The sequence below is a fragment of the Streptomyces sp. NPDC093598 genome (genome assembly GCF_044764825.1).
Classification (GTDB): domain Bacteria; phylum Actinomycetota; class Actinomycetes; order Streptomycetales; family Streptomycetaceae; genus Streptomyces.
This window is the reverse complement of record NZ_JBIWIV010000022.1, coordinates 1-57,671: the sequence shown is the minus strand read 5'-3', so window position 1 is coordinate 57,671 and position 57,671 is coordinate 1. Positions and strand designations below refer to the sequence as shown.

Annotated in this window: 50 protein-coding genes and 1 riboswitch (1 of these 51 running past the window's edge); of the genes, 21 read left to right on the top strand and 29 right to left on the bottom strand. The window is 71.4% G+C overall.

The genetic code is table 11. From position 1 onward, the window contains the following. The 6 genes from ACIRDU_RS36295 to ACIRDU_RS36270 all read right to left on the bottom strand — a co-directional run. Window positions 1-101 carry the 5' end (the start) of a putative bifunctional diguanylate cyclase/phosphodiesterase gene (locus tag ACIRDU_RS36295; protein WP_403588045.1) on the bottom strand. The gene continues 2,182 nt to the left of window position 1, outside the view, so the window shows 101 of its 2,283 coding nt (coding positions 1-101); it begins with the start codon at window positions 99-101; its stop codon lies off the left edge, out of view. Window positions 102-359: 258 nt separating this feature from the next. Continuing rightward, window positions 360-2,555, bottom strand: a complete 2,196-nt coding sequence (gene ligA, locus ACIRDU_RS36290; protein ID WP_403588042.1) for an NAD-dependent DNA ligase LigA — start codon at window positions 2,553-2,555, stop codon at window positions 360-362. Between the two features lie 15 nt (window positions 2,556-2,570). Further along, window positions 2,571-3,527: a methionine synthase gene (locus ACIRDU_RS36285; protein ID WP_403588146.1), complete on the bottom strand. Its 957-nt coding sequence runs from the start codon at window positions 3,525-3,527 to the stop codon at window positions 2,571-2,573. A gap of 81 nt (window positions 3,528-3,608) precedes the next feature. Continuing rightward, window positions 3,609-4,307, bottom strand: coding sequence for an SDR family oxidoreductase (locus ACIRDU_RS36280; RefSeq protein ID WP_403588039.1), 699 nt, complete (start codon window positions 4,305-4,307; stop codon window positions 3,609-3,611). 23 nt (window positions 4,308-4,330) lie between these two features. Beyond that, window positions 4,331-4,870 carry a TIGR00730 family Rossman fold protein gene (locus ACIRDU_RS36275; protein WP_403588036.1) on the bottom strand — a complete coding sequence of 180 codons (540 nt, stop codon included), beginning with the start codon at window positions 4,868-4,870 and terminating at the stop codon, window positions 4,331-4,333. After that, on the bottom strand, window positions 4,867-5,670 hold the full coding sequence (locus tag ACIRDU_RS36270) for a class I SAM-dependent DNA methyltransferase (RefSeq protein ID WP_403588033.1): 804 nt from the start codon (window positions 5,668-5,670) through the stop codon (window positions 4,867-4,869). Before ACIRDU_RS36270 ends, ACIRDU_RS36275 begins: the two co-directional genes overlap by 4 nt. An 80-nt stretch (window positions 5,671-5,750) precedes the next feature. Between ACIRDU_RS36270 and ACIRDU_RS36265 the strand changes: the two genes are divergently transcribed. Continuing rightward, window positions 5,751-6,074 carry a DUF427 domain-containing protein gene (locus ACIRDU_RS36265; protein WP_403588031.1) on the top strand — a complete coding sequence of 108 codons (324 nt, stop codon included), beginning with the start codon at window positions 5,751-5,753 and terminating at the stop codon, window positions 6,072-6,074. A 61-nt stretch (window positions 6,075-6,135) separates the two neighbouring features. Continuing rightward, a complete protein-coding gene (locus ACIRDU_RS36260) occupies window positions 6,136-6,918 on the top strand; it encodes an alpha/beta fold hydrolase (RefSeq protein ID WP_403588028.1) in 783 nt (260 codons plus the stop codon). Window positions 6,919-7,003: 85 nt separating this feature from the next. On the opposite strand, the gene mnmA is transcribed toward ACIRDU_RS36260, so the two are convergent. Then, on the bottom strand, window positions 7,004-8,134 hold the full coding sequence (gene mnmA, locus ACIRDU_RS36255; RefSeq protein ID WP_403588025.1) for a tRNA 2-thiouridine(34) synthase MnmA: 1,131 nt from the start codon (window positions 8,132-8,134) through the stop codon (window positions 7,004-7,006). A gap of 60 nt (window positions 8,135-8,194) precedes the next feature. Here mnmA and ACIRDU_RS36250 point away from each other — a divergent pair, with 60 nt between their 5' ends. Beyond that, on the top strand, window positions 8,195-8,860 hold the full coding sequence (locus ACIRDU_RS36250; protein WP_403588022.1) for an N-acetylmuramoyl-L-alanine amidase: 666 nt from the start codon (window positions 8,195-8,197) through the stop codon (window positions 8,858-8,860). 25 nt (window positions 8,861-8,885) lie between these two features. Here ACIRDU_RS36250 and ACIRDU_RS36245 read toward each other — a convergent pair whose 3' ends face one another. The 3 genes from ACIRDU_RS36245 to ACIRDU_RS36235 form a co-directional block, all read right to left on the bottom strand. Beyond that, entirely contained in the window at window positions 8,886-10,055 is a 1,170-nt protein-coding gene (locus ACIRDU_RS36245) for a cysteine desulfurase family protein (protein ID WP_403588019.1), read from the bottom strand. Between the two features lie 141 nt (window positions 10,056-10,196). Next, window positions 10,197-10,463 (bottom strand): DUF4190 domain-containing protein, encoded by a 267-nt coding sequence (locus ACIRDU_RS36240; RefSeq protein ID WP_175434860.1) that lies wholly within the window; start codon window positions 10,461-10,463, stop codon window positions 10,197-10,199. 43 nt (window positions 10,464-10,506) lie between these two features. After that, complete coding sequence (locus ACIRDU_RS36235; RefSeq protein WP_403588016.1) at window positions 10,507-10,668, bottom strand: hypothetical protein; 162 nt, start codon at window positions 10,666-10,668, stop codon at window positions 10,507-10,509. Window positions 10,669-10,784: 116 nt separating this feature from the next. Between ACIRDU_RS36235 and ACIRDU_RS36230 the strand changes: the two genes are divergently transcribed. Then, complete coding sequence (locus tag ACIRDU_RS36230; RefSeq protein ID WP_403588014.1) at window positions 10,785-11,423, top strand: TetR family transcriptional regulator; 639 nt, start codon at window positions 10,785-10,787, stop codon at window positions 11,421-11,423. Window positions 11,424-12,069: 646 nt separating this feature from the next. On the opposite strand, the gene ACIRDU_RS36225 is transcribed toward ACIRDU_RS36230, so the two are convergent. Next, window positions 12,070-12,930 carry a thioesterase family protein gene (locus ACIRDU_RS36225; RefSeq protein WP_403588012.1) on the bottom strand — a complete coding sequence of 287 codons (861 nt, stop codon included), beginning with the start codon at window positions 12,928-12,930 and terminating at the stop codon, window positions 12,070-12,072. A gap of 143 nt (window positions 12,931-13,073) precedes the next feature. Between ACIRDU_RS36225 and ACIRDU_RS36220 the strand changes: the two genes are divergently transcribed. Continuing rightward, complete coding sequence (locus ACIRDU_RS36220) at window positions 13,074-14,306, top strand: alpha/beta hydrolase (RefSeq protein ID WP_403588009.1); 1,233 nt, start codon at window positions 13,074-13,076, stop codon at window positions 14,304-14,306. Here the strand turns inward: ACIRDU_RS36220 and ACIRDU_RS36215 are convergent. The 9 genes from ACIRDU_RS36215 to ACIRDU_RS36175 all read right to left on the bottom strand — a co-directional run bounded on the left by ACIRDU_RS36215 (window position 14,197) and on the right by ACIRDU_RS36175 (window position 24,303). Then, window positions 14,197-14,871, bottom strand: coding sequence for a trimeric intracellular cation channel family protein (locus ACIRDU_RS36215; RefSeq protein WP_403588007.1), 675 nt, complete (start codon window positions 14,869-14,871; stop codon window positions 14,197-14,199). The genes ACIRDU_RS36220 and ACIRDU_RS36215 overlap by 110 nt on opposite strands. 64 nt (window positions 14,872-14,935) lie before the next feature. After that, window positions 14,936-16,075 (bottom strand): ABC transporter ATP-binding protein, encoded by a 1,140-nt coding sequence (locus ACIRDU_RS36210; protein ID WP_403588004.1) that lies wholly within the window; start codon window positions 16,073-16,075, stop codon window positions 14,936-14,938. Further along, window positions 16,072-17,154, bottom strand: a complete 1,083-nt coding sequence (locus ACIRDU_RS36205; RefSeq protein ID WP_403588001.1) for an ABC transporter ATP-binding protein — start codon at window positions 17,152-17,154, stop codon at window positions 16,072-16,074. The genes ACIRDU_RS36210 and ACIRDU_RS36205 overlap by 4 nt, the downstream gene beginning before the upstream one ends. After that, entirely contained in the window at window positions 17,151-18,161 is a 1,011-nt protein-coding gene (locus ACIRDU_RS36200) for an ABC transporter permease (protein WP_403587999.1), read from the bottom strand. The genes ACIRDU_RS36205 and ACIRDU_RS36200 overlap by 4 nt, the downstream gene beginning before the upstream one ends. 91 nt (window positions 18,162-18,252) lie before the next feature. Further along, window positions 18,253-20,019 carry an ABC transporter substrate-binding protein gene (locus tag ACIRDU_RS36195; protein ID WP_403587996.1) on the bottom strand — a complete coding sequence of 589 codons (1,767 nt, stop codon included), beginning with the start codon at window positions 20,017-20,019 and terminating at the stop codon, window positions 18,253-18,255. An 8-nt stretch (window positions 20,020-20,027) separates the two neighbouring features. Then, a complete protein-coding gene (locus ACIRDU_RS36190) occupies window positions 20,028-21,026 on the bottom strand; it encodes an ABC transporter permease (RefSeq protein ID WP_403587994.1) in 999 nt (332 codons plus the stop codon). A 343-nt stretch (window positions 21,027-21,369) separates the two neighbouring features. Beyond that, window positions 21,370-22,170, bottom strand: coding sequence for an enhanced serine sensitivity protein SseB C-terminal domain-containing protein (locus tag ACIRDU_RS36185; protein WP_403587991.1), 801 nt, complete (start codon window positions 22,168-22,170; stop codon window positions 21,370-21,372). A 162-nt stretch (window positions 22,171-22,332) separates the two neighbouring features. After that, window positions 22,333-23,121 (bottom strand): enhanced serine sensitivity protein SseB, encoded by a 789-nt coding sequence (locus ACIRDU_RS36180; RefSeq protein ID WP_403587988.1) that lies wholly within the window; start codon window positions 23,119-23,121, stop codon window positions 22,333-22,335. 513 nt (window positions 23,122-23,634) lie between these two features. Further along, window positions 23,635-24,303, bottom strand: a complete 669-nt coding sequence (locus ACIRDU_RS36175) for an AAA family ATPase (protein WP_403588143.1) — start codon at window positions 24,301-24,303, stop codon at window positions 23,635-23,637. 222 nt (window positions 24,304-24,525) lie between these two features. After that, window positions 24,526-24,625: riboswitch (glycine riboswitch) on the top strand. Window positions 24,626-24,785: 160 nt separating this feature from the next. On the opposite strand from ACIRDU_RS36175, the gene gcvT reads away from it, so the two are divergent. The 5 genes from gcvT (at window position 24,786) to ACIRDU_RS36150 (ending at window position 29,775) form a co-directional block, all read left to right on the top strand. Beyond that, on the top strand, window positions 24,786-25,907 hold the full coding sequence (gene gcvT / locus ACIRDU_RS36170; protein WP_403587986.1) for a glycine cleavage system aminomethyltransferase GcvT: 1,122 nt from the start codon (window positions 24,786-24,788) through the stop codon (window positions 25,905-25,907). A gap of 102 nt (window positions 25,908-26,009) precedes the next feature. Next, window positions 26,010-26,387, top strand: coding sequence for a glycine cleavage system protein GcvH (gcvH, locus tag ACIRDU_RS36165; RefSeq protein WP_248507342.1), 378 nt, complete (start codon window positions 26,010-26,012; stop codon window positions 26,385-26,387). 8 nt (window positions 26,388-26,395) lie between these two features. Continuing rightward, window positions 26,396-27,658, top strand: a complete 1,263-nt coding sequence (gene glyA / locus ACIRDU_RS36160; protein WP_403587983.1) for a serine hydroxymethyltransferase — start codon at window positions 26,396-26,398, stop codon at window positions 27,656-27,658. An 86-nt stretch (window positions 27,659-27,744) separates the two neighbouring features. Then, window positions 27,745-29,112, top strand: a complete 1,368-nt coding sequence (locus ACIRDU_RS36155) for an L-serine ammonia-lyase (RefSeq protein ID WP_403587981.1) — start codon at window positions 27,745-27,747, stop codon at window positions 29,110-29,112. 108 nt (window positions 29,113-29,220) lie between these two features. Further along, the gene (locus ACIRDU_RS36150) at window positions 29,221-29,775 is read left to right on the top strand and encodes a GH25 family lysozyme (protein ID WP_403587978.1); all 555 of its coding nucleotides are present in this window, start codon (window positions 29,221-29,223) and stop codon (window positions 29,773-29,775) included. Here the strand turns inward: ACIRDU_RS36150 and ACIRDU_RS36145 are convergent. The 3 genes from ACIRDU_RS36145 to ACIRDU_RS36135 all read right to left on the bottom strand — a co-directional run bounded on the left by ACIRDU_RS36145 (window position 29,772) and on the right by ACIRDU_RS36135 (window position 31,808). Then, complete coding sequence (locus ACIRDU_RS36145) at window positions 29,772-30,482, bottom strand: NADPH-dependent F420 reductase (protein WP_403588140.1); 711 nt, start codon at window positions 30,480-30,482, stop codon at window positions 29,772-29,774. The two genes, ACIRDU_RS36150 and ACIRDU_RS36145, sit on opposite strands and share 4 nt — an antisense overlap. Window positions 30,483-30,622: 140 nt before the next feature. Beyond that, window positions 30,623-30,835 carry an EF-hand domain-containing protein gene (locus tag ACIRDU_RS36140; protein ID WP_386504758.1) on the bottom strand — a complete coding sequence of 71 codons (213 nt, stop codon included), beginning with the start codon at window positions 30,833-30,835 and terminating at the stop codon, window positions 30,623-30,625. A gap of 58 nt (window positions 30,836-30,893) precedes the next feature. After that, window positions 30,894-31,808, bottom strand: a complete 915-nt coding sequence (locus tag ACIRDU_RS36135; protein WP_403587975.1) for a MerR family transcriptional regulator — start codon at window positions 31,806-31,808, stop codon at window positions 30,894-30,896. A gap of 49 nt (window positions 31,809-31,857) precedes the next feature. On the opposite strand from ACIRDU_RS36135, the gene ACIRDU_RS36130 reads away from it, so the two are divergent. After that, on the top strand, window positions 31,858-32,514 hold the full coding sequence (locus tag ACIRDU_RS36130) for a GNAT family N-acetyltransferase (protein ID WP_403587972.1): 657 nt from the start codon (window positions 31,858-31,860) through the stop codon (window positions 32,512-32,514). Between the two features lie 24 nt (window positions 32,515-32,538). Here the strand turns inward: ACIRDU_RS36130 and ACIRDU_RS36125 are convergent, their stop codons facing one another. From ACIRDU_RS36125 to ACIRDU_RS36105, 5 genes are all read right to left on the bottom strand, one after another. Continuing rightward, window positions 32,539-33,717 carry a YncE family protein gene (locus ACIRDU_RS36125; RefSeq protein WP_403587969.1) on the bottom strand — a complete coding sequence of 393 codons (1,179 nt, stop codon included), beginning with the start codon at window positions 33,715-33,717 and terminating at the stop codon, window positions 32,539-32,541. A 76-nt stretch (window positions 33,718-33,793) separates the two neighbouring features. Next, window positions 33,794-34,402 (bottom strand): ATP-binding protein, encoded by a 609-nt coding sequence (locus ACIRDU_RS36120; protein WP_403587966.1) that lies wholly within the window; start codon window positions 34,400-34,402, stop codon window positions 33,794-33,796. 169 nt (window positions 34,403-34,571) lie between these two features. Beyond that, window positions 34,572-35,339, bottom strand: a complete 768-nt coding sequence (locus ACIRDU_RS36115; RefSeq protein WP_403587963.1) for an enoyl-CoA hydratase/isomerase family protein — start codon at window positions 35,337-35,339, stop codon at window positions 34,572-34,574. Window positions 35,340-35,420: 81 nt separating this feature from the next. After that, on the bottom strand, window positions 35,421-36,653 hold the full coding sequence (locus ACIRDU_RS36110) for an Ig-like domain-containing protein (RefSeq protein WP_403587960.1): 1,233 nt from the start codon (window positions 36,651-36,653) through the stop codon (window positions 35,421-35,423). A 154-nt stretch (window positions 36,654-36,807) separates the two neighbouring features. Next, a complete protein-coding gene (locus ACIRDU_RS36105) occupies window positions 36,808-38,052 on the bottom strand; it encodes an Ig-like domain-containing protein (RefSeq protein ID WP_403587957.1) in 1,245 nt (414 codons plus the stop codon). Window positions 38,053-38,239: 187 nt separating this feature from the next. Here ACIRDU_RS36105 and glgX point away from each other — a divergent pair, with 187 nt between their 5' ends. The 8 genes from glgX to ACIRDU_RS36065 all read left to right on the top strand — a co-directional run bounded on the left by glgX (window position 38,240) and on the right by ACIRDU_RS36065 (window position 52,507). Then, window positions 38,240-40,489: a glycogen debranching protein GlgX gene (gene glgX, locus ACIRDU_RS36100; protein WP_403587954.1), complete on the top strand. Its 2,250-nt coding sequence runs from the start codon at window positions 38,240-38,242 to the stop codon at window positions 40,487-40,489. Window positions 40,490-40,591: 102 nt separating this feature from the next. Then, window positions 40,592-42,412 (top strand): ABC transporter ATP-binding protein, encoded by a 1,821-nt coding sequence (locus ACIRDU_RS36095; RefSeq protein WP_403587951.1) that lies wholly within the window; start codon window positions 40,592-40,594, stop codon window positions 42,410-42,412. Beyond that, window positions 42,409-44,271, top strand: coding sequence for an ABC transporter ATP-binding protein (locus tag ACIRDU_RS36090; protein WP_403587947.1), 1,863 nt, complete (start codon window positions 42,409-42,411; stop codon window positions 44,269-44,271). The genes ACIRDU_RS36095 and ACIRDU_RS36090 overlap by 4 nt, the downstream gene beginning before the upstream one ends. A gap of 26 nt (window positions 44,272-44,297) precedes the next feature. Continuing rightward, a complete protein-coding gene (locus ACIRDU_RS36085; protein ID WP_403587944.1) occupies window positions 44,298-46,049 on the top strand; it encodes an ABC transporter transmembrane domain-containing protein in 1,752 nt (583 codons plus the stop codon). After that, window positions 46,046-47,818 carry an ABC transporter ATP-binding protein gene (locus ACIRDU_RS36080; RefSeq protein ID WP_403587941.1) on the top strand — a complete coding sequence of 591 codons (1,773 nt, stop codon included), beginning with the start codon at window positions 46,046-46,048 and terminating at the stop codon, window positions 47,816-47,818. The genes ACIRDU_RS36085 and ACIRDU_RS36080 overlap by 4 nt, the downstream gene beginning before the upstream one ends. Window positions 47,819-47,988: 170 nt before the next feature. Continuing rightward, complete coding sequence (locus tag ACIRDU_RS36075) at window positions 47,989-50,049, top strand: M4 family metallopeptidase (protein ID WP_403587937.1); 2,061 nt, start codon at window positions 47,989-47,991, stop codon at window positions 50,047-50,049. Between the two features lie 215 nt (window positions 50,050-50,264). Further along, entirely contained in the window at window positions 50,265-51,911 is a 1,647-nt protein-coding gene (locus ACIRDU_RS36070; protein ID WP_403587934.1) for a M4 family metallopeptidase, read from the top strand. 62 nt (window positions 51,912-51,973) lie between these two features. Continuing rightward, window positions 51,974-52,507 carry a DUF1990 family protein gene (locus tag ACIRDU_RS36065; protein WP_403587931.1) on the top strand — a complete coding sequence of 178 codons (534 nt, stop codon included), beginning with the start codon at window positions 51,974-51,976 and terminating at the stop codon, window positions 52,505-52,507. Between the two features lie 47 nt (window positions 52,508-52,554). Here ACIRDU_RS36065 and ACIRDU_RS36060 read toward each other — a convergent pair whose 3' ends face one another. Further along, the gene (locus tag ACIRDU_RS36060) at window positions 52,555-55,173 is read right to left on the bottom strand and encodes a glycosyltransferase family 1 protein (RefSeq protein WP_403587928.1); all 2,619 of its coding nucleotides are present in this window, start codon (window positions 55,171-55,173) and stop codon (window positions 52,555-52,557) included. Between the two features lie 277 nt (window positions 55,174-55,450). Between ACIRDU_RS36060 and ACIRDU_RS36055 the strand changes: the two genes are divergently transcribed. Further along, the gene (locus ACIRDU_RS36055; RefSeq protein WP_403587926.1) at window positions 55,451-56,653 is read left to right on the top strand and encodes a S8 family peptidase; all 1,203 of its coding nucleotides are present in this window, start codon (window positions 55,451-55,453) and stop codon (window positions 56,651-56,653) included. A gap of 215 nt (window positions 56,654-56,868) precedes the next feature. Beyond that, on the top strand, window positions 56,869-57,671 hold an 803-nt coding region (locus ACIRDU_RS36050), incomplete at its 3' end, for a maltotransferase domain-containing protein (RefSeq protein ID WP_403587924.1).

Genomic DNA, 57,671 nt, shown 5'->3' with positions numbered 1-57,671 from the left:
CGTCCCGCCGGCCGCCCTGCCCCACGGACTGCACGCCATGCGACCGCCATGCGGCGCAGGCGCAGCCGTGAGCCCGGCACGGCGCTCTCGGTCGGTTCCATTCCCGTCCCTCTCACAGCCGGCGGTGCCCACGCCCGCGGCCCGGTGCCCGACAACCCTTGGGCGGCCCGCGCTGGAAAACCCTTCCCCGTGCTCTGCCCGAGCACGAAGATGCCCCGACCGCAGCTGGGCACGGCAGGCGCACATCTCAACAGTAGGCCGCAGAAGGCTTCCACGGGCAGCGGTCGCCGACGGTTGCCCGAATGCGCCCCGGCCACCCGTATGCATCTGGTATGCGCCGAACGGGTGGCCTTCAACCGCTACTCCTCGGCCGAAAGGGCGACTTCGGCCGCGGCGTCCGGTCCCTGCTCCAGCAGGACGCCGAAACCCTCCTCGTTCAGGACCGGAACCTTCAGCTGCATCGCCTTGTCGTACTTCGATCCGGGGCTGTCCCCCACCACGACGAACGAGGTCTTCTTCGAAACCGAGCCGGTCACCTTCGCTCCGCGGCTCTGCAGCGCCTCCTTGGCGCCGTCCCGGGTGAAGTGCTCGAGGGTGCCGGTGACGACGACGGTGAGGCCTTCGAGGGGGCGCGGCCCCTCGTCCTCGCCGGTGCTCTCCGCCTCCATGCGGACGCCGGCTGCCTTCCACTTGCGGATGATGTCGCGGTGCCAGTCCTCGGCGAACCACTGCTTGAGGGAGGCGGCGATGGTCGGGCCGACGCCCTCGGTGACCGCCAGCTCCTCCTCCGTGGCCTGGTCGATGCGCTCGATCGAGCGGAACTCGCGGGCCAGCGCCTCGGCCGCGACGGGTCCGACGTGACGGATCGACAGGCTGGTGATGACGCGGGCGAGGGGGCGCTCCTTGGCCGCGGCGATGTTCTCCAGCATGGCGACCGCGTTCTTGCGGGGCTTGCCCTCCTGGTTGGCGAAGATCGTGGCGACCTTCTCCTCGCCGGTCTTCGGGTCGCGCTTGGGCAGGCCGCTGTCCGGGTCGAGGACGTACGCCTTGATGGGCAGCAGTTGTTCGATGGTGAGGTCGAACAGGTCGCCCTCGTCGACCAGCGGCGGGGTCTTCGGCTCCAGCGGGGCGGTGAGGGCGGCCGCGGCGACGTAGCCGAAGTGCTCGATGTCCAGGGCCTTGCGGCCCGCGAGGTAGAACAGGCGCTCACGCAACTGGGCAGGGCAGGTGCGGGCGTTCGGGCAGCGCAGGTCGACGTCGCCCTCCTTCATCGGCCTGAGCGCCGTGCCGCACTCGGGGCACTCGCTCGGCATCACGAACTCGCGCTCGGTGCCGTCGCGCAGGTCGGCGACGGGGCCGAGGATCTCCGGGATGACGTCACCGGCCTTGCGCAGCACGACCGTGTCCCCGATGAGGACGCCCTTGGCCTTGACCACGTCCTGGTTGTGGAGCGTGGCGAACTCGACCTCGGAGCCGGCGACCGTGACCGGCTCGACCTGGGCGTACGGGGTGACGCGGCCCGTGCGGCCCACTCCCACGCGGATGTTGACGAGCTTGGTGTTGACCTCCTCCGGCGCGTACTTGTACGCGATCGCCCAGCGCGGGGCGCGTGAGGTGGATCCGAGGCGGCCCTGGAGGGGGATCTGGTCGAGCTTGACGACCACGCCGTCGATCTCGTGCTCCACCGAGTGGCGGTTCTCGCCGAAGTAGGCGATGAACTCCCGTACGCCTTCCAGGCCGTCGACCACCTTGTTGTGCCGGGAGGTGGGCAGGCCCCAGGTCTCGAGCAGGTCGTAGGCCTGGGAGAGCCGGGTCAGGCCGGTGAAGCCCTCCAGAGCGCCGATGCCGTGGACCACCATGTGCAGGGGGCGGGTGGCGGTGACGCGCGGGTCCTTCTGGCGCAGTGAACCGGCCGCCGCGTTGCGCGGGTTGGCGAAGGGCTTGTCGCCGGCCTCGACGAGGCGGGCGTTGAGCTCCTGGAACTTCTCCATCGGGAAGTAGACCTCGCCGCGGATCTCCACGAGGTCGGGGACGCGGTCGCCCTTGAGGCGCTCCGGGATCTCCGCGATGGTCCGCACGTTGGGCGTGATGTCCTCACCGGTGCGGCCGTCACCCCGGGTGGCCGCACGGGTGAGGCGGCCGTGCTCATAGGTGAGGTTCACGGCGAGGCCGTCGACCTTGAGCTCGCACAGGAAGTGGTACTCCTGCTCGCCCAGTTCCCTCGCGATGCGTTCCGTCCAGGCGGCCATCTCCTCGTCGTTGAACGTGTTGTCGAGGGAGAGCATGCGCTGGCGGTGCTCGACGGCCGTGAACTCCGTCTCGTAGGACCCGGCGACCTTCTGGGTCGGCGACTCCGGTGTGCGCAGCTCCGGGTACTCCTCCTCCAGCGCCTCCAGGGAACGCAGCAGCTGGTCGAACTCCGCGTCGCTGACGACGGGAGCGTCCTTCACGTAGTAGCGGAAGCGGTGCTCCTCGATCTGCTCCGCGAGGCGCGCGTGCTTCTCCCGTGCCTCGGCGGGCACCGTCGTCGTCTCCGCTTGCTTGTCGCCGGCCACCGTGTCGTCCTCCCGTTACTCTGGGTTGTCCGCGAGGGATCTCGCCGCCCGGGCGCAGTGTGCGAGAGCCGTGCGCGCGTACCCCGGGGAGGCCCCCGCGAGTCCGCACGACGGGGTGACCGTGACCGCCTCCGCGAGCAGCCCCGGAGACAGCCCCAGCCTGCGCCACAGCGTCCTGACACCCATGACGCTACCGGCAGGGTCTGACAATGGACCCTCCGTGCCCGGCACGACACCGGTGAAGAGCCGGGTGCCGCCCTCCACGGCCTCCCCGATCGCCTCGTCGTCACGCTCGGTGAGCAGGGAGAAGTCGAAGGAGACGGCGGCGGCGCCGGCCCGGCGGAGCAGGGCGAAGGGCACGTCGGGGGCGCAGGAGTGGACCACGACCGGGCCGGACGTGTGCACCCCGACGAGGCCGCGCAGCGTCTGCTCGACGACCTGCCGGTCGACGGCCCGGTGGGTGCGGTAGCCGCTGGCGCTCTTCACCTGCCCGCGCAGGACGGCCGTGAGGGAGGGCTCGTCGAGCTGGAGGACGAGCTGCGCGCCGGGGATCCGCCGCCGCAGTTCGGCCAGATGCCCGCGCAGCCCCTCCGCGAGGGATGCGGCCAGGTCGCGGCAGGCACCGGCGTCGGAGAGGGCGACCTCCCCGCCCCGCAGCTCCAGGTTGGCCGCGAGGGTCCAGGGGCCGACGGCCTGGACCTTCAGCGGCCCCTCGTACTCCTGCGTGAACTCCTCCAGCGCGTCGAGGTCCTCACCCAGCCAGGAGCGGGCCCGCTTGGTGTCGCGCCCCGGCCGGTCCCCCAGCCGCCATCCGCTGGGTTCCACGCGTGCGTACAGCTCGACGAGCATGCCGGCGGTCCGCCCGATCATGTCCGCGCCGGGGCCCCGGGCGGGCAGTTCGGGCAGGAAGGGGAAGCCCTCGAAAGTGCCGGTGACGGTTTTGGCGGCCTCACGGGCGTCGCCGCCCGGCATGGACCCCACGCCGGTGGCGGCGCCGAACCTGAACTGGCTGTTTTCGCTCACCGGAGAAGCCTACGCAGCGCCTTCACCGGGTCAGCCTCCCGGGCGCACCGTCAGGTCGTTGACCTCCGCGTCCCTCGGCAGGTCCAGGGCCATGAGGATCGTCGTGGCGACCGACTCCGGGTCGATCCACTTCGAGGCGTCGTACTCCTTGCCCTCCTGCTGGTGGACCTTGGCCTGCATGGGGCTGGCCGTGCGGCCGGGGTAGACCGAGGTGACCCGCACCCCGGCCGCGTGCTCCTCGTGGCGCAGGGAGTCGGCGAGGGCCTTCAGTCCGTGCTTGGAGGCGGCGTAAGCGGACCAGCCGGCGTGGGCGTTCAGGCCGGCGCCGGAGTTGACGAAGAGCACGTGCCCGCGGGCGGCGCGCAGTTGCGGCAGGAAGTGGCGGGTCAGCTCGGCGGGGGCGATCAGGTTGACGTTGAGCTGGTGGCGCCAGGTCTTCGGGGTGAGCTCGCCGACCGGGCCGAGGTCGACGACGCCGGCGATGTGCAGCAGCGAGTCCACGCGGTCCGGCAGCGACTGGTGGGAGAAGGCCCAGGAGAGCTTGTCGGGGTCGGCGAGGTCCCCGACCAGCGTTTTCGCCCCGGGGAACTCGGCCGCCAGCTCCTTCGCGCGGCCCGCGTCGCGCGCGTGCAGCACGAGGTCGTCCCCGCGCGCGTGCAGACGCCGGGCCACGGCCGCGCCGATGCCGGAGCCGGCTCCGGTGATCACATGAGTAGCCATGCCCGCCATGCTCGCATCACCACCGGGTCACCTCACCCGATGCCCCGGCTCTCCTCCAGGTACGCCAGCGCCCCCACCGGCTCCTCGGCGAAGAACACCAGGTCGGTGAGCGGCCGGGGCAGGAAGCCCTCGGCGTCCATGCGGCGGAACTGCTCCTTCAGGCCGTCGTAGAAGCCCGCGGTGTTGAGCAGGACCACCGGCTTGTCGGTGTGCCCGTGCTTCTTCAGTTCCAGGATCTCGGTCGCCTCGTCGAGCGTGCCCGTGCCGCCGACCATGATCACCACGGCGTCGGCCCGTTCGAGGAGCAGCTTCTTGCGCTCGGCCAGGTCCTTGGCGATCACCATCTCGTCGACGCCCGGGCGGGCCTTGGCCGCGAGGAACTGCACGGAGACGCCGGCCAGCCGGCCGCCAGCCTCCTGCACCCCGTCGGCGACCACCTTCATGAGGCCGACGTCCGAGCCGCCCCACACCAGCGTGTGGCCGCCCTTGCCCAGCAGCGTGGCGAACTCCCGCGCGGGGCGGGTGTAGCGCTCGTCGAGGTCGGCGGCGGACAGGAAGACACAGATGTTCATGAGCCCACCGTACGGGCCCGGTCCACCGCGACGGTGACCCGCATTTTGGACTGCCGGTGCGGGAGGCGCTCCCAGTCGTCCATGAATTGGGCGTCCAGGCCGTGCCGCGCGGCGAGGTCGGTCAGGGTCCCCGTCCGGTAGTAGAAGTCCTCGTGCAGGACCTGGTGCTCCTCGCCCTCGGTGCGGTCGAACGTGAAGTCGAAGAACCCGCCGGGTGCGAGGATCCGGCCGACGTGGGCGAAGCACTCCTCGATGACGTGCAGCGGCGAGTGCGAGAAGACGCTGTGCGCGTGCACGACGTCGAAGTGCGCGTCCGGCAGGAAGGCGAAGGTGAGGTCGTCGGCGAGCACCAGGTAGGGCAGTTTGGGCTGGAGCTTCTCGGCCACGAGGGTGTCCTGGGCGGCGAGCAGGATGTGCGGCGAGATGTCGATGCCGTAGTAGTGGGCGGTGTCGAGGTAGTCGATGAACAGCCGCCCGGCGCGCAGGTTGCCGCAGCCGATCTCCAGGATGCGGTGATGCGGCTGGAGGCCGTGGCCCACCAGGTAGTCGAACTGCATGCGGCCGATCCGCGTCCACTGCTCGCGCGAGGGGTTGTGCCCCACCGCCGCCTCCGTGCTGCGGGCCGCGTCCGAGGCCATCACGGCCCGGTAGTACGCGATGTGGTCGGGGTGGCGCAGCCGCAGCCAGGCGTCCCGCGCCGCGCGCCGGGCGTGCGCGGGCACACGCTCCGGGTGGCGCAGGGCGTACCGGACCTGGTGCAGCAGGCTGGAGCGGTTTCCGGCCGGTTCCGTGGCGCGCATGGGGCCTCCTGCGGCGAGGGAAGAACTCCGCTTCAGCCTGCGCTGTACCTCAGGAGTCGGCTACCCGAGGAGGGACGATCGTGACCACAGGGCATCGCATCACCATCGAGCGGAGCGGCGGGCACGTGCGCGTGGTGCACGGCGGGCAGGTGCTGGCGGAGAGCGACCGGTCGCTGGTGCTGCGCGAGACGGGCTGTCCCGAGCGGTACTACATCCCGGCCGAGGACGTGCGCCTGGACCTGCTGACGCCGTCCGGCACGCAGTCGTACTGCCCCTTCAAGGGCACCGCCTCCTACTGGTCACTGCCGGACGCGGCTGACCTCGTCTGGGCGTATGCGGATCCCAAGCCGGACGTCGCCGAGATCAAGGACCACCTGTGCTTCTACGAGGTGGAAGTGTTCTGATCGGCTGACGCGCCGCCCGCCTCATCGATGAACACCCCGGCGTGCGGCAGTCTGCATGGGCATGGACAAGAAGATCCTTTCCCGCGACGGCACCCGCATCGCCTACGAGAGCACCGGACGCGGCCCCGCGGTCGTCCTGGTGAGCGGCGCGATGTCGACGGGCGGCACCCTGGCGCCGCTGGCCGTGTCGCTCTCGGAACGTTTCCAGGCCGTCGTGTACGACCGGCGGGGCCGCGGCGCCAGTGCGGACACCGCGCCGTACGCCGTGGAGCGTGAGGTCGAGGACCTGGCCGCGGTGATCGAGGCGGTGGGCGGCGAGGCGCACCTGTACGGCATCTCCTCGGGCGGGGCGCTGGCGCTGGAGGCGGCGGCGAGCGGACTGCCGGTACGGCGCGTGGCGGTGTACGAGACGCCGTTCGCGATGTCCGAGGAGGGCACCAGGGAGCGTGCGCAGTACACCGAGCGGCTGACGGAGGCGCTCGGCGAGGGGCGGCGCGGGGACGCGGTCGAGCTGTTCCTGCGGCTGACGGGCCTTGCCGAGGGGATGATCCAGGGCGCCCGCCAGTCCCCCATGTGGGCCGGCATGGAGGCGATGGCCTCGAGCCTCGCCTACGACGACGCCGTCATGGGCGACGGCCGGGTGCCCCGCTCCCGGCTGGGCTCGGTCGGCGTCCCCGTGCTGGCGATCGCGGGCGACGCGAGCCCCGAGTGGCTGCGCGAGGCGGCCCGGGCGATCGCGGACTCCGTCCCCGAGGGCACGTACCGCACGCTCCAGGGCCAGACGCACATGGTCGAGCCGAATGTGCTGGCGCCGGTGCTGACGGAGTTCTTCAGCCGGGACTGAGAGGGGCGGCACGGGGGCACGCGCGTGGAGCCCCCCGGGCCGGAACCCCCGGGCCGGAGCCCGGCCCCGAGGTACGGCGGCAGGATCAGGCCACGCCCGCCGTCGCCCGTGTCGTCGACGCGATCGTCGCCGAGCCGACCACGCGCGTGCCGTCGTACAGCACGATCGCCTGACCGGGGGCGACGCCGCGGACCGGCTCGGCGAAGGTGACCTCCAGGGAGCCGTCGACGACTTCGGCGGTCACCTCGGTCTCGCCGCCGTGGGCCCGGAGCTGGGCCGTGTAGGTGCCGGGGCCGGTGGGGGCGGCGCCGCACCAGCGGGGCTTGATCGCGGTGAGCGCGCTGACGTCCAGGGCGGACGCCGGGCCGACGGTCACCGTGTTGTCCACCGGCGAGATGTCGAGGACGTAGCGCGGCTTGCCGTCGGGGGCCGGGGTGCCGATGCGCAGGCCCTTGCGCTGGCCGATGGTGAAGCCGTACGCGCCCTCGTGGGTGCCGAGCCGGTTGCCGGACTCGTCGACGATGTCGCCCTCGGAGCGGCCGAGCCGGTTCGCGAGGAAGCCCTGGGTGTCGCCGTCGGCGATGAAGCAGATGTCGTGCGAGTCGGGCTTCTTGGCCACCGCCAGGCCGCGGCGCTCGGCCTCCGCGCGGATCTCGTCCTTGGTGGTGACAGTGTCGCCGAGCGGGAACATCGCGTGGGCGAGCTGCCGGTCGTCGAGCACGCCGAGGACGTACGACTGGTCCTTGGCCATGTCGGAGGCGCGGTGCAGCTCGCGGGTGCCGTCCTCGCGGACGATCACCTGGGCGTAGTGGCCGGTGCAGACCGCGTCGAAGCCGAGCGCGAGCGCCTTGTCGAGGAGGGCGGCGAACTTGATCTTCTCGTTGCAGCGCAGGCACGGGTTGGGGGTGCGGCCGGCCTCGTACTCGGCGACGAAGTCCTCGACGACGTCCTCGCGGAAGCGGTCGGCGAGGTCCCACACGTAGAACGGGATGCCGATGACGTCCGCGGCGCGGCGGGCGTCGCGTGAGTCCTCGATGGTGCAGCAGCCCCGCGCGCCCGTCCGGAAGGACTGGGGGTTGGCGGAGAGCGCGAGGTGGACGCCGGTCACGTCGTGGCCCGCTTCGGCCGCGCGGGCGGCGGCGACGGCGGAGTCGACTCCGCCGGACATGGCGGCCAGGACGCGGAGGGGGCGGGGGCGCTGCGGGGTCTCAGTCATAACCCTTCCAGGGTAAGGGGGCGCGGGAACCAGGGCCGCCGGGTATCCGTTGACGATCACATGGGAGAGCCGAAGGCTTCGAAGGACGGCGACCGGAAGGTCGGCCGCCGCGCGCTGCTGATCGGCGGCACGGTGGCCGCGGCGGGCTCCGCCGTGCTCGCCCGGGACGAGTTGGCGCGTCTGTGGTGGCGCGCTCCGGGCGTCGAGAAGCCGCGCAAGGAGGGCGAGGTGGACTACACGGGCGCGCGCTGGGTGGCGGCGTCGGACGCGAACTGGCGCCGCGCTGACCGCCCCGACGACTACGGCATAGACATGGTGGTCGTCCATGTCACGCAGGGCAGCTTCGACAGCGCGGTGAGGGCCTTCCAGGACCCGGGGCACAAGGCGGCGGCGCACTACATCGTCCGGCAGGACGGGCATGTCACACAGATGATCCGCGAGCTGGACGTGGCCTACCACGCGGGCAACCGCGACTACAACGAACGCAGTGTCGGCATCGAGCACGAGGGCTTCGTGGACCGCCCGCAGGACCTCACGGACGAGATGTACGAGGCGTCGGCCCGTCTCACGGCCCGGATCTGCGCCCGCTACGACATTCCCGTCGACCGCGAGCACATCATCGGCCACGTGGAGGTCCCGGGCACGGACCACACCGACCCGGGGCGGCACTGGGACTGGGACAAGTACATGCGCCTCATACGGCGGGCGCGTACGACACCGGCCTGACCTCAAGGGCCCTTCGCGACAGGCCTCAGGTCAGTCCGGCCGCCCGGGCCCGTTCCACCGCCGGGCCGATGGCCTTCGCCAGGGCCTCGACGTCGGCCTCGGTGGAGGTGTGGCCGAGGGAGAAGCGCAGGGTGCCGCGGGCCAGGTCGGGGTCGGTGCCGGTGGCGAGCAGGACATGGCTGGGCTGGGCGACGCCGGCGGTGCAGGCGGAGCCGGTGGAGCACTCGATGCCCTGGGCGTCGAGCAGGAGCAGCAGGGAGTCGCCCTCGCAGCCGGGGAAGGTGAAGTGGGCGTTGGCCGGGAGGCGGCCCTCCGGGTCCGGGTCACCGCCGAGGATCGCGTCCGGCACGGCCGAACGGACCGCGCTGACGAGGGCGTCGCGCAGGGCGCCGATCTCGCGGGCGAACCACTCGCGCTGCTCGGCGGCGAGCCGCCCGGCGACGGCGAAGGAGGCGACGGCGGGCACGTCGAGGGTGCCGGAGCGGACATGGCGTTCCTGGCCGCCGCCGTGCAGGACCGGGACGGGGGTGTGCTCACGGCCGAGGATCAGCGCGCCGATGCCGTAGGGGCCGCCGATCTTGTGGCCCGAGACCGTCATGGCGGCGAGACCGGAGGCGGCGAAGTCCACGGGGATCTGGCCGAAGGCCTGGACGGCGTCCGAGTGCAGCGGGACTCCGAACTCGGCTGCCGCATCGGCGAGTTCGCGGATCGGCAGGATGGTCCCGATCTCGTTGTTCGCCCACATGACGGTGGCGAGGGCCACGTCGTCGGGGTTGCGGGCGATCGCCTCGCGCAGGGCGCCGGGGTGGACGCGGCCCTGGGAGTCGACCGGCAGGTACTCGACGGTGGCGCCCTCGTGTTCGCCGAGCCAGTGCACGGCGTCGAGGACGGCGTGGTGCTCGACGGGGCTGGCGAGGACGCGGGTGCGGGCCGGGTCGGCGTCGCGGCGTGACCAGTAAAGGCCCTTGACGGCGAGGTTGTCGGCCTCTGTGCCGCCCGAGGTGAAGACGACCTCGCTGGGGCGGGCGCCGAGGGCTTCGGCGAGGGACTCGCGGGCCTCCTCGACGGTGCGGCGGGCCTGCCTGCCGGATGCGTGGAGGGAGGACGCGTTGCCGGTGGCACCCAGCTGGGCGGTGAGCGCCTCTGCCGCCTCCGGAAGCATCGGGGTGGTCGCGGCGTGGTCGAGGTAAGCCATGGTGAGCCCGATTCTACGGCTCCCCTTCCACCGGCCTCAGATCAAGGCCGGACGAATGCGAACCGCTTTCCGGTGCGGCGACGGCCCGTCGTCCTCGGGCCCGGCCGCGGCGTACCGAAGGGACGGCTGCCCGACGGCGGCTCAGAAGCTCCAGGAGATCGTGCTGTCGAACTCCATGAACGCCGCGAGGACCAGCAGGTCGGCGACGCCCAGGCCCAGTCCGAGCCAGGCGCGGCCGCGGCGTTCGGTGCCGCGCCACAGGGCGACGCTCGCCAGCACGATGGCGATCGGGCCGAGGAAGAGGTTGAGCACGAGCAGGCCGAGCAGGCCGAGGATGAAGGACGCGACGGCCATGCCGTCGGTGTCGCGGATACCGGTGCGGCGCGAGGCCGGAGCGGTGAGCTGCATGGTGATCGACTCCCGGAGTCGGTTCGAAGAGGGGTGGTCGGTGTCAGTGGGCCTGGGTGTCGCGGCGGCCGCGCTCGCGGAGCGCGAAGATGCCCAGCCAGACGGCGATGACGACGCCGACGGCGACGGAGAAGGTGAGCGGCGCGTGGGCCACGGTGCCCAGGAGGACACCCAGCAGCAGGAGTGCGGCGACGATGAACAGCACGGGTAACAGCCCCCAGGGTTTCGGTGAACGGTTGTGGTTACAGTTGTTCACTGACTTCCCAGCCTAACGCCTCTCATGACTTTCCAATTCCAGAGAACAGTTGTTAACTGCATGGTATGAGTCACACCCTCGGCATCCGGCAGGCCCAGAAGCAGAAGACCCGGCAGGCACTCCTGGACGCGGCCCTGGGCCTGCTGGAGGAGCAGAGCCTGAGCAGCCTGGGACTGCGCGAGGTCACCCGCGCCGTCGGTGTCGCCCCGACCGCCTTCTACCGCCACTTCCGCTCCACGGCGGATCTGGGCGTGGCCCTGGTCGAGGAGGCGCTGGGCAGCCTGCACCCGATGATCCGGACGACGGTGTCCACGACGGGCGACCACGAGGAACGCATCACGCGCACCATCGAACTGATCGCCCGTCACGTCGACGGGTACCCCGCCCATGTCCGCTTCATCGCCCGTGAACGACATGGCGGAGTTCTGCCGGTACGGGAGGCGATACGGGACCAACTGGCCCGGTTCGCCCAGGAGGTCAAGGACGAGCTGGCCAAGGACCCGGTGTCCGAGGGCTGGAGCGAGGACGACCTGCTGATGCTCGCTCATCTCTACGTCGACCAGATGCTGAGTACGGCGTCGCTGTTCCTGGAGGCCCAGGAGGGGCCGGAGGAGGAGCGCCCGGCCCGGACCCGGCACGTCGCACAGCTGGCGACCCGCCAGATGCGGCTGATCGGCCTCGGCCGCCGGCACTGGCTGGATTGACACCCCTCCCGCGACGCACAGGGGCGGCGCGCCCGTTCACCGGACGCGCCGCCCTCGCCGCGCCCGGCCACACCCGGCCGGCGTACCTGCGCCTACTGCTCCTTACTGCACCTACGGCGTCTGCTCATCCTTCTGCCGCTGCTGAGACGGTTGAGACTGCTGCCCCTGCCCGCCCGCGGCCTGACCGCCGCCACCGGGGCCGCCGCAGCCGCCGCCCTGGCCCCCGCCGGGACCGCCCTGCCCACCCTGCCCGCCTCCCGGCGCACCGCTGGGCGTCCCCGAAGGAGCCCCGGACGGCGCACCCGTCGGCTTGGCGCCCGCGGAGGCGGCGCCTGACGGGGCCCCCGAGGGCGCGCCGGAAGGGGCGCCCGATGGACCTCCGGAAGGGGCGCCCGAAGGCGCCTGGCAGGCCTGCCGCTGTCCCGGCCCTCCCCCGCTGTCCGAGGACGACGAGGAGTCACCCGACCCGCAGGCCGCCAGGGCCGGCGCAGACAGTACCAGCAGGGCCACGGCGGGAACGAGACGCGCACGCTTCATGAGAAACCACTCCAGGGACGGTGAGGGAGGCCTGAGGCGAGTACTCAACCAACGCCTCTCAGGCCTCCCTTGGGGCCGCCCTGTGACCTGCCTGTCAGCGAGGCAGAGTTCAGCCCAGCCGGACCCGCGCCAGCTGCCGGGACTGCGCGACCAGCCGGTCCGCGCTGTCCCACACCTCGGCGTCCTCCTCCAGGAAGCCGCCTGCGAGGTTGCGCGTGGTGATCGACACCCGCAGCGGGCCCGGGACCGGACGGCAGCGGACGTGCACGGTCAGCTCGACGGTCGGCACCCAGCCCTTCAGCCCGAGTTCGAAGGCGGTGGGCGGCAGGGCGTCGACCGCCAGCAGCAGGGAGAGCGGGTCGGGATCGCGCCCGTCCTTGAGGCCGAACCAGGCTCGCATCTCGCCCTTGCCGGAGGGCTGCCCGAGGGCCCAGCCGAGGGTGGACGGGTCGAGCTTGAGCATCAGGCGCTCGGTGATGGCCGAACTGCCGTCGACAGGGGCGGGTCCGTCCTCCGGGCCGAAGCAGTGCTCCAGCGGGGGGATCGCGGGCGGCCGGGCCGTCGTACGGACGTCGTCGGGCAGGGCGTCGAGGTCGCCGTAGGAGGCGAGGACGCGGATGCGTTCCACCTCGCGGCCCTCGTCGTCGTACTGGAAGAGCGAGGCCTGGCCGGTCGACAGGGTGCGGCCGGTGCGGACGACGTCCGTGCGGACGACCGCCGGGCCGGGCTGGGACGCGGTCAGGTAGTGCGCCGAGATCGTGAAGGGGTCGGCGTGCGGCAGGGCGTCCGCGAGGGCGCGGCCCAGGACGGCCAGCAGATAGCCGCCGTTGACGGCGCTGATGATCGTCCAGCCGGCGGAGAGGTCGATGTCGTAGACGCCGGGCGCGCGGCGGGTGAGCGCGGTGTCGCGGTCGAACTCGCTGTCGCCGATCGTGGCCCGGGCGGCCGGGGCGGTGGCTGCTTCTGGCATGGCTGAACAGTACAAGAACTAACTACTAAGCGGTAGCTTTTCGCACGCGGCCAGGGTCATGCCTTGGTGAGACACGGGCAATTTCTCGGTAAGTGTCCTACTCGTCCGTGCACCCACGGGCCTTTCCCGTCCTCTGTAGGGGCATGAGCCTCACCGGGACACCGTTCCTCTGCACGCTGGTCGTACTGTCCGTCGCCGCCCTCGTCGTGCCGCTGGTCCTGTGGTCGCGCATCCGCGGGCCCCGGGTCCTGCGTGCCGCGGCCCGGGCGCTGATGCTGCTGTTCGCGCAGGGAACGGCCGTGGCGCTGGTCTTCACGCTGGTCAACAACGCCAACAACCTGTACGACAACTGGGCCGACCTGCTCGGCACCGGCGACCATGTGCAGCAGGCGGCCGACCTGGGCGCCGACGGCACCGGCGGCATCTCGCTCAAGCGGCTGCCCAAGGTGCGGCAGACCTTCGCGCCCGCCACCGGGCCCGGGATGGGCGCGGCCGGCGGGGTGCGGGTGACCCAGCTCAAGGGCCGGGTGTCGGGCGTGAACGCCGAGGTCTACGTCTGGCTGCCCCCGCAGTACGGCGAACCGGCCTACCGGCACCGGAGGTTCCCGGTCGTGGAGCTGCTGCCCGGCTACCCCGGCTCGGCGAAGGCGTGGTTCGGCTCGCTGCACGCGCACGAGCAGCTGGAGCCGCTGATGCGCGACGGCCAGGTGGCCCCGTTCATCCTGGTCGCGCCCCGCACCAACCTGCTGGCCGGGGTGGACACAGGGTGCGCCAACATCCCGGGCACGGTCGACGCCGACACCTGGCTGAGCGTCGACGTGCCGAAGATGGTCATGGACAACTTCCGCGCCCAGTCCGCCCCGCGGGGCTGGGCCGTCGCCGGCTACTCGGCCGGGGCGCACTGCGCGGCGCGGCTCGCCATCGCGCACCCCGACCGCTACCGGGCCGCCGTCAGCATGTCCGGCTACAACGACCCGATCGGCGAACGCGACTCGCTCACCGCGCAGAACCCCACCCTGCGCGCCGCGAACAACCCGTATCTGATGCTGCGCCGGGCGCCCGTCCCGCCGCGGATCGCGCTGTACCTCTCCGGCCAGCCGCACGACGGCTACGAGGCCGCCGTGGCCATGGCACAGATCGCGAAGGCGCCGACGACCGTGCACGTGGTGTACATCCCGAAGAGCGCGGGCGGCCACAACATGGCGCTGTGGCGGCCGCAGGTGGTCCCCGCGTTCCGCTGGCTGACCGAGGAGATGGGCGCCCGCGTCACGGCAGGACGGGCTGCTCCTCCTCGCTCACCGTCGACCGCCGGTGCCACGCCCGCGGAGCTCGCCAGTGGTACCGCATCGCGAGCAGGCGCAGTACGAAGGCGGTGATCACCGCGCAACCGCTGGTGAGCGGGTTCAGGGCGTCGTAGCGGATGCACAGGGCGGCCAGGGCGGAACCGACGATGGCCGGGACGGCGTACAGGTCGCGGTCCCAGCGCAGCAGTGAGGGCACCTCGTTGGCGAGCACGTCCCGCAGCACTCCGCCGCCGACGGCGGTGGTCAGGCCGAGCCCGGCGGAGGCGGTCAGGCCGAGCCCGTACTCGTACGCCTTGATCGTGCCCGCGACGCAGAACAGGCCGAGGCCGGCCGCGTCGAAGACGTTCACCGCGACCTGGATGCGCTCCACCTGGGGGTGCAGGAAGAAGACGAGGAGGGTGGCGAGCAGCGGGGTGAGGAAGTACCCCAGGTCCGTGAAGGCGGCGGGCGGTACGGCCCCGATGACCAGGTCACGGAACAGCCCCCCGCCCAGCGCGGTGACCTCGGCGAGGACGGCCATGCCGAACACGTCGAAGTTCTTGCGCACGGCCAGCAGGGCGCCGGAGATCGCGAAGACGAAGATGCCGATCAGGTCGAGCGTGTGCTGGACGGACGGGCTGAAGAGTTGCTGGAGCACACGGGCATTTTCCCCCACGGGTGAGCCCCCGCCCTGATGTGCGAGGGCGGGGGCTCGGGCGGGGTCACTTCTCCACGGGGGTGGCGTCGCCGTTCTCCGCGGCGACCTCCTTGGCCGACGACAGCAGCTTGGTGTCCTGCGGCTGCTGGTCCTCGAAGTTCTCCGGGTGATGGCAGGCGACCTGCTGCCCGGCCCGCAGCTCCACCAGCGGCGGCTCGGTCGTCTTGCAGATCTCCGTCGCCTTCCAGCACCGGGTGTGGAAGCGGCAGCCGCTCGGCGGGGCGATCGGCGAGGGCACGTCGCCCTTGAGCAGGATGCGCTCGCTCTTGACGCCCCGGCGCTTCGGATCCGGTATCGGCACGGCCGACAGCAGGGCCTTGGAGTAGGGGTGCATCGGCGACTTGTACAGCTTGTCGCGGTCGGCCAGCTCGACGATCTTGCCGAGGTACATCACCGCGATCCGGTCCGAGACGTGCCGGACCACCGACAGGTCGTGCGCGATGATCACATACGTCAGGCCCAGTTCCTCCTGGAGGTCGTCCAGCAGGTTCACCACCTGCGCCTGGATCGACACGTCCAGTGCGGAGACCGGCTCGTCCGCAACGACCAGCTTGGGGTTGAGCGCGAGCGCGCGGGCGATGCCGATGCGCTGGCGCTGGCCGCCGGAGAACTCGTGCGGATAGCGGTTGTAGTGCTCGGGGTTGAGACCGACCACCGACAGCAGCCGCTGGACCTCCTTCTTCACGCCGCCCTCGGGCTCGACGCCCTGGAGCCGGAAGGGGGCGCCGACGATCGTGCCGATCGTGTGCCGGGGGTTCAGCGAGGAGTACGGGTCCTGGAAGATCATCTGCACGTCGCGGCGCATGGGGCGCAGCTCGCCGGTCTTCAGGTGCGTGATGTCCTTGCCCTCGAACTCGACCGAGCCGTCGGTCGGTTCCAGCAGCCGGGTGATCAGCCGGCCCATGGTGGACTTGCCGCAGCCCGACTCGCCGACGACGCCGAGCGTCTCGCCCTTGCGCACCTCGAAGTCGATGCCGTCGACGGCGCGCACCGCGCCGGTCTGCCGCTGGAGCAGGCCCTTGCGGATCGGGAAGTGCTTCTGAAGGCCGGTCACCTTCAGCAGGACCTCGCCGTCGGCGGTGGTGCCCTTGGTGAGGGTGCTCCCGCTCGTGTCCGGTGTGCTCACCGTTTTGTCGTCGCTCACAGCTTCGGCGCAATCTCTTCGGTCCAGATACGCTCCCGCTGCTCCTGCGTCATGTGGCAGGCGGCCCAGTGCGAGCCGCCGACCTCGGTCAGCTCGGGGCGGACCGTGCGGGTGACGTTGTCCTTCGGGATGTCCGCGTACGGGCAGCGCGGGTGGAAGGCGCAGCCGGACGGGAGGTTGATGAGGGAGGGCGGCGCGCCCATGATCGGGATGAGCCGGTCGGTCTCCTCGCGGTCCAGACGCGGCATCGAGCCGAGCAGGCCCCAGGTGTAGGGGTGCCGGGGCTCGGCGAACACGTCCTCGGCGGGGCCGCGCTCCACGCACCGGCCGCCGTACATGACCAGCAGGTCGTCGGCCATCTCGGCGACCACACCCAGGTCGTGGGTGATCATGATGACCGCGGAGCCGAACTCCTTCTGGAGGTCCCGGATCAGGTCGAGGATCTGCGCCTGCACGGTGACGTCCAGGGCGGTGGTCGGCTCGTCGGCGATGAGCAGCTCGGGGTTGTTCACCAGCGACATGGCGATCATGGCGCGCTGGCGCATACCGCCGGAGAACTCGTGCGGGTAGCCGTCGACGCGCTTGGCGGGCTCGGGGATGCCGACCCGGTCGAGCATCTCGATCGCCCGCTGCTTGGCGGCCTTCTTGCTGACGTCGTGGTGGACGCGGTACGCCTCGACGATCTGGTGCCCGACCGAGTAGTACGGGTGCATCGCCGACAGCGGGTCCTGGAAGATCATGGCCATCTTCCGGCCGCGCAGCCGCCGTACGTCGTCGGGGTCGGCCGCGATCAGCTCCTGGCCGTCGAGCCAGACCTCGCCGGTCACCTTGGCGCGCGCCGAGCGGTGCAGGCCCATCACGCCGAGCGAGGTGACCGACTTGCCGGAGCCGGACTCGCCCACGATGCCCAGGGTCTTGCCCTTGCGCACGTCGAAGCTGACGCCGTCGACGGACTTGACCAGGCCGTCGTCGGTGTCGAAGTGGATGCGCAGATCACGGACGGACAGGAACACGTCGTCCGGGACGGACGCGGCGGTGGTGTCCGGTTCGCCGAGCGCGGCTTTGTCGAGCTTGCTCACGAGTACCTCACCCGGGGGTCGATGGCGGCGTACACCAGGTCGACGATCAGATTGCAGAAGACGATGAAGAACGCGGCGACCAGGGTCACGCCCATGATGATGGGCAGGTCGTTCTGCTGGATGGACTGGACGGCGTAGGCGCCGATGCCCTGCAGCGAGAAGACGGTCTCGGTGAGCACCGCGGTGCCGACCAGGGTGCCGAAGTCCATGCCGAAGATGGTGACGATCGGGGTGAGCGCGGAGCGCAGGCCGTGCTTGGCCACGACCGTGGTCTCCCGGAGACCCTTGGCCCTGGCCGTTCTGATGTAGTCCTCGTTCATCGTCTCCAGCATGCCCGCCCGGGTGAGGCGGGCGTAGAGCGCGGAGAAGAGGAAGGCGAGGCTGATCCAGGGCAGCACCAGGTGCCAGGCCCATTCGGCGGGGTTCTCGGTGAACGGCACGTAGTCGACGCTGTCCCAGATGGGGATCTCGTAGACGAAGAGCGCGAGCAGGATCTGGCCGGTGAAGAAGATGGGGAGCGAGACGCCGGCGAGGGCGACGAACATGGCGCCGCGGTCGATCGGCTTGCCCTTGCGGAGCGCCGAGACGACACCGGTCGTGACACCGAAGATCACCCAGATCACGGCGGCACCGACGGCCAGCGAGAAGGACACGGGGATCCGGTCCACGAGCTGGGGCCACACCTCGACGTGGTTCTTGAAGGAGTACCCGAAGCAGGGTGCGCTGCAGTGCGTCGCGTCGGGACCGAACTTGTAGTCGGCGCCCACCACGAGGCCCTTGATGAAGTCCCAGTACTGGACGTAGACCGGCTGGTCCAGGCCCAGGTTCTGCTTGATCGCGGCGACGGACTCGGGGTTCGCGTCCTTGCCGACGTACTGGGTGGCCAACTGGTCGGCCGTCTGCCCCCCGAGGCGGGGGACCAGGAAGAAGATGGCGAAGGTGACTGCGCTGACCACCAGCAGCAACAGCACCGCGCCCATGACGCGTCGGAGGATGTACGCAGCCACAGCTGTACGGCCCCGGGTGGCCGCGGCGGGATCGTCCGCCGCGGCCACCCGGTGCCTTCACCTGCCTTTCGAAAGGATCCGGCCTGCTGAATTACTTCGAGGAGCTCATCAGCAGGTAGTCGTACATGCCGAGGTAGGCCTGCGTGACCGTGACGTTCGTCGCGGACGTCGGCCGGAGCAGCAGGTTCTTGCGGTAGACCAGCGGGACGACCGAGGCGTTGTCGAGCACCATCTTGTCGATGTCACCCCAGGCCTTGGTGCGGGCCGCGTCGTCGGTGTTGGCGATCGCGTCCGTCAGGGCCTTGTTGATCTTCGGGTCGTCCAGCTCCATCAGGTTGTTGCCGCCCGAGGGCTTGATGGCGGCACCGTTGATGATCTGGTCGAGGAAGCCGTAGCCGGTCGGCCAGTCGGCACCCCACGCCATCGAGAGCATGCCGAGCTTGTTGTCGTGGACGTAGCTCGGGACACCGGCGAAGTTGGAGAAGTACTTGCCGGAGGGGAACTGCTTGATCTCGACGTTGATGCCGATCTTCTTCAGCGACGCCTGGACGGCGGTCGCCGCGGCGACCTCGGCGGGGCGGTCGGAGCGGGCCGTCAGGATGGTGTTGAAGCCGTTCGGCTTGCCGCACGCCTTCAGCGCCGCCTTGGCCTTGGCCACGTCGCCCTTGTGACCGTCGGTCGCGTAGGTGTCGAACTTGGTGTAGCCGTTGACGGACGGCGGCAGCAGCGTGGTCGCCACGTCGCCCTTCGGCGAGCCGCCCATGGCGTCGAGCACCGACTGCTTGTCGAGGCCCCACTGCACGGCCTTGCGGCAGTCGGCGTTGTCGAACGGCTTCACGTTCACGTTGAGCGCGATGTACTGCGTGGCGCCCGCGTAGGAGCTGTCCGTCTGGTTGGCGTACTTGCCGCGCAGCACCTTCGGCTGGGTCTGCGGCTGCACACCCGTGCCGGCCGCGTCAGCCGTGATCTTGTCGGAGAGCAGGTTGTTGTCGACCGTGACCGGGTTGACCTTGAACTTGATCGTGATCTTGTCCGGCAGGGCCTTGCGGACCGGGTCCGTCTTGGCGTCCCACTGCTTGTTGCGCACGAGGGTGGCGCCGCGGCCCTCCTCGTAGGACTGGAACTGGTACGGGCCGGAGGACTGGATGGCCTGCACGTACTTCGCACCGGTGTCCTTCGCCTGCGGCACGGGAGCCGTCTGCGAGAACGTCGCCAGGTAGTCGAAGTCGGCGAACGGCTGCTTCAGCTTGAAGACGATCGTCCGGTCGTCCGGCGTCTCGATGGACTTGATGCCCTCGGCGGACTTGTCCTTGTAGGGGCCCTTGTACTTGTCGCCGCCCTCCAGGTACGCCTTGAAGTACGTCGGGCCGTTGGACAGCGCCTCGGGCGCGAAGTTGGAGCGCTCGATGGCGTACTTCACGTCCTTGGACGTCACCGGGGTGCCGTCCTGGAACTTCACACCCGCACGCAGCTTGTACGTCCAGGTCTTGGCGTCCGGGCTGGACTTGCCGAGGGACTCGGCGAGGTCCGGCACGACCTCCAGGCCTTCCTTGCCCGCCGCCGGCTTGAACGTGGTGAGCGTTCTGCCGTAGAGGCGGGAGAAGTTCTGGACCCAGCCGTAGTAGGTGTTGCCCGGGTCGAGGGAGTCCGGCACGTCCGAGTGCTCGTACGTGACCGTCCCTCCCTTCTTGTCCGACGCGTTGACGATCGAGTTCAGCGCGGCGTCCTTCTTGCCGTTGCCTCCCCCGTCGTTGTCGTCACCTCCGCCGCCGCACGCGGCAGCACCCAGCGACAGTGCCAGGACCGACGCAACGCCGGCGGTCACCCTTCTCGTCTTCACCTGAGGAAGCCCCCTCATTCGATGGATCACTTGCTGCGAGGGTCGAGGGCGTCACGCAGCCCGTCACCCAGCAGGTTGAAGGCCAGGACGGTGATGAAGATCGCCAGTCCGGGCACGAACATGTACTGCGGATCAGCCGTGTAGAGATCCACAGCGTTGCTGAGCATGCCGCCCCAGGAGGCCTGCGGCGGAGCGATACCGACACCGAGGAAGCTCAGTGCGGCCTCGAACAGGATGTTCGTCGGGATGATCAGCGTCGCGTAGACGAGGATCGGTGCGACGAGGTTCGGGAGGAGCTCCCGGAACAGGACGTACGGGCCGCGTGCCCCGAGGCTCGTGGCGGCCTCGATGAACTCCCGCTTGCGCAGGGTCATCGTCTGGGCGCGCACGATGCGGCCGATGTACGGCCAGCTGAAGAAGCCGATCACGAAGATCAGCACGCAGATGCGCAGCGGCAGGCCTTCGAGACCGAAGAACCCGTCCTGCACGGAGGCGGAGATCGAGATGGCGAACAGCAGCAGGGGGAACGCCAGGAAGGTGTCCATCAGCCTGCTGATCACGCTGTCGATCCAGCCGCCGTAGTACCCGGCGATGACACCGAGCACGGTGCCGATGCACACGGACAGCAGCGTGGCGCCGCCCGCGACCAGGAGGGAGACCCAGGAGCCGTCGATGATGCGGGCGAGCATGTCCCGGCCGTACTGGGGGTCCACACCGAGCGGGTGGTCCCAACTCATTCCTCCCCAGCCACCCTTGGGGGCGAGCAGAGCGGGGTCGATGAGGTCCTGGTTGAACTTGTTGGGATCGAGGTTGAAGATCCACTGGATCGGCTTGGAGAACACCGCCATCAGCACGAGCAGGATGACGATGACGCCTCCCGCCATCGCCACCTTGTCCCGCTTGAAGCGCATCCAGGCGATCTGGGTGAGCGAGCGCCCTTCGATCTGGCTCTTCTTGACCCCGGAGAGCACGGCCTCGGGCTGTGCTCCGGCTTCCGCCCCGGTGGTCTCGATCGGTGCGGTCACGGTGCGATTGACCCCTCTCGGGCCGGCGATCGCCGAGCCCCTGGCTGCCGCTGTAGCGGTTTTGTTTGTCTCGTACACGAGACCGACCCGGCCCGTGTCTTGCGGGGAGTCTTCAACGCTTTGGCGATCAGTTGCCAGACTTGGCGGTGAAAGGATGCGTAAACGTGATGCTGTCTGGGGGGTTCCGTTATCCGGACAGCGGGTAACGGGGGTCGGACGCGCTGCGATAGGGGCATTTTAGGACACGGGTGCACTTTCCACCCCTATCTACGCGCGGAGAGCTGAGCGGCTGTCGCGTTCGAGGGGCGGTGCGGAAGGGGTCCGGGGGGCGACTTCGGGTCGGTCAGTACCGGCCCTGGGCCGGAGGGTATCCGTAGCCGGAGGCCGGCGCCTGGACGGGGGCCGTGGCGTGGGCCTCGCGGTCGTAGAAGGGGCGTGCGCTCGCGCGCAGCCACATGGCGACCGGGTCGTGTTCGTCGGACATGGCGACGGTCGAGACGGGCAGCCCGTCCGGTACGGCACCGAGGGACTGCTGCATCATCGCGCGCACCGAATCCACGGCCGGCGGCGAGGTGTCGTACACATCCAGGCCGATGGCGAGGTACGGCGCCCCGAGGGCGGGCTGCACCCAGGCGCGGCGCAGCGAGCGGACGGCCGGGGTGCGGTGGGCGTTCTGCGCGAGGAGGGCGTAGAACTGCGGGATCTCGATGGCGGGTTCGGACAGGCGCAGGGGGCCGGCGGGCTGACGGTCCAGGCCCGTGGCGATCCGGCGCAGGTCGAGCCAGGGGATGCCGACGCCGCCGCCGGGGGCGTGCGGGTTGAGCCAGAGGCCGTAGTGGTCGGGGTAGAGGGCGCGGGCGACGTCGACGCCGTCGACCACCTCGTACGAGCGGTTCCAGCCGCTGGCGGAGAGCTCCTGGGCGGAGGTCACGCAGGGGGCGTAGCCGTTGCCGTCGACGTCCATGTGTCCGTACTGGGCGTCGGGGGAGCCGGCCTGACCGTGCCACAGAAGCATCCAGATCTGGCCGGTGTGCGGGGTCGCGAGCGCGCGCAGGAGCGCCTCGTAGGCGTCGTAACGCCCGGGCGTGACCTGGCGCAGCATGTGCTCGACCTGTCCGGCCGCGGCCGTGCCGCTCGCGCTCACCTTTACCGCCCCTTCGTACAACGCCTCGACGGTGCCCTAGCTTAAGCCCGCGCGAGTGATCGGAGCTTGGGGTCGTATCGCGGCCGCGGGTCGTGGGTGGTTCTCGCGCCCGCGCGGCGGAGCCGCATGATGCTACTGCCCCGCGCCCCCTGGGGTCCTGGCCTACCGCTGGAAAAAGGGCCGGACCCTGTCCCGCATCCAGGCGCCCACCGGATCCTCCGTCACGTCCAGGAGTACCAGGTTGACCGGCCAGGGGGCCGGGACGGCGGTGACGGCACGGCTGAGGGCCTCCAGGGGGAGGGCGCGCAGGTCGCCTTCCCACTGGGACAATTCGACGCCCACGAACATCACGGGGTCGGCGGTCTCGATGGCGGCGAGGCAGCGGCGGGCCGTGAGGACGACGCCGGTGGCCTCGAACTCGGCGGCCGCGGCGGCCAGGAAAGCCACCGGGTCGTCCTGCCAGTCGGGCTCGAAGAGGCGGACCCGGCCGCCGCTCGCGGGGCCGTCCAGCGGGGTCCGGCCGGCCCGGCACAGCTCCGCCACGGCGGGCGGCGGGAGCGGGATGCCCACCACACCGCCCGGGTTGACGGCGATCCCCGCGTGCGGGGGCAGGCCGCGGGCGAACTCCACGGCGGGCGCGATGGTGTACGACATGTGGGAGCCGACGACCTGGCGGAACTGCTCCTCGGAACTGAACACCGGCACGAACGCCTGGCCGTCGATCTCGATGCCGGGCAGGTCGAGGGGACCGCTGTGCGGGCCGCCGCCGTTGGGCAGCGGGATCCACACGAAGCTCCGGCCGAGCACCTCGACGATCCGCCCACCGGCCGCCGGACCGGCGCCGAGGGAGGCCGAGAGCACCTCCTCCAACTCGTTGCCGGGCCAACCGCCGTGCGGGTGGGTCTGCGTCTGCGCCGGAAAGTCCGCGGAGAAGTCCGCCGGGAAGTCCATCTGCCTACCGCCTGCCTGAAACCACTGCTGTGGCCCAAAAGGCTAACGGCTCACCGGCGCGGGGAGGCCGGGCAGCGGAAGGGGGGTGGCCGGGGGCGGAGGTCGGGGTGTGGCCGGGGCGGCGGACGGACCCAGGGGTCGGGCTTGGGGTCGGAGGCGGCGGACGGACGCGGGCGGGCGGGCGCAGGAGGCGGGGATGAGGGACGCGGATGGCCGGCCGGGAGGCCGGGCGCAGGGGCCGGGCGCAGGAGGCGGCGACGGTGGACAGGCACGGGCAACCGGGCGCAGGAGTCGGCCACAGGGGACGGGCGCGGGCGGGCGGGCCGGGAGGCCTTGGCGCGGGTCGGCGGTGGACAGTGGGCGGACCGCGGCGCGCAGGACGCGGCGGGGGGGGCGCAAGAACCACGGTGCAGGATCACCGGCGGTCGGCCCGGAGGCCGGGCCGTGGGTCGCCGGCGGGCGACGCGCGTGCGCGGGCCGTCGCCCCCGGCCCCGGCGCGCCGCCCCGGCCCGTCAGCCCGTGAAACCGATTCTGTGGAGGGTGTTCGCCGCGTCCCGGTCGGCGAGGACGGCCGAACCGCAGCCGGCGGGAAGGTCGCCGCGTTCCACCGCGCGCAGGAGGCGGGTGCTCGCCGCCCGGTGGCGCAGGAACGCGTAGCGCGAGACGCCTCGGCCCCGGTCGCGCTGGCCGGCCAGGGCCTGCTCGGGGGTGACGTCGAGCAGCAGCAGGTGGAGTGTGCCGCCGCGGCGGCGGGCCTCGCGGGCGAGCCAGCGGCGGACCCAGGCCTGGGTGCCGCAGTCGTGCACGACGACGCCCTCTCCCGAGCGCAGGGCGCGACGCAGCCCGGCGTAGTGGGCGAGGCGGACGAGCGGGCGGTAGAGCGCGTACGGCAGGGCACGCGGCATGCGGCGCTCCCAGCGGTCGCGGGTGTCCTGCGAGTCGACGCGCCGGCCCGGCACCGTACGCCGCATCAGCGTGGACTTGCCGCTGCCGGGCAGGCCCGTGATCACGACGAGGTCGCGGGGGCCGAACAGCAGCGCGCGCGGCCCGCGTCCGGCGCGGTCGCGCAGGTCGCGGACGACCGGCGCCGGCACCGGAGCGCGAACCGCCCGGACCGGAGCGGCGGCCGGCTGCTCGGGCAGCGCGATGCCCGTCGTCGCGTACGCGGTGGTCCTGTTCACCGTGATCGTCCTCCCCTGGGGCCAGGTACGGAGTCCCATCCCCGCCGAGTGTAAAGAGAAGGTAATGCCGCAGGCCTCTCATTTCCGTGCTTGTCCTGCAACAGGGCTGCTACAGGTCGCGGTGTCCGGCGGGCGGGACTCGTGCACTCCCTGTGAAAGGTCCCCCTGCCGCGCCGGAAGGATGCGTGCAATGATGTGCGCGCCAACTGCATACCGGCCGTTTGAATCCGCGCGGGAGAGTTCCCAGCACCGCAGACGCTGGGGCGCCGAAGGAGCAAGTCCCTCCCTTGAATCTCTCAGGCCCCGTTACCGCGCGGGCGAGGCACATCTGAAAAGCGGGCCGCCCCCTGTCCAGGACGGGGATGTGGCTCCACCCAAGGTGCAAGCCATGGACCCGTGCGGTCATGGCGAACCTCTCAGGTTCCGATGACAGATGGGGAGGAACGACCTCGCCCGTCATGCCCCTTGGAGACGACCGACCGATGAGCAGTACAGGAGAACTCCGTCACACCGCGCTCGATGCCTTGCATCGGTCGCTCGGCGCGACGATGACCGACTTCGCCGGCTGGGACATGCCCCTGCGCTACGGCTCCGAGCGCGACGAGCACACCGCCGTGCGCACGAAGGCCGGGCTGTTCGACCTCTCCCACATGGGCGAGATCACCGTCACCGGGCCGCAGGCCGCCGCCCTGCTGGACTTCGCCCTGGTGGGCAACATCGGCGGCGTGAGGCCGGGCCGCGCCCGCTACACCATGATCTGCCGGGCCGACGGCGGCATCCTCGACGACCTGATCGTCTACCGGCTGGGCGAGACCGAGTACATGGTCGTCGCCAACGCCTCCAACGCCCAGGTCGTGCTGGACGCGCTGACCGAGCGGGCCGCCGGCTTCGACGCCGAGGTGCGCGACGACCGGGACGCCTACGCGCTGATCGCCGTACAGGGCCCGCAGTCGCCGGGGATCCTCAAGTCCCTGACCGACGCCGACCTCGACGGCCTGAAGTACTACGCCGGGCTGCCCGGCACGGTGGCGGGCGTCCCGGCCCTGATCGCCCGGACCGGCTACACCGGCGAGGACGGCTTCGAGCTGTTCGTGAAGCCGGAGCACGCCGTCGAGCTGTGGCAGGCCCTGACCAAGGCCGGCGAGGGCGTCGGGCTGGTCCCGTGCGGGCTGTCCTGCCGCGACACGCTGCGCCTGGAGGCGGGCATGCCGCTGTACGGGCACGAGCTGAGCACCTCCCTCACCCCCTTCGACGCCGGGCTCGGCCGGGTGGTGAAGTTCGAGAAGGAGGGCGACTTCGTGGGGCGCGACGCCCTGCGCGAGGCCGCCGCCCGCGCCGAGCAGAACCCTCCGCGCGTGCTGGTCGGCCTGATCGCCGAGGGCCGCCGGGTCCCGCGCGCCGGGTACGCGGTCGTCGCCGGCGGCGAGGTGATCGGCGAGGTCACCTCCGGCGCCCCCTCCCCCACCCTCGGCAGGCCGATCGCGATGGCGTACGTCGACGCCACGCACGCCGCGCCCGGCACGACCGGCGTGGGCGTGGACATCCGGGGCAGTCACGAGCCGTACGAGGTCGTGGCGCTGCCGTTCTACAAGCGCCAGAAGTAGACACTGGCCGGAGGGCCGCGGCAGCGACCCCGTGCCCGTCGTCCCAGCTCACCAGCAGTCCCCCTTCCACAGCACTCCCGCGCGTACAGGAGAATCCAGGCCATGAGCAACCCCAAAGAGCTGCGCTACAGCAAGGAGCACGAGTGGCTGTCGGCCGCCGAGGACGGCGTCTCGACGGTCGGCATCACGGAGCACGCGGCCAACGCGCTCGGCGATGTCGTGTTCGTCCAGCTTCCCGAGGTCGGTGACTCGGTGTCCGCCGGCGAGACCTGCGGCGAACTGGAGTCGACCAAGTCGGTGTCCGACCTGTACTCCCCCGTGTCCGGTGAGGTCACCGAGGTCAACGAGGACGTCGTGAACGACCCGTCGCTGGTGAACTCGGCCCCCTTCGAGGGCGGCTGGCTGTTCAAGGTGCGCGTCACGGACGAGCCGGGCGACCTGCTCTCCGCCGACGAGTACACCGCGTTCTCCGCCGGATGAGGAGTCGTATGTCCGTCCTGAACACACCCCTGCACGAGCTCGACCCGGCCGTCGCCGCGGCGGTCGACGCCGAGCTGCACCGCCAGCAGTCCACCCTCGAGATGATCGCGTCGGAGAACTTCGCGCCGGTCGCGGTCATGGAGGCGCAGGGCTCGGTCCTCACCAACAAGTACGCCGAGGGCTACCCGGGCCGCCGCTACTACGGCGGCTGTGAGCACGTCGACGTGGTCGAGCAGATCGCGATCGACCGCGTCAAGGAGCTGTTCGGCGCCGAGCACGCCAACGTGCAGCCGCACTCGGGCGCCCAGGCCAACGCGGCCGCGATGTTCGCGCTGCTCAAGCCGGGCGACACCATCATGGGTCTGAACCTCGCCCACGGCGGGCACCTGACCCACGGCATGAAGATCAACTTCTCCGGCAAGCTCTACGACGTCGTCGCCTACCACGTGGGCGAGGACGGCCGGGTCGACATGGCCGAGGTGGAGCGGCTGGCGAAGGAGTCGAAGCCGAAGCTGATCGTCGCCGGCTGGTCGGCGTACCCGCGGCAGCTGGACTTCGCGGAGTTCCGCCGGATCGCGGACGAGGTCGGCGCGTACCTGATGGTCGACATGGCCCACTTCGCCGGGCTGGTCGCGGCCGGGCTGCACCCCAACCCGGTGCCGCACGCGCACGTGGTCACCACCACGACCCACAAGACCCTCGGCGGCCCGCGCGGCGGTGTGATCCTCTCCACGGCCGAACTGGCCAAGAAGATCAACTCCGCTGTCTTCCCCGGTCAGCAGGGCGGCCCGCTGGAGCATGTGATCGCCGCCAAGGCGGTCGCCTTCAAGGTCGCCGCCTCGGAGGACTTCAAGGAGCGCCAGCGCCGTACGCTGGAGGGTGCCCGCATCCTGGCCGAGCGTCTGGTGAAGGACGACGTCCGGGCCGTGGGCGTGGACGTCCTGTCCGGCGGCACGGACGTGCACCTGGTCCTGGTCGACCTGCGCCACTCGGAGCTGGACGGCCAGCAGGCCGAGGACCGCCTCCACGAGGTGGGCATCACGGTCAACCGGAACGCGATCCCGAACGACCCGCGTCCGCCGATGGTGACGTCCGGTCTGCGGATCGGCACACCGGCCCTGGCCACCCGCGGGTTCGAGACCGAGGACTTCGCTGAGGTCGCGGACGTCATCGCCGAGGCGCTGAAGCCGTCGTACGACGCGGAGGCCCTCAAGGCCCGGGTGAAGGGACTGGCCGACAAGCACCCGCTGTACCCGGGTCTGAACACGTAACGAAGAAACCTTTCGGGTGCCGCGTCGGCCACCAGCAGGCGCGGCACCCACCCCCTCTGCACCACCCCGTAGTCAGGAGTTCCCCCGTGGCCATCTCGGTCTTCGACCTGTTCTCGATCGGCATCGGCCCGTCCAGCTCGCACACCGTCGGCCCGATGCGGGCGGCCCGGATGTTCGCCCGGCGGCTGCGCAACGAGGAGCTGCTGGCGCCGACCGCGAAGGTCCGCGCGGAACTGTACGGCTCGCTCGGCGCCACCGGGCACGGTCACGGCACACCCAAGGCGGTGCTGCTCGGCCTGGAGGGCGACTCGCCGCGCACGGTGGACGTGGCGAGCGCGGACGAGCGGGTGGAGGCGATCAAGTCCGGCGGGCGGCTGAACCTGCTCGGCGAGCACGAGATCGCGTTCTCCTTCGACGACGACATGGTCCTGCACCGCCGCAAGGCCCTGCCGTACCACGCGAACGGCATGACGTTGTGGGCGTACGACGCCTCGGGCGAGGAACTGCTGACCAAGACGTACTACTCGGTCGGCGGCGGCTTCGTCGTCGACGAGGACGCGGTCGGCGCGGACCGCATCAAACTCGACGACACCGTGCTGAAGTACCCCTTCCGCACCGGCGACGAGCTGCTGCGCCTGACCGAGGAGACGGGCCTGTCGATCTCCGCGCTGATGCTGGAGAACGAGCGGGCCTGGCGCACCGAGGAGGAGATCCGCGAAGGCCTGCTGGAGATCTGGCAGGTGATGCGGGACTGCGTGGCGCGCGGGCTGTCCCAGGAAGGCATCCTGCCGGGCGGTCTCAAGGTGCGCCGCCGGGCCGCGAACACCGCGCGCAAGCTGCGCTCCGAGGGCGACCCGCTGGCCCTCTCCATGGAGTGGATCACCCTCTACGCCATGGCGGTCAACGAGGAGAACGCCGCGGGCGGCCGGGTCGTCACCGCCCCCACCAACGGCGCCGCCGGCATCATCCCGGCGGTCCTGCACTACTACATGAACTTCGTGCCGGGCGCCGACGAGGAGGGCGTGGTCCGCTTCCTGCTCGCCGCGGGCGCGATCGGCATGCTCTTCAAGGAGAACGCCTCCATCTCCGGCGCCGAGGTCGGCTGCCAGGGCGAGGTCGGCTCCGCCTGCTCCATGGCCGCGGGCGCCCTCGCCGAGGTCCTCGGCGGCTCGCCCGAGCAGGTCGAGAACGCCGCCGAGATCGGCATGGAGCACAATCTCGGCCTCACCTGCGATCCGGTCGGCGGCCTGGTCCAGATCCCCTGCATCGAACGCAACGGCATGGCCGCGGTCAAGGCCGTCACCGCCGCCCGCATGGCCATGCGCGGCGACGGCTACCACAAGGTGTCCCTGGACAAGGTCATCAAGACGATGAAGGACACGGGCGCGGACATGTCCGTGAAGTACAAGGAGACGGCCCGGGGCGGGCTGGCCGTGAACATCATCGAGTGCTGACGCCCTCGTCCGACCGGAGTTGACATTTCTACGTCAGGTCGCAGCGGCCCGTGCCATCGTGGTGGGGCATCAACTCCCCTCCCCCACCAGCACTTCAGGGAGCCCCCCATGCTGCGCGGCATCGATGTGAGCGCGTACCAGTCCTCCTCCTACGGCACCGACGGCCTCTCCTTCGTCTTCGTCAAGGCGACGGAGGGGCGCTCCTACGTCAATCCGAAACTGGCCGCCCAGACGAAGCGGGCCCGGGACGCCCAACTGGTCGTCGGCTTCTACCACTTCCTGTGGCCCGGCAACCTCACCGCCCAGGCCGAGTACTTCGTGAGCAAGGCCCCGGACCGGGCGGGCGACATCCTCGCCGTCGACTGGGAGTCGACCGGCGAGGGGACGCACGCGAGCAACGCCGAGAAGGACCTGTTCATCCGCAAGGTGAAGACACTTCGGCCGAAGAACCGGGTCGTCCTCTACGCCAACCGCAACTTCTGGCTCGATGTCGACACGACGTCCTATGCGGGCGACGGCCTGTGGATCGCCGATTACGTCTCGGCGGGCAAGCCCCGCATCAAGGCGAAGTGGCGTTTCCACCAGTACACCGACGACCCGCTCGACAAGAACGTGGCCGACTTCGAGAGCAAGGCCGCGCTGCGCCGATGGGCTGACGTCTAGGGAGCCTCTGACGGATCTCCGCGGAAGTCCGGTGTGCGCTCCGGGGACGCCTCGGCCAGGGCCTTGGTGACGGCCTCGACGCCGTCGCGCAGGCCGTAGACCGGGGTGCCGGGCTGCTGGCGCCAGGAGTCGTCGAGGCCGCCCGCGTCGACGGTGTCGAAGCCGAGCGCGTCGATCAGGTCCCGTACCTTGCGCTTGGCCGCCTCGTCGTCGCCGGCCACCGGCAGGGCCATGCGGCCGGGGTCGCCGGCGGGGAGCGGGCGGTCCAGGATGTCCTGGGCGTAGGTGCCGTTGAAGGCCTTGACGACCGGGTGCCCGATCTGGCGTTCCGTCCAGCGGCTCTCGGTGAGGCCGTCGTCCTCGATCGCGGCGATCCTGCCGTCGCGCTGCCGGGGGTAGTAGTTGCCGGTGTCGATGACCGCGAGGCCGTCCGCCGCACCGTCGAACAGGCCGGCGGGCAGGTCCGGGACCGCCTTCAGCGGGATGGTGACGACGACGACCTCGGCGCCCCGCGCCGCCTCCCCGACCGTCACGGGCGTGGCGCCGGTCTCCTTCGCCAGCGCCGTGAGCGTCCGGGGGCCCCGGGAGTTGGCGACGGACACGTCGTGACCGAGGGCGGTGAGCCGCCGGGTCAGATTGCCGCCGATGTTGCCCGCCCCGATGATGCCGATCCTCATGTCCTCGCCTCGCCCTTCCGAGTTGAACAGCGCCTCGTGGAACCTGCGTGCCTTCGTGGCCAGGGCAACCTCCGGGACGGGTGGGCTATTCCGAGTCCGGGCACGGCAAGGGGCCCGGTGCGACGATCGCGGACCGGGCCCCTTCGCTCGGCGAACCGGCGAGCCGGTGCCTACTTGTTCAGGTAGGCCCAGAACTCGTCGAAGCTCAGCCGCTTGTCGCCGTCGAGGTCGCGGGTCTTGATGACGACCTCGGCGACCGACTCGGTGACGTTCCAGTCGCCCGACCGGGCCAGGGCGGCCTTGAACTCGGCAGCGGTGATGAATCCGTCACCGTCCGTATCGATCCGCTCGAACTGCTTGCGTGCTTCCTCGATGTCCGCCACCGATCCGCCCCTCATCTCGTGCTGTACGCCTGCTGGCGCAGGTCTGACGCAGGTCAGGTTAACCGGCCGTGCGGACCTCCAGCGCGGCGACCACCCAGGCGAACTCCTCCCGGTACGCCGCCTCGGGCCCGGTGCCCTTCACGGCGGCGAGCAACTCGCGGTAGCGGGCGACCCGGTCGGTGGCGTGCGACCGCAGCCGGGTCAGCACGGTGGCGGGATCGGCGTCGCCCAGCAGCTCGCGCAGCACCTCGGCCGCCTCCGGTGAGTCGGGGGCGATCCCGCGCTCGCGCGCCTCGGCTCCGCGTTGCACGAGCCGCCGGGAGAACCACAGGGACGCCCCGGCGGGTGTGTCATGGCCGCGGTCGGCCGCGTTGAACTCGGCCACCTTGCGCATCTCGGTCCGGAAACCGTGGTCCTGGAGCATCTCGGCCAGCTCCAGCCAGGCGTCCACCTGCTCGGGCGTCGGCTCCTCGGGCAGGTCGGCGGCGGTGTTGCGCATACGTTCGCGGATCACCGGGTCCGCCGTGTCCAGTCCGTCGAACACCTCGTCCACGAACTCCTCCACGATCCTTCGCCGCTCGGCCGCCGACAGCCGTGCCAGCCTGTTCATGAGCGTCATCTCCTCCGCGCCGGAACCCCGCTTCGCCACTGTCGACAGCACCGCGCGGGTCACCTCGAGCGACCGGATCTGCGCGTCCAGCGCGACCACGTGCGCGGCCGCGACCCGGGCGACGGTCGTCTCACCGGCCAGGACCCGGCGGACGTCCGACAGACCGAGGCCGAGTTCGCGCAGCGTGCGGATCAGCTCCAGCCGGGCCACGGACGCCGCGTCGTACAGCCGGTAGCCACCCGCTGACCGCGCCACCGGGGGCAGGGCGCCCTCGTCGGACCAGTAGCGGATGGTGCGCACGGTCAGTCCGGTGGCCCGGGCCAGTTCGCCGATGGTGAGCAGTCCGGTGCCGTCGTCGATCATGTCTGCGAGTCTGGACCTTCCAGCGGCTGGAGACTCAAGGAGCGCGTCGATGGCGGACATCCTGCGGCACATCCTCGACGCGGCGGCGCGGGGCGCCTTCCCGCCGGCCGACGGCGGCACGACGATCGTGCGCCAGCCCTCGCCCCGGGACGCGGGGGTCATCGCCTTCACGGCCCACTCGGTCGTCTTCACCGACGAGGACCCCTCCTGGGTGCGCCAGGCGCTGGCACGCACCGGCTGCGACGCGCTCGCGGCCCCCATGAACCCCCGCTTCCTGACGGCCCTCATGGACCGGACGGGACGTACGTCGGACACGGTCGACGTGCTGCTGACCGGGACCGCGCTGCCCGGGGAGCCGCACCCGGCGCTGACGGAGACCGACGGCGCGGACCATCCGCGGGTGGTCTCGGCACGGCGGCGGCGCGACGACGTGCGGGTGTGGACGACGCCGGGCGGGGTGCTCGTCCTGGGCCGCGGGGTGGGTGGGCGGTGGGAGGTCTCGGTCGAGGTCGGCGAGGAGGCGCGGCACCGGGGGCTGGGGCGGCGGCTCGTGGCGGCGGCACGGCACCTGACCGGGGGTGCGCCGGTGTGGGGCCAGGTGTCGCCCGGGAACGCCCGCAGCCTGCGGGCGTTCCAGGCGGCCGGCTACCGGCCCGTGGGCTCGGAAGTGCTGCTCAGCGCCACGGCCCCTGGCGCGGGCCGCTGACGCACCCGCCGGTGCTCCCGGGCCTCACCGGAAGACGCCCGTGTGCCCGAGCGAGTAGCGGCCGGGCTGCGGGTAGACCGCGAGGCCGTGCGGGCCGCTGCCGACCGGGATGCGGGCGAGCTGGGTGCCGGTGCGGGTGTCGATGGCGTACACCTCGGCGTCGTAGCGGCCGGACAGCCACAGCACCTTGCCGTCGGCGGAGACGCCGCCCATGTCGGGGCTGCCGCCGTCGGGCAGGTCCCACTTCTTCGTCAGCTTGTCCTGGGTGAAGTCGAAGACGGAGATCGTGCCCTCGCCGCGGTTGGACACGTACATCTCGCGGGAGTCGCGGCTGACGTAGAGGCCGTGGCAGCCCTTGCCGGTGGGCATCAGGGTGGGCTCGGTGAACTTGTCGCCGTCCAGGACCCACATGCCGTGGGCCATCATGTCGGCGATGTAGAACTTCTTGCCGTCGGGCGAGATCTTCACGTCCTGCGGCATCGCGCCCTCGAACGGCAGCCGCTGCTGCCCGACGACCTTCATCTTCTCGGTGTCGACCTTGAGCAGCTCGCCGCTGAACTCGCAGGAGACGATGAAGTAGCGGCCGTCGAGGGAGAAGTCGGCGTGGTTGACGCCGTAGCAGGAGACCGGGACGGTCTTCTTGACCTCCATGGTGTGCGGGTCGCGGAAGACCAGCTCGCGGTCGAGGGAGGCCATGACGACGGCGTACCTGCCGTTGGGCGTGAAGTAGAGGTTGTACGGGTCGTGGACCTCGACCTCCTTGCCCGCCTTGCCGGTCTTCGGGTCGATCGGGGTGAGGGTGTGGCCGCGGTTGTTGTTGACCCAGAGCGTCTTCAGGTCCCAGGAGGGCACGACGTGCTGGGGCTGCCGGCCCACGGGGATCGTCTCGATGATCTCGTACGTCTTCGGGTCGATGACGGAGACCGTGTCGGACTCGGTGTTGGGGACGTAGACCCGGGACGGGAAGTCCTTGACCACCGGGGACAGCTTGTTGGGGCGGTCGGCCGCGTACACGTCCTCGGGGTCCAGGACGGGCGGCATGCCGGGCAGGCCCTTGATGGGCTTCTTCTCGGGCGGGGCGGGCACGGCGGCCTCGGTGCCGCGCGCCTCGGCGGTCCGTTCCCCGCTCGGTGTGCCGCAGGCGGTGAGGACGGCGAGGGCGGCACCCGCGACCAGGGCGCTCTTGACGAGATGGCGGTGCATTGCACCATTTAATGGGCGCCTCGGGGGAAAACCCGTGATTCGGCCGTCCGGCGGCCGGGTGAGGCATCGCGCCCGCTCAGCGGTCGGCGACCCGCATCTCGAACCAGGTGGTCTTGCCCCGGGGCAGCAGATCGACCCCCCAGCGGTCGGCCAGCTTGTCCACGAGGAACAGACCCCGGCCGCTGATGTCCATCTCCTGGACCGGCATCAGGCAGGGCAGCCCCCGGGAGGGGTCGCGGACCTCGACGCGGATCCAGCCGCGCCGCCGGTGCAGACGCAGTCCGAAGACGCGGGCGCCGGTGTGGCGGACGGCGTTGCCGACCAGTTCGGAGACGAGCAGGACCGCGTCCTCCGTGGTCTTGGGGGTGAGCCCCCAGTGGCGCAGGACCACGACCTGGGTGAGCCGTCTCGCGGTGGCCGCGGACTCGGGGCGGGACGGCAGTGGAACCTCTGCCTCCGTCGGGTCGCCGTACAACTCGAGCGCCTTCAGCGCGTGTTCGTCCTCGACGGTCGGCGACCAGCGCGCCGCGGCCGCCTGTGCGTGTCCCCGCGGCTGTTCCATACCCTCCAGCCCCGCCATGCCCCCATCATGGCCGCCCGGAGCGCCCGACGGGGCCGTTCCCGGGGAATACGCCCCGGGGAACGGGCGGTGAACCGGCGGTCGTCCGTCATATGCCGAAGGCACTACGAAGGCGCCCGCACCCCGCCTGACCTGCCGGAACTATCCGTTCCGGAGCGCGCGGCGGGCTTCCTCGGTCAGACACGCTTAAGGGTGGCTTAAGGGTGACATAAACCGCCCCATCGAGGGACCCCGGGTCAGACACCGTGTCAATTGCAAGCCCCTTCAGGGAGGTTCAGAGGAACTTCGCCTTGCCCGGCCCCTCCTCCACGAAGCTGCGCATCCCGCGCTCGCGGTCCTCGGTGGCGAACAGGCCCGCGAACCAGTTCCGTTCGATCGCCAGGCCCGTGTCGATGTCCGTCTCCAGGCCCGTGTCGATCGACTCCTTCGCGGCACGCAGCGCGAGGGCCGGGCCCTGCGCCAGCTTCGCGGCCCAGGCGTGCGCCTGCGTGTACACCTCGTCGGCGGGGACGACCCGGTCCACCAGGCCGATCTCGCGCGCCTCGTCGGCCTTCACCATGCGGCCCGTGAAGATGAGGTCCTTGGCCTTGGAGGGGCCGACCAGGCGGGCCAGGCGCTGGGTGCCGCCGGCGCCGGGGATCAGGCCGAGCAGGATCTCCGGCTGGCCGAGCTTGGCGTTGTCGCCGGCGATCCGGAAGTCCGCGCACAGGGCCAGTTCGCAGCCGCCGCCCAGCGCGTAACCCGTCACGGCCGCGACGACCGGCTTGGGGATCCGGGCCACCGCCGTGAACGAGTCCTGCAGGGCGCGGGCGCGCAGGACCATCGCGGTGTGGTCCATCGCCTGCATCTCCTTGATGTCCGCGCCGGCCGCGAACACCTTCTCGCCGCCGTAGATCACCACGGCCCGCACGTCCTCGCGGCGCGCGGCCTCCTCGGCGAGTTCCTTCAGCCGGTCCTGCGTGGCGATGTCCAGCGCGTTCATGGGCGGGCGGTCGAGACGGAGCGTGCCGACGCCTTCAGCGACTTCGAGAGAGACGGTCATAGGCAGCAGGTTAACGGGGACTAACGCGCAGGACCCCGGTGCGGTCCGTCACACCGGGGTCCTCCTGTCAGCGGCGGAGAACTACTTCTTCCACTTCTCCCATGACATGTTCCAGCCGTTGAGCCCGTTGTCCGGGTCGACGATCCGGTCCTCGGAGTTCTTGACGACCACCACGTCGCCGACCATCGAGTGATTGAAGAACCATGCGGCCGGCACCTTCTTGTCCCAGCCGCCGCGCACGTCGCGCAGGCCGATGCAGCCGTGGCTGGCGTTGTAGTTGCCGAAGGCGCCGCTCGCCCAGTAGTTGCCGTGCAGGAAGGTGCCGGACGTGGTCAGGCGGACGGCGTGCGGGACGTCCTTGATGTCGTACTCGCCGCCGTAGCCGACGGTCTCGCCGTTCATCCGGGTCACCGTGAGCATCTCGCTGATGACCATCTGGCCGTTCCAGGTCTCCATGCCGGGCTTGCCGGTGGTGACCGGGATGGTCTTGACGACCTTGCCGTCACGCATGACCTTCATCGTGAGCTTCTTGGCGTCGACGACGGAGACCTGGTTGCGGCCGATGGTGAACTCGACCTTCTTGTCCTGCTCGCCGTAGACGCCGGAGCGGCCCTCTACGCCGTCGAGGTTCAGGTCGACGGTCACCTTGGTGCCGGGCTTCCAGTACTTCTCGGGGCGGAAGTCGAGGCGGTCGTTGCCGAACCAGTGGCCCTGGACGTCGACGGCCGGCTCCGTCCTGATGCGGATGGCCCTCTCCACGTCCTCCGGCTTGGTGATGCCCCGCGAGAAGCGGATGGAGAACGGCATCCCGACGCCGACCTTGGAGCCGTCCTCGGGGGTGAAGGTGCCGATGAAGGTGTTCTTCGGGGTCAGCGTGGTGAAGCCGGCGTCCTCCGCGGCCGTGCGGCCCTCGGAGTCCTTGGCGACCGCGTGGACGGTGTACTTGGTGGCACCGGCCAGATGGGTGGACGGCGTCCAGCTGGCGCCGTCACCGGATATCTCGCCGTCGACCTTCTTGCCCTTGGCGTCCTTGACCTCGACCTCGGTCAGCTTCCCCTTCGCGGCGGTGACCTTCAGCGCACCGCTCGTGTCGACGGACCTGGCTCCGTCCTCGGGGCTGATGCTGACGACCGCCTCGGACTGCTTGCTCTGCGCGGCGTCCGAGTCCTTGCCCTTGGTGTCGCTCCCGCCGGAACCGGAGCCGGTTCCCCCGCCGCCACACGCCGTGACGGCGAGGAGCAGCACGCCGAGTATCAGCGCGAGCACTCCGTTCCTGCGCCCAACCGACGCCCCCGATATCGGTCGCCCGTTCAAGTGGTTCTCCCCTCCCCGGGCCTGGTCAGGCCCGCACCCCGCGCGTCCCCCGCGCGTCGGCGAATAGTAACCACAGGGTGGACGGCACCGGCGGCCCGCGATTGTCACTGTTCGGTCCCAACGGAACGCCGGGTCAACCCGCCCCCCTGTCCGGCTACTTCACCGCACTGCCCGCCTTCCATGCATTCCAGCCCATATTCCAGCCTCCGAGCCCGTTGTCGGGAGAGACCTTTTTGTCATTGCTGTTGACGACTTCGACGACGTCCCCGACGAGGCTGCGGTCGAAGAACCAGCCGGCCGGTGTGTCCGAGCCGCCGCCCTTCACATCGCGCAGGCCGATGCAGCCGTGGCTGACGTTGCTGCGGCCGAAGACGGAGTGGTGCGCCCAGTAGTTGCCGTGCAGGAAGGTGCCGGAGTCGGTCAGGCGCATGGCGTGCGGGACGTCGGGGATGTCGTACTCCCCTTTGCCGTTGCGCTTCTTGAAGCCGACCGTGGCGCCGTTCATCCGGGTGACGTCGAGCATCTCGGTCACCACCATCTTCCCGTTGTACGTGGTCGTCTTCGGAGCACCGGCCGTGACCGGCACCGTGGCGAGCGGCTCGCCGTCGCGCCGGACCTCCATGGAGTGGGCGGCGGCGTCGACCACGGAGACCTGGCTGCGGCCGACGGTGAAGGAGAACGTCTTGTGCTGCAGGCCGTAGACCCCGGGCGCTCCCTCGACGTCGCGCAGGCGCAGGGCGACGGTGACCTGGGTTCCGGGTTTCCAGTAGTCCTCGGGGCGGAAGTCGAGGCGGGCCCTGCCGAACCAGTGCGGACGGATCTCGACGGGCGGGCGGGCGGTGACCCGCACCGCGCGTTCGACGGCGGCGCGGTCGGCGATCTCCCGGTTGAACTCCAGGGAGACGATCATGCCGGTGCCGACCGTGGCACGGTTCTCCGGGGCGACGTAGCCGATGAAGCGTTCCTCGGGGACGTAGGTCGTGAAGGTGGTGTGCCGGGCCGAGCGGCGTCCGTCACCGTCCACGGCCACGGCGTCGATCGTGTACTCGGCGGCCAGCGCGAGTCGCTGCTCGTCGGGTTCCCAGGTCAGGCCGTCGGCGGAGAGGTGCCCGGGCACCGGGGACTCCTGCGCGTCCTGCGACCTGACGACCTTCACCTTCTCCAGCCGGCCGTCGGGCACGCGCACCCGCAGCTTCCTTCCGGGGCGCACTCCCCTGCTGCCGTCGGCGGGCGAGACCTTGATGACGTCCTCGGGCGCCGGGGGCGCGCCGAACGCCCCGGCGATCCCGCCCGCGTCGTCCGAGGTACAGCCCGTGGCTCCGGCGAGGAGCCCTGCCCATGTCACTACGGCGGCCAGCGCGGCCCTCGCGCGCCGCGCGCGCCCTTGTACGTGCCTCACGGGGTGCCCAACGACCGGCCGTGTCCCCGGGAAACGACCATGCCCGCCCCCGGGGAAAAGTGAGTGCGACCCACGCTCTGGGCAGAACAGTGGGGAGGACGACGCGCAGGGGAGCCGCGACCCGGACCGCAGCAAGGGCCGCACCCCTCTGTCCCCCGTCGTCCCACGAGCCGCGGGAGGCTGACAGGTGTCCAGCGCAGCCGAGCAGGAGGCGGTGGCCGGTCATCAGGCCACCGGGAACGGGCGCCAGGCCGCCGCCGTGAACGGCGCACGGCGGGCCGCGCCGCCCAGCGTGCCCGCGTGGCCGGGGGCGCCGACACCGCTGGGCGCCCGGTTCCGGGTGGGCCCGGACGGGGTGGCGGGCACCAACTTCGCATTGTGGGCGGGCGGGGCCGAGGGCGTCGAGCTGTGCCTGTTCGACGAGGCGGGCAAGGAGTCGCGGGTCCGGCTCGGCGAGCTGACCCACCAGATCTGGCACGGCTTCGTCCCCGGTGTGCTGCCCGGGCAGCGCTACGGCTACCGGGTGCACGGCCGCTGGGACCCCTGGACGGGCGCCCGCTGGAACCCGGCGAAGCTGCTCCTCGACCCGTACGCGCGTGCGGTCGACGGCGACTTCAGTCTGCCGCCCGAGGTGTACGGGCACGTCCGCGACTGGCCGCAGCAGCATGTCGCCGACACCGTGCGCGACGACCGGGACTCGGCGCCGTACGTGCCGAAGGGCGTCGTCGTGCACGACGACGACGACTGGGCGGACGACCGCCGTCCGAAGACGCCGTGGGCCGACTCGGTGATCTACGAGCTGCACGTCAAGGGCTTCACCCGATTGCACCCGGGCATCCCCGAGGAGCTGCGCGGCACCTACGCCGGCCTCGCGCACCCGGCGGCGATCGAGCACCTGGTCGAGCTGGGCGTGACGGCGGTGGAGCTGCTGCCGGTGCACCAGTTCGCGCACGAGGACCACCTGCTGCGCAGAAGCCTCAGGAACTACTGGGGTTACAACTCCATCGGCTACTTCGCCCCGCACGCGGCCTACGCGGCCTCCGGGACGAGGGGCCAGCAGGTCGGCGAGTTCAAGCGGATGGTGCGCGCCCTGCACGCGGCCGGGATCGAGGTCATCCTCGACGTGGTCTACAACCACACCGCGGAGGCGGGCGAACTCGGCCCGGCGCTGTCCCTCAAGGGCATCGACAACCGCGGCTACTACCGCCTCCAGGACGACGCCCGCCGCTACGCCGACTACACGGGGTGCGGCAACACCCTGCACGTGGTCCAGCCGCATGTGCTGCGGCTGATCACGGACTCGCTGCGCTACTGGGTCACCGAGATGGGCGTGGACGGCTTCCGCTTCGACCTGGCGGCGGCGCTGGCCCGCTCCATGCACGACGTCGACATGCTCTCCCCGTTCCTCGCGGTCATCGCCCAGGACCCGGTGCTGCGCCGGGTGAAGCTGATCGCCGAGCCGTGGGACGTGGGGTCGGGCGGCTACCAGGTGGGGGCGTTCCCACCGCTGTGGACGGAGTGGAACGACCGGTACCGCAACGCCGTGCGGGACTTCTGGCGGCACGCGCTGCCGGACGTCCGCGAAATGGGCTACCGCCTGTCGGGCTCCAGCGACCTGTACGCCTGGGGCGGACGCAGGCCCTACGCGTCCGTCAACTTCATCACCGCGCACGACGGGTTCACCCTGCGGGACCTGGTGAGTTACGGGCGCAAGCACAACGAGGCAAACGGCGAGGGCAACCGGGACGGCACGGACGACAACCGGGCCTGGAACTGCGGCGCCGAGGGCGAGACGGACGACGAGGGCATACGGGCCCTCAGGCGCCGGCAGCTCAGGAACCTGCTGACCACCCTGCTGCTGTCCACGGGCGTGCCCATGCTGGTCGCGGGCGACGAACTGGGCCGCACCCAGCGCGGCAACAACAACGCGTACTGCCAGGACAACGAGATCAGCTGGCTGGACTGGGAGCTTCTGGAGGACCCCGGCTGGAAGGCCCTGTTCGACCTGACCTCCCGGCTGATCGCGCTGCGCCACCGGCACCCGGTGCTCAGGCGCCGGGCGTTCTTCTCGGGCCGGGCCCAGACCGCGGACGGGCTGCGCGACCTGGCCTGGTTCACGTCCCGGGGCACGGAGATGACGGAGCAGGACTGGTACGCGCCCGCCGCCACGCTCGGCATGTACCTGTCCGGCCGGGACATCCCGGGCCGGGACGAGCGCGGGGAGCAGATCCTCGACGACAGTTTCCTGGCCGTGCTGCACGCGGGCGAAGGACCGGTGACCTTCACCCTGCCGGGACCGCCCTGGGCCGAGCGCTACGAGGTCGTCGTCGACACGAGCCTGGAGGAGCAGGGGGAGGCGCCGGGGGTGGAACACCGGGCGGGCACGGAGATCACGATGCCGGCGCGGGCGGTGCTGCTGCTGAGGGTGGCGGGCTAGCCCGCACGCCCCGAGGCCCCCAGGTCGTAGGACCGACGGCCGGTCCGGGTCCGGCGGAAACTCGGTGGGCAGTGTCAGTGGCGATCCGTAGGCTCGCTGCTGATGGCCACGACACCCACCCCCGCCCAGGACCGCTCCGCCGTGCGTACGCTGCTGCGCCTGTGGCCGTACGTGAGGCCTGTGCGGGCGCGGCTGTTCAGCGCCGCGTTCGTCGCGATAGTCGCCTCCTGCGTGGGCCTGGTGATCCCGCTCGTCCTGAAGTGGATGGTGGACGGGCCGATCGCCGACCGGGACCCGGCGGGGGTGTGGCTCGGCGCGCTGTACCTGCTGCTGCTCGGCTTCACGGAGGCCCTGCTGTTCGGGCTGCGGCGGTGGCTGGTGGCCCGGCCGCTGTCCCACGTCGAGGCGTCGATGCGGGCGGATCTGTACCGGCGTCTGCAACGGCTGCCGGTGGCCTTCCACGACCGGTGGGCCTCGGGGCAGTTGCTGTCCCGGGGGATGACGGACCTGATGCTGCTGCGCATGTTCCTCGCCTTCCCGCTGACGTTCCTGCTGGTCAACGGGGTGACGATCCTCGTCGGCGTGATCATCATGCTGCTCCAGGACTGGACGCTGGGGCTGGTCGTCCTCGGGCCTGCCGTGCCCGTCATGGCCACCTGCGTGATCTTCGAGAAGCGCTACGCCGAGGTGGCCCGCCGGGCCCAGGACCAGGTCGGCGACCTGACGACGGTCGTCGAGGAGAGCGTGCTCGGCGTCCGCATCATCAAGGGCTTCGGCCGCCACCGGAGCCAGGAACGGGCGTTCCGGGACCTGTCGAAGACGCTGCGCGGCACGGAACTGCGCAAGGCGCGGCTGCTGGCGACGATCTGGGGCGTCATCGTCACCCTGCCGGAGGTGGCGATCGGGGCGGCGCTGGTGGTGGGGGTCGTCCAGGTGGCCGACGGTGCCCTGTCGGCGGGGACGCTGGTGGCGTTCCTGTCGACGGCGCTGGCGCTGCGATGGCCGGTGGAGTCGATCGGGTTCCTGCTGGCGATGAGCCAGGAGGCGGCGACGGCGACGGAGCGGTACTTCGAGGTGATGGACGAGGAGGTGGAGGGGACCGCCGCCGCCGTCCAGGGCAGCGGCGTGGTGAACGCCCGGGACACAGGCCGCGATCGAGGCCGCGGGGGCAGTCGCAGCAAGGGGCTCCGCTTCCACGACGTGCGGTTCGGCTATCCCGACGCCCCGCCCGGCACCCCGCCCGTCCTCCAGCACATCGACCTGCACATCCGCCCGGGCGAGTCCATGGCCCTGGTCGGCGCCACCGGCAGCGGCAAGACCACCCTCACCGCGCTCGTCCCGCGCCTGTACGAACTGACCTCGGGCCGCATCACGCTCGACGGCGTCGACATCACGGACCTCTCCAGGCAGGCGCTGCGCACCAAGGTCGCCGTGGCCTTCGAGGAGCCCACGCTGTTCTCGGCCTCGGTCGGCGACAACGTTCTCATGGGGGCGAAGGACACCGCCGGCGCAGCCGACCTGGAGCGTGCGCTCACCGTCGCCCAGGCCGGCTTCGTGCACGCCCTGCCCCAGGGGACGGACACCCAGGTGGGCGAGCAGGGCCTGAGCCTCTCCGGCGGCCAGCGCCAGCGCCTCGCGCTCGCCCGGGCCGTCGTCGGGCAGCCGGAGTTCCTCGTCCTGGACGACCCCCTGTCCGCCCTGGACGTGCACACCGAGGCCGCCGTCGAGGCCGCCCTGCGGCAGGTCCTCGCGGACACCACCGCCCTGATCGTGGCGCACCGCCCGTCCACCGTGCTGCTCGCCGACCGCGTCGCTCTGCTGTCCGGCGGCCGGATCGCGGCGGTCGGCACCCACCACGAACTGCTGCGGACGAACGCCGAGTACGCGCATCTGATGTCAGGGGAAGAGGAGGGCGCACGATGACGGCGGCCACCGGCGCACCGGCCGGCGACAAACCCGACGGACCACCGGGCGATCGACCCGCCGCCACCGGCGACCCCTTCGACCGGGACGTCCTGCCCACCCCGCCGGGCGCCACCGGGGCCCTGCTGCGCTCCCTGCTCGCGCCCATGAAGGCCCGGGTCGCGGTCACGACGCTCCTGCTGCTGCTCCAGCAGGCGGTCGTGCAGGCGGGCCCGTTGCTGGTGGCGTACGCCATCGACCGTGCCGTACCGGCGTTCCGGGCGCAGGACCACGGGCCGCTGATCGCGGTGGGCGTCGGCTACCTGGCGTGCGCGCTGGCCTCGGGCGGGCTGCAGTTCGCGTTCGTCGGCGCCGCCGCCCGGGTCAGTCAGGACGTGCTGCTCGATCTGCGCGGCCGGATCTTCCGCCACGCGCAGGCGCTGAGTGTCGACTTCCACGAGCGCTACACCTCGGGCCGGCTCATCTCCCGCTCCACGACCGACGTGGAGTCGCTGCGCGAACTGCTGGACGAGGGTCTCCAGGAACTCGTGACGGTCATCCTGTCCTTCGTCTACATCTCGGTGATGCTGCTCTGGCTCGACCTGGGCCTCGGGGGCGTGGCGGTGGCGTCCCTGGTGCCGCTCTACGCGCTCGTGCGGTGGTACCAGCGGCGGGCCGGCCGGGTGTACCGGGCCAGGTCGACGGCGATCGCGGCCGTCATCGTCAAGTTCGTCGAGACCATGAACGGCATCCGCCCGGTGCGCGCCTTCCGCCGTGAGGCCGCCAACGACGCGGACTTCGGCGTGCTCAACCAGCGGCACGAACGGGTCAACGGCGACGCGCTGCTGGAGATGGCCCGCTACGTCACCGGCTCGCGGCTGGTCGCCAACGTGGCGGTCGCGGCGATCGTGCTGTGGGGCGCCTACCGGGTGGCGGACGGCACGCTGGCCCTCGGTGTGCTGGCGGCGGCCGTGCTGTACCTGCGGCGGCTGTACGACCCCATCGACCGGCTGGGGATGTTCCTGAACTCCTACCAGTCGGCGGCGGCCTCCCTGGAGAAGATCGCCGGCCTGCTCGCCCAGACCCCGTCGGTCCCCGAGCCGGCCACCCCCCGGCAGCTCCCGCCGCTCGAGAGCGAACACCCCGGCCGCGAAGTGGTCTTCGACGGGGTCCGCTTCGGCTACCGCACCGGCGGCGAGGTGCTGCCCGCCTTCGACCTCACCCTCCCGGCCGGGCAGACGGTCGCGGTCGTGGGCTCCACCGGCGCCGGCAAGTCGACCCTGGCCAAGCTGCTGGCCCGGTTCTACGACCCCTCCGACGGCCGGGTGCTGCTGGACGGCGTCGACCTGCGCGACCTCGCCGTGCCCGAGCTGCGGCGCGGGGTGGTCATGGTGACGCAGGAGGCCTTCCTGTTCTCCGGCACGGTCGCCGACAACATCGCCATCGGCCGCCCGGACGCCACCCGCGAGGAGATCGAGCAGGCCGCGAAGGAGATCGGCGCGCACGACTTCGTCAGCGCCCTGCCCGACGGCTACGACACCGACGTACGCAAGCGGGGCGGCCGTATCTCCGCCGGGCAGCGGCAACTGGTGGCGTTCGCCCGGGCGTTGCTGGCCGACCCGGCGGTGCTGATCCTCGACGAGGCGACCAGCTCGCTGGACGTCCCGGGCGAGCGTGCGGTGCAGCGGGCCATGGCGACGGTGCTGAAAGGCCGTACGGCCGTCGTCATCGCGCACCGGCTGTCGACCGTGGAGATCGCGGACCGGGTCCTGGTGATGGAGCACGGCCGGATCGTGGAGGACGGCGAACCCGGCGAACTCATCGCGGGCACCGGCAGGTTCGCGGACCTGCACCGGGCCTGGCGGGACAGTCTGGCGTAGGGCGGCGGCGGCAGGAGGGCGGGCGGATGATCGACGCGTACGAGGACCCCGGCACACCCGACCACCGTGGCGGCGCCCGCTACCTGTGGTGGCTGGTCACCCGGCAGCCCGGGCGGTGTGCCGCCGGGGCGATGTTCGGCAGTGTGTGGATGGTGCTGCTGGCGGCGACGCCGTATCTGATGTCCCGGGCGATCGACGACGGTCTGGAGCCCGGCGACATGAGCGCGCTGGCGCTCTGGAGCGGCGCGCTGTTCGTGGTGGGCGCCTTCAACGCCTGGCTGAGCATCATGCGGCACCGCACCATGACCCGGGTCCGTATGGACGCCAACTTCCGCACGGTGAAGGTCGTCGTCGGCCAGGCTGTCCGGCTCGGCTCGTCGCTGTCGCGGCAGGTGGGCGCGGGCGAGGTCGTCACGATCGGTGTGGGTGACGTCCAGACGATCAGCCAGTCCCTGACGGTCGTCGGCCCCGGCGTCGGCGCGGTCGTGGCCTATCTGGTGGTCGCGGTGCTGCTGATCTCGGTCTCTGAGCTGATCGCCGCGGTCGTCCTGCTCGGCATCCCCGTCATCGTCCTGCTGGTCGGGCCGCTGCTCGGCCGGCTGCAGGGCTCGGAGGCGGAGTACCGCGAGCGTCAGGGCGTCCTGACCGCCCGCATCGGCGACCTCGCCGGCGGTCTGCGGGTCCTCGCGGGCCTGGGCGGCAAGGGCCTGGTCTCGGACGCCTTCCGCCGGGACTCCCGGCGGCTGCGCGAACAGGGCTACCGCGTGGGCGCGGTGACCAGCTGGGTGCAGGCCCTCGGCATCGGCCTGCCGACCCTGTTCCTGGCGGTGGTGACCTGGCTCGCGGCACGTCTGGCCGCGCAGGGGGACATCACCGTGGGCGAGCTGGTGTCGGTCTACGGCTATGTGGCGGTCCTGGTGGGCCCGGTGTCCTTCTGGGTCGATTGCGGCTACCAGATCAGCCGCGGCCTGGTGTGCGCCCGACGGGTCGTGGGCTTCCTGCGGCTGGAGCCGATGGCCGACACCGGCACCCGGGACGCCCCGTCCGAACCCTCGGTGCTGTACGACCCCGAGTCGGGCGTGCGGATCCGGCCGGGCCGCCTGACGGCACTGGTCGCGGAACACCCCGCGGACGCCGCGACCGTCCTGGACCGCCTGGCCCGCTACGCCCCGTCGAGCGCGACGTGGGGCGGAACCCCTCTGGACGAGATCGCCCTGGACCAGGTCAGGTCCCGCATCCTGCTGGCGGACCACGAGGCGGACCTGTTCGCAGGAACCTTGCAGGACATGATCAGGCCTCTCGGGGGCGCGGGGAACCGCGCGGCAGGCCACGACGAGGCGGCAGGCGCCACACCAGACACCGTGGCGACCCGGAAGGCGCTCCACACCGCCGCAGCAGACGACATCGTCCAGGCCCTCCCCGACGGCCTGAACTCCCCGATGACCGCCCAGGCCCGCAACCTCTCCGGCGGCCAACGCCAGCGCATCCGCCTGGCGAGAGCCCTCCTGGCCGACCCGGAGGTCCTCCTCACCGTCGAGCCGACCTCGGCCCTGGACGCCCACACGGAAGCCACCGTCGCGGGCCGGCTCGGCAAGGCGAGACGAGGCCGCACCACGGTCGTCACCACCACGTCCCCCCTGGTCCTCGACCACACGGACACCGTCCACTTCCTGAAGGACGGCAAGGTCGTAGCCACCGGCACCCACCACCGACTGCTCGACACCACCCCCGGCTACCGCGCCCTCGTGGCCAGGGACACCGAGGAGGCCGTCCGATGAGCCACGGGCACCTCCCCGTCGCCGAGCCCACCGATGTACGACACGCCCTGCTGGACCTCGTACGGGCCGACGCCCGGGCCTTCAGCACCGTCCTCGGCCTCAACGCCCTCGCCGCCGTGGCCGGCCTCGCGGGCCCCTGGCTGCTCGGCCGGATGATCGACGACGTCCGGGCCGGGCGGGGAGTCGCCGCCGTCGACCGGCTGGCCCTCGTCCTCGTGCTCTGCGCACTCGCACAGTTGCTCCTCGCCCGCTGGGCCCGCTACGTGGGCCACCGCTTCGGCGAACGCACCCTCGCCCGGGTCCGGGAGCGGTTCGTGGACCGCGCGCTCACGCTGCCCGCCTCGGTGGTGGAGCGCGCCGGCACCGGTGACCTGACGGCCCGCGGCACCTCCGACGTGACGACCGTCGGCAACACCCTGCGGGACGCCGGGCCGATCCTGCTCATCAGCCTGGTGCAGTCGCTGTTCCTGGCCGGCGCCGTGTTCCTGCTGGACCCGCTGCTCGGTGCCCTCGGCGTGCTGGGGCTGACGCCGATCTGGCTGGCGCTGCGCTGGTACCTGCGCCGGGCCCGGGACGGCTATCTCGCCGAGGGCGCGGCCACCTCGGACGTCGCGGAGATCCTCGCGGCGACCGCGTCCGGCGCCCGCACGGTCGAGGCGTTCCGCCTCGGGAGGCAGCGCACCACCGCGAGCCGGGACGCCCTGGAGGCCTCCCGCCGCACCCGCTTCCACACGCTCTACCTGCGCAGCGTGTTCTTCCCGGCGGTGGAGGTGTCGTACGTCCTGCCCGTGGCCGGTGTGCTGGTGATCGGCGGTGCGCTGCACTCGTCGGGCGAGATGAGCCTCGGGGCGGTGGTGGCGGCGGCCCTGTATCTGCATCAGTTGAGCAATCCGCTGGACGAGATCCTGGTCCGGGTCGAGCAACTGCAGAGCAGCGGGGCCTCGTTCGCCCGGGTGGAGGGGCTGGCCCGGGCTCCGCGGGCAGCCGGTGAGGGCGACTGTCCGGATCCCGACGGGGACCGCATCGACGTCACCGGGGTGCGCTATGCGTACGAGGGGGGCGTCGAGGTGCTGCGCGGCGTCGATCTGACGGTGCGGCCCGGGGAGCGGCTGGCCGTGGTCGGGCCGTCCGGCGCCGGCAAGACCACGCTGAGCCGGCTGATGGCGGGCATCGACGCGCCGACGGCCGGTTCGGTGACGGTAGGCGGCGTGCCGGTCGTCGGGCTGGGGCCGGAGCGGCTGCGCCGCCAGGTCGTCCTGGTCACCCAGGAGCACCATGTGTTCCTGGGTTCGGTCCGCGACAATCTGCGGATCGCCGAACCGGCCGCGGGGGACGAGGAGTTGTGGGAGGCGCTGGCCGTGGTCGGCGCCGACGCGTGGGTGCGGGAACTGCCGCTGGGGCTGGACACCCCGCTGGGCCAGGGCGGTCGCCGTACCGACGGCTCGCAAGCCCAGCAACTCGCCCTGGCCCGGGTGGTGCTGGCGGACCCGCACACGCTGATCCTCGACGAGGCGACCGCGCTGCTCGACCCGGCGACCGCCCGGCACACCGAGCGGGCCCTGGCCGGCGTCCTCGAGGGGCGCACCGTCATCGCCGTCGCGCACCGGCTGCACACCGCGCACGACGCCGACCGGGTGGCGGTGATGGAGGACGGCCGGCTGACCGAACTCGGCACGCACGACGAGCTGGTGGCGGCCGGCGGGGCCTACGCGGCGCTGTGGCACTCCTGGCACGGGGACCTGCCCGAGGACGGCGAAGCGTCCGTATAGCGAACATGAACTTCCGGACAACGAACCGTTTCCGGCCATAGTTTTGACGCGCTCCTGACAGTAAGCGCACTCCCCTGCCACGCTTCCCACGACTGCTCCACAGGAACCCCACAGCAACACCTCCACCTCCCCAGGCCGGGCGATCCCCGGTCCCGCAGAAGGAGTCAGTGTTGAGAAGCAGTTCCTCACGAAGAGGCACCTCCCACAGACGCACTCCCCACGCCCCCCGCCGCACCGCGGCCGTGGCCCTCGCCGGCGTCGCCGCGCTGATCGCCGCCGCCGTCCAGAGCGGCACCGCCATCGCAGCCCCGGAGAAGGCACCGTCGGCCGCGAGCAAGGCGAACCCCGGCTCGGAGTCGGTCAAGCTCACCCCCGCCCAGCGCGCCGCACTGATCCGCGAGGCCGACGCCGCCAAGGCGGAGACCGCCGAGAACCTGGGCCTCGGCGCCAAGGAGAAGCTGGTCGTGCGCGACGTCCTGAAGGACCGCGACGGCACCGTGCACACGCGCTACGAGCGCACCTACGACGGCCTGCCGGTCCTCGGCGGCGACCTGGTCGTCGAGAGCACCAAGGCGGACGCCACGGCGGCCGTCGTGAAGGCCACCCGCGCCGCCATCAAGCCGGCCACGACGAAGGCCGCGGTGACCGCCGCGAAGGCCCGGCAGCAGGCCCTGACCGCCGGCAAGGCCGACGAGGCCAAGAGCCCGGGCATCAACCGTGAGCCGCGCAAGGTGATCTGGGCCGCGAACGGCAAGCCGGTCGTGGCCTACGAGACGGTCGTCGGGGGCTTCCAGCACGACGGCACCCCGCAGGAACTGCACGTCGTCACCGACGCCACCACCGGCGAGAAGCTGTACGAGTGGGAGGCGATCGAGACCGGCACCGGCAACACGGTGTACTCCGGGACGGTCGACCTCACCACCACCCAGTCCGGGTCGACGTACAACCTCACCGACGGCGCCCGCGGCAACCACAAGACGTACAACCTCAACCGCGGCACCTCCGGCACCGGCACCCTGTTCTCCGGCCCGGACGACGTCTGGGGCAACGGCACCCCGTCCAACCTGGAGTCCGCGGGCGCCGACGCGCACTACGGTGCCGCCCTGACCTGGGACTACTACAAGAACGTGCACGGCCGCTCCGGCATCCGCGGCGACGGCGTGGGCGCGTACTCCCGGGTCCACTACGGCAACAACTACGTCAACGCGTTCTGGTCGGACAGCTGCTTCTGCATGACCTACGGCGACGGCTCGGGCAACGCCAACCCGCTGACGTCGATCGACGTGGCCGCGCACGAGATGACCCACGGGCTCACCTCGAACACCGCGGGCCTCAACTACTCCGGCGAGTCCGGCGGCCTGAACGAGGCCACCTCCGACATCTTCGGCTCGACCGTCGAGTTCTACGCCAACAACTCCTCCGACGTCGGTGACTACCTCATCGGCGAGGAGATCAACATCAACGGCGACGGCACCCCGCTGCGCTACATGGACAAGCCCAGCAAGGACGGCGCGTCCAAGGACAGCTGGTACTCGGGCATCGGCTCGATCGACGTGCACTACTCGTCCGGCCCGGCGAACCACTTCTTCTACCTGCTGAGCGAGGGCAGCGGCACCAAGACGATCAACGGTGTCACGTACGACTCGGCCACCTCGGACGGCCTTCCGGTCACCGGCATCGGCCGGGCCAAGGCGGAGAAGATCTGGTTCCGCGCGCTCACCACCAAGTTCACCTCGACCACCAACTACGCGGGTGCGCGCACCGGTACCCTCGCGGCCACCGGTGAGCTGTACGGCACGGACAGCGCCGAGTACAAGGCGGTCCAGCACGCGTGGGCGGGCATCAACGTCGGCACCCGGCCCGGCGACGGAGGCGGCGGAGGCACGTCCTTCGAGAACACCGCCGACGTGGCGATCCCGGACCGGGGCGCGGCGGTCACCTCGTCCGTCACCGTCTCCGGCCGGACGGGCAACGCGCCGTCCAACCTCCAGGTCGCCGTGGACATCGTCCACACCTACATCGGTGACCTCAAGGTGGAGCTGGTCGCCCCCGACGGCACGGCGTACACGCTGAAGGGGTACGGCACCGGCGGCAGCGCGGACAACATCAACACCACCTACACGGTGAACGCCTCCTCCGAGGTGGCCAACGGCGTCTGGAAGCTGCGGGTCCAGGACAACGCGGCCGTCGACACCGGCTACATCAACAGCTGGAAGCTGACCTTCCCGTAGGCCCGTAAACCCGTAGGCAGGCCCTCGAGTCAGGGCGCCGCCCCGGTGGGTTCGAATCCCCCGGGGCGGCGTCCGTTTCACGTGCCCTCGCGTACATCTCGTCGTCGAATTCCGGCCAACATCACGCCTCACTCCTGACATGTACGCGCCCCAAGTGCCACTCTTCCCCCACCCCGCACAGCACCGCAGCACGTCCCCCACATCGAGGAGCTTGTGTGTCCACGCCTCTCTACGCGCGTCAAAAGCGCGCCACGCTGGCCATCGCCACCGCCGTCGCCGCCGGCGCCCTGCTCACCACCGGCCTGACCTCCGGCAGCAGCGTCGCCGCGGACTCCGCGAGCAAGCCGGCCCTCGCCGCCGCCCCCGTCCTGCTCTCGGCGCCCGCCCGCACGGCGCTCATCCGGGAGCAGCAGGCGGACGCCTCGCGGACCGCCGACGACATAGGCCTCGGTGCCCGGGAGAAGCTGGTCGTCAAGGACGTCGTGAAGGACGCCGACGGGTCGGTCCACACCCGCTACGAGCGCACCTACGCGGGCCTGCCGGTCCTCGGCGGCGACCTCGTGGTGCACGAGTCGAAGTCCGGCGCGACCAAGGGCGTCACCAGAGCCACCAAGGCGGCCCTGAAGGTCGCCTCGCTCAAGCCCGCGGTCACCGCCGCCAAGGCGGAGAAGCAGGCCGTGACCCTCGCCAAGGCGGCCGGCTCGGCCGAGACCGAGGCGAACTCCGCTCCCCGCAAGGTGATCTGGGCGGCCGACGGCAAGCCGGTCCTCGCCTACGAGACGGTCGTCGGCGGTCTTCAGGAGGACGGCACCCCGAACGAGCTGCACGTCGTCACCGACGCCGCCACCGGCAAGAAGCTCTACGAGTACCAGGGCATCGAGACCGGCACCGGCAACACCACGTACAGCGGCCAGGTCACCCTGGGCACCACCAAGTCCGGGTCGTCCTACAACCTGACGGACGGCGCCCGCGGCGGCCACAAGACGTACAACCTCAACCGCGGCACGTCCGGCACCGGCACCCTGTTCTCCGGAGCCGACGACGTCTGGGGCACCGGCAACCCGTCCAACCTGGAGACCGCCGCCGCCGACGCCCACTACGGCGCCCAGGTGACCTGGGACTTCTACAAGAGCACCTTCGGCCGCAGCGGCATCCGCAACGACGGCAAGGCGGCCTACTCGCGCGTCCACTACGGCAACGCCTACGTCAACGCCTTCTGGTCGGACAGCTGCTTCTGCATGACCTACGGCGACGGCTCGGGCAACACCCACCCGCTGACCTCGCTCGACGTGGCCGCGCACGAGATGAGCCACGGTCTGACGTCCGCCACGGCGGGTCTGAACTACAGCGGCGAGTCCGGCGGCCTGAACGAGGCCACCAGCGACATCTTCGGCGCGGGCGCCGAGTTCTTCGCGGGCAACTCCTCCGACGTCGGTGACTACCTCATCGGCGAGGAGATCGACATCAACGGCGACGGCAGCCCGCTGCGCTACATGGACAAGCCCAGCAAGGACGGCGCGTCCAAGGACAGCTGGTCCGCCGGCCTCGGCGGGGTGGACGTCCACTACTCCTCCGGTCCCGCCAACCACTTCTTCTACCTGCTGTCCGAGGGCAGCGGCACGAAGACGATCAACGGCGTGACCTACAACTCGCCTACCTCCAACGGCTCCACGGTCACCGGCATCGGCCGGACCAAGGCGCTGCAGATCTGGTACAAGGCGCTGACGACGTACATGACGTCGACGACCAAGTACGCGCAGGCCCGTACGGCGACCCTGAACGCGGCCTCGGCGCTCTACGGCGCGTCCAGCACCGAGTACAAGGCGGTCGCGTCCGCCTGGTCGGCCGTCAACGTCGGCTGACCGCAGCATGACCGAAGGGCGGTACCCGGAACGAAGGCAGGTCCGGGTGCCGCCCTACTCTGGTGACCGTGTCTCATCCGGATCCGAAGGACTTCACCTACGCCGACGTCGGCGCCACCCGCGACCAGGGCTTCTGCCCGCCGGGCTTCCACCCCATGAACGTCCGCACCCGCTTCGGCGAGGGCGAGGAGGTCTTCCGCCGGGCCTCGGAGGCGGTCCTCACCTGGGAGATGCACCGGGCGATGGGCGTCGGCATCGACGCGAGCGCGGAGCGAGCCGCCCCCGGCGTCGACGTCACCGTCACTCTCGCCGGCATGATCAAGGCCCCCTGCCGCGTGGTCTGGACGGTCGAGGAGCCCCGCCGCGCGGGCTGGGCCTACGGCACGCTGCCCGGCCACCCGGAGACCGGCGAGGAGTCCTTCGTGGTGGACCGCACGGGAGACGGCACCGTCTGGCTGACGGTGAACGCCTTCAGCCGCGCGGCCAAGTGGTACGCGAAGGCGGGCGGCCCGGCGACCCGGGGGTTCCAGCACGCGTATGCGCGCAGGTGCGGCAGCGTCCTCCGCAACCTGGCGACGCATGGTGAGGTGGCCTGAGGGGCGCGGGGGACCGCGCGAGCAACCCCCCGCACCCCACAAGACACTCAGCGCATCAACAACCCGGCAGCCTCCACCAGCTCCTCGGACGGCCCGGCCACGAGCCCCAGCTCCGCGCTGGACGCCAACAGCCGATGCGCGGGCAGGATCCGCACCGTGTACCCGAAAGGCCCGGTGCGATCGAGGGACAAGGGCCCTTCATACACCCAGCGCCCGTCCTGGTCGGGTGATCCCACCGGCTTCAACGGAACGACAGCCGCGTCGGCGATGCGATCCTCCTCGTCCACCCGCCCCGACACGACCTGCACCTCCACGTCGTCCGGCCCGAGCTCCCCGAGACCGACCCGCACGCGAAGCCCCAGCGTCGTACCGAGCTCCGCCAGCGTGGCCACCGCGGACGTCTCCACATGGTCGACCGTGACCCCCGGCCAAGCCGCCCGCACCCGCCCCTTCCACTCGGCGAGATCCCGCGCCGCGTCCGGACCCAGCGAGCGGTGGGCGAGAGCCGCCGGCGCGTAGAGCCGCTCCACGTACTCGCGGACCATGCGCCCCGCCAGCACCTTCGGCCCGAGCAGGCTCAGCGTGTGACGGACCATCTCGATCCACCGGTCGGGCAGCCCGCTCTGCCCGCGCTCGTAGAAGCGGGGCGTCACCCGCTGCTCCAGCAGGTCGTACAGCGCCGCGGCCTCTATGTCGTCACGGTGGTCCGGGTCGGTCCCGACGCCGTCCGCCGTGGGGATCGCCCAGCCGAAGTCGGGCTGGAACCACTCGTCCCACCAGCCGTCGAGCACGGACAGATTCAGACAGCCGTTGAGCGCCGCCTTCATGCCGGAGGTGCCACAGGCCTCCAGGGGCCTGAGCGGGTTGTTCAGCCAGATGTCGCAGCCGGGATAGAGCTTCTGCGCCATCGCCATGCCGTAGTCCGGCAGGAACACGATCCGGTGCCGCACCCGCGGATCGTCGGCGAACCGCACCAGCTCCTGCACCAGCCGCTTCCCGCCGTCGTCCGCGGGGTGCGCCTTGCCCGCGACGACGATCTGGACCGGCCGCTCGGGGTGCAGCAGCAGGTCCATCAGCCGGTCCCGGTCGCGCAGCATCAGCGTCAGGCGCTTGTACGACGGGACGCGCCGGGCGAAGCCGATGGTGAGGACGTCCGGGTCGAGCACGCCGTCGATCCAGCCCAGCTCGGCCGTATGGGCGCCGCGCTGCCGCCAGGAGGCCCGCAGCCGCTCGCGCACCTCGGTCACCAGCTGCTCGCGCAGCACCCGCCGCAGCTCGAAGATGTCCTGGTCGGGGATGTCGGCGACCGAGTCCCAGCGTTCGGAGCCGCCGACGGTCAGGGCGTCCTCGGCGCGCTGGGCGCCGATCTGCCGGGCACCGAGCCGGAACACCTCGGGGGCGACCCAGGTCGGCGCGTGCACCCCGTTGGTCACGGAGGTGATCGGCACCTCGTCGGCGTCGAAGCCGGGCCACAGCCCGGAGAACATCTCGCGGCTGACGTTGCCGTGCAGCAGGGAGACCCCGTTGGCGCGCTGAGCCAGGCGCAGGCCCATCACGGCCATGTTGAACAGGTTGGGCGCCCCGCCGGGGTAGGTCTCCATGCCGAGCCGCAGGACGCGGTCGACGTCGATGCGGGGCAGCTCGGCGTCGGGGCCGAAGTGGCGGGCGACCAGCTCGCGGTCGAAGCGGTCGATGCCGGCCGGGACGGGGGTGTGGGTGGTGAAGACGGTCCCGGCCCTGACCGACTCCAGCGCGGAGTCGAAGTCCAGCCCCTCGGCGCAGAGTTCGGCGATCCGCTCCAGGCCGAGGAACCCGGCGTGTCCCTCGTTGGTGTGGAAGACCTCCGGCGCGGGGTGGCCGGTCAGCCGGCAGTACGTCCGTACCGCCCGGACCCCTCCTATGCCGAGGAGCATCTCCTGGAGCAGCCGGTGCTCGCTGCCGCCGCCGTAGAGCCGGTCGGTCACGCCGCGCTCGCCGAGGTCGTTCTCCTCGACGTCGGAGTCCAGCATCAGCAGCGGGACCCGGCCGACCAGCGCCAGCCAGATCCGGGCGTGCAGCTGCTTGCCGCCGGGCAGGGCGAGGGAGACCTGGGCGGGGGTGCCGTCGGGCTCCTCGAGCTGGGCGACGGGCAGCTCGTTGGGGTCGAGGACCGGGTAGTGCTCCTGCTGCCAGCCGTCCCGGGACAGGGTCTGGCGGAAGTAGCCGTGCCGGTAGAGCAGACCGACGCCGATCAGCGGGACGCCGAGGTCGCTGGCCGCCTTGAGGTGGTCGCCGGCCAGGATGCCGAGGCCGCCGGAGTACTGGGGCAGGGCGGCCGTGATGCCGAACTCGGGTGAGAAGTAGGCGATCGCCGCGGGCAGTTCCTCGGGCTGGGTCTGGTACCAGCGGTCGCCGGTCGTGTAGTCGTGCAGATCGCCCGCGACCGCGGCGAGGCGGCGCAGGAACGGGCGGTCCCCGGCCAGCTCCGCCAGCCGCGCGGGCGGGACGCTGCCGAGCAGCCGGACGGGGTCGCCGCCCGAGGCCGCCCAGCGCTCGGGGTCGACGGACCGGAACAGGTCACGGGTCTCCGCGTGCCACGACCAGCGCAGGTTGCGGGCCAGATCGCTGAGCGGCCGGAGGGGGTCGGGGAGAACGGGTCGGACGGTGAATCGACGGATCGCCTTCACGGGTTCCACCTCGGCGCGTTCGCTGGATTTCGCAGGGCTTCGACGACGTCTCCTACGACAGTACCGGCGTCGGCGCCCTGGTCGCTGAAGCTCCGCCACCGGACCGCCAATCGGCCTGAACAGCATCATCCGTGGATATGGCCGATTCCGCCCCCATAGGCGTCCTTGTGGTGCTTCACGCGTCACGAGAGGCTGCCTGTGGTGTACCGGCCCGTGCCCCGCCGCTCGCGGCGCCGCGCGGCAGCCGTACGCCGAGTCGAGGAGGGGAACGCGGACCATGGCTCGGAGGCGCGAGCGGCGTCTGCGCCGGACGGGGGGCCTGACCGCGGCGATCTGCGCTGCGGCGTTCTCGGCCACCACCCTGCCCGCGCACGCCGTACCGGAGGGGCGGATACTCGGCGCCGGATCACCCGGCTCCATGCACGGGAGTTACCTGGTGACACTGAAGGAGGGCACGGGCGCCCGGTCGGCGGCCGGAAAGGGCCTCGCCGGACAGTACGGGGTGGAGATCAGCCACACCTACGGCACGGTCATGAACGGCTACGCGGTCCGGGCGGACGAGAGACAGGCCGCGCGGCTGGCCGCCGATCCCCGGGTCGCCTCGGTCGTCCAGGACACCCGCGTGCGGCTCGGCGGCACCCAGCGCAACCCGCCGTCCTGGGGACTCGACCGCGTCGACCAGCCGAAGCCGCCCCTGGACCGGAGCTACACCTGGCCGGGGCCGGCCGGTGCGGGGGTGACGGTGTACGTGATCGACACCGGCGTGCGGACCACCCACCGGGACTTCGCCGGCCGGGCGGGCCACGGCTGGGACTTCGTCGACAACGACCGGGTCGCCTCGGACGCCAACGGCCACGGCACGCACGTCGCCGGCACGGCCGCCGGGACGGCCCACGGCGTGGCCAAGAAGGCCCGGATCGTCTCCGTGCGCGTCCTCGACGCCGCGGGCGCGGGCACCACGGCCCGGGTGATCGCCGGGATCGACTGGGTGACCCGGCACGCGAAGAAGCCCGCGGTCGCCAACCTCAGTCTGGGCGGCCCCCGCAACGACCGGCTGGACGCCGCCGTCCGCGCCTCCATCGCCTCCGGCGTCACCTACACGGTCGCCGCGGGCAACGACGGCATGCCGGCGGGCCTGTACTCCCCGGGGAGCGTCAAGCAGGCCATCACGGTCGGCGCGACCGACCGGGGGGATACGAAACCGGCCTTCTCCAACCACGGTCCGGCCCTCGATCTGTTCGCCCCGGGCGTCGCCATCACCTCCGCGTCGGCCGCGAGCGACACCGCGCGGGCGACCTACTCGGGTACCTCGATGGCGTCTCCGCATGCCGCGGGCGTGGCCGCGCTCTATCTGGCCGATCATCGGCAAGCGGCTCCGGCGCAGGTCGGGAGGGCCTTGACCGCCGCGGCGGCGACCGGGAAAGTCTCCGGCCGGGGCATCGGTTCACCGGACAAATTACTTGCGGTGCCGCACGGGTAGGGCGAAGCGGCAGCCACGCCGAGGGGCCGGCCTCGTCCGTCGCGGACGAGGCCGGTCTTGTGTGTCGACATACGCGTGAGTAGTTAACAAAGTGCCGGATTGCCCACCCGAATAGGGTGGGAAGGCTCCTGCGGGTACCCCTCTCAGGAGCACCATGCAGGACCCACCTCCCCACAGACATCCGCCTACCCACGTTGACGCGGACAGGAGCGGTCATGCCCGCCAAGCACCATTCGCCAGCACCCCCCAACCGCCGCACCACCGGGGCGCGCGCACCCGGCGGCGAAGCACGCCCCGCGCGCCCGGCCGACGCCGGTCCACCGGCCACGCCACCACCACCCGTGGGCGACGCGACCGCCGTCGGGCGCATACCCGTCCTGGATGTCCGCCCGGTGGTCCAGCACGGACGCCGGCCGGCCAAGGCCGTCACCGGTGAGACCTTCGAGATCTCGGCGACGGTGTTCCGGGAGGGGCACGACGCGGTCGCCGCCAATGTCGTCCTGAAGGACCCCGAGGGCCGCCCGGGCCCGTGGACGCCGATGCGCGAGCTCGCCCCGGGGGCGGACCGGTGGGGTGCCACGGTCACCGCCGGGGAACCCGGCCCGTGGACGTTCACCGTCGAGGCATGGGGGGACCCGGTCAGCACCTGGCGCCATCACGCCGAGATCAAGATCCCGGCGGGCATGGACACCGACGTCGTCCTGGAGGAGGGCGCGCGTCTGTACGAGCGGGCGGCCGCCGGTGTGCCCGAGGAGGAGGGACTGCGCGACGTGATCCTCACCGCCGTCGACGCCCTGCGGGACGAGAACCGCCCCGCGGCGGCTCGTCTGGCGGCGGCGCTGACGCCGGAGGTGGACGAGGTCCTCGGCCGGCATCCGCTGCGGGATCTGGTCACCAGCAGCGAGCCCCTGCCCCTCCTCGTCGAGCGGGAGCGGGCGTTGTACGGCTCCTGGTACGAGTTCTTCCCGCGTTCGGAGGGCACCCCCGAGCAGCCGCACGGCACGTTCCGCACGGCCGC

Excerpts from the sequence above, each read along its gene's own strand:
- ACIRDU_RS36250 (WP_403588022.1), top strand. The coding sequence starts at position 8,195 with ATGGGAGAGCCGAAGGCTTCGAAGGACGGCGACCGGAAGGTCGGCCGC.
- ACIRDU_RS36115 (WP_403587963.1), bottom strand. The coding sequence starts at position 35,339 with ATGACCGTCTCTCTCGAAGTCGCTGAAGGCGTCGGCACGCTCCGTCTC.
- ACIRDU_RS36240 (WP_175434860.1), bottom strand. The coding sequence starts at position 10,463 with ATGCAGCTCACCGCTCCGGCCTCGCGCCGCACCGGTATCCGCGACACC.
- ACIRDU_RS36270 (WP_403588033.1), bottom strand. The coding sequence starts at position 5,670 with ATGCGCGCCACGGAACCGGCCGGAAACCGCTCCAGCCTGCTGCACCAG.
- ACIRDU_RS36230 (WP_403588014.1), top strand. The coding sequence starts at position 10,785 with ATGAGTCACACCCTCGGCATCCGGCAGGCCCAGAAGCAGAAGACCCGG.
- gcvH (WP_248507342.1), top strand. The coding sequence starts at position 26,010 with ATGAGCAACCCCAAAGAGCTGCGCTACAGCAAGGAGCACGAGTGGCTG.
- mnmA (WP_403588025.1), bottom strand. The coding sequence starts at position 8,134 with ATGACTGAGACCCCGCAGCGCCCCCGCCCCCTCCGCGTCCTGGCCGCC.
- ACIRDU_RS36275 (WP_403588036.1), bottom strand. The coding sequence starts at position 4,870 with ATGAACATCTGTGTCTTCCTGTCCGCCGCCGACCTCGACGAGCGCTAC.
- ACIRDU_RS36180 (WP_403587988.1), bottom strand. The coding sequence starts at position 23,121 with ATGGACTTCCCGGCGGACTTCTCCGCGGACTTTCCGGCGCAGACGCAG.
- glyA (WP_403587983.1), top strand. The coding sequence starts at position 26,396 with ATGTCCGTCCTGAACACACCCCTGCACGAGCTCGACCCGGCCGTCGCC.
- ACIRDU_RS36285 (WP_403588146.1), bottom strand. The coding sequence starts at position 3,527 with ATGCCGGGCGGCGACGCCCGTGAGGCCGCCAAAACCGTCACCGGCACT.
- ACIRDU_RS36125 (WP_403587969.1), bottom strand. The coding sequence starts at position 33,717 with ATGCACCGCCATCTCGTCAAGAGCGCCCTGGTCGCGGGTGCCGCCCTC.
- ACIRDU_RS36260 (WP_403588028.1), top strand. The coding sequence starts at position 6,136 with ATGGACAAGAAGATCCTTTCCCGCGACGGCACCCGCATCGCCTACGAG.
- ACIRDU_RS36280 (WP_403588039.1), bottom strand. The coding sequence starts at position 4,307 with ATGGCGGGCATGGCTACTCATGTGATCACCGGAGCCGGCTCCGGCATC.
- ACIRDU_RS36085 (WP_403587944.1), top strand. The coding sequence starts at position 44,298 with ATGATCGACGCGTACGAGGACCCCGGCACACCCGACCACCGTGGCGGC.
- ACIRDU_RS36245 (WP_403588019.1), bottom strand. The coding sequence starts at position 10,055 with ATGGCTTACCTCGACCACGCCGCGACCACCCCGATGCTTCCGGAGGCG.
- ACIRDU_RS36150 (WP_403587978.1), top strand. The coding sequence starts at position 29,221 with ATGCTGCGCGGCATCGATGTGAGCGCGTACCAGTCCTCCTCCTACGGC.
- gcvT (WP_403587986.1), top strand. The coding sequence starts at position 24,786 with ATGAGCAGTACAGGAGAACTCCGTCACACCGCGCTCGATGCCTTGCAT.
- ACIRDU_RS36055 (WP_403587926.1), top strand. The coding sequence starts at position 55,451 with ATGGCTCGGAGGCGCGAGCGGCGTCTGCGCCGGACGGGGGGCCTGACC.
- ACIRDU_RS36135 (WP_403587975.1), bottom strand. The coding sequence starts at position 31,808 with ATGATCGACGACGGCACCGGACTGCTCACCATCGGCGAACTGGCCCGG.
- ACIRDU_RS36195 (WP_403587996.1), bottom strand. The coding sequence starts at position 20,019 with ATGAGGGGGCTTCCTCAGGTGAAGACGAGAAGGGTGACCGCCGGCGTT.
- ACIRDU_RS36130 (WP_403587972.1), top strand. The coding sequence starts at position 31,858 with ATGGCGGACATCCTGCGGCACATCCTCGACGCGGCGGCGCGGGGCGCC.
- ACIRDU_RS36090 (WP_403587947.1), top strand. The coding sequence starts at position 42,409 with ATGACGGCGGCCACCGGCGCACCGGCCGGCGACAAACCCGACGGACCA.
- ACIRDU_RS36225 (WP_403588012.1), bottom strand. The coding sequence starts at position 12,930 with ATGCCAGAAGCAGCCACCGCCCCGGCCGCCCGGGCCACGATCGGCGAC.
- ACIRDU_RS36080 (WP_403587941.1), top strand. The coding sequence starts at position 46,046 with ATGAGCCACGGGCACCTCCCCGTCGCCGAGCCCACCGATGTACGACAC.
- ACIRDU_RS36095 (WP_403587951.1), top strand. The coding sequence starts at position 40,592 with ATGGCCACGACACCCACCCCCGCCCAGGACCGCTCCGCCGTGCGTACG.
- ACIRDU_RS36220 (WP_403588009.1), top strand. The coding sequence starts at position 13,074 with ATGAGCCTCACCGGGACACCGTTCCTCTGCACGCTGGTCGTACTGTCC.